Consider the following 57,671-nt stretch of genomic DNA (forward strand, 5'->3'; position numbering starts at 1 on the left):
CTTATTTGAGATGGGATGTAAAGGTCCATACTCAAATGTAAACTGTCCGACTATGAAGTTCAACGGTGGAACTAGCTGGCCTGTTCAAGCAGGTCATGGATGTATGGGTTGTGTAGAGAAGGGCTTTTTTGATAAGTTTGCAAATGAGAGAAAGTATGAAGAAGATAAAGAAGAGACCATTCAGAGTTTTGTGTCAGTAACCGATAGTCATTAAAATTTTATCATAGTTCAACAGTTTAGTTTGAAACTTAGAACAAGTTCCAAAACCTACTATTTTAGTAACAGTCTAGTTTATAGGGGACATTCCACTGAGAGAAGGATGAGCGGAGCAGCTTTAAGACTAATGAGTGGTTTTCGTAAGTGGGCTGAAAACCGCGGAGCAGTAGAACTCTCAGCAGGAGTAAATAGCGGTACAAAAATCGATAAGACAGATAAATTTCTGAGGCGGCTTGGATTTGTTCAGACGGGTGGAAATTATGCACTAGTTTTAAATCATCAAATGGAGGGAACGAGTAATGAGTAAAAATAATTTATTTCATATAAGGAGAAAAACATGAATTTAGTAATAAAAACTATTTTACTAATTTGTTTAACTTTTCTTTCTTTATGGGCCCGTGATATACCTGCGTATGTTACAGCATGGCCAAAGCAGGTACCTGTTGAAAAGCCTGACCCAATATTGGGAGATGAACTTGTATGGGAACATTGGATATACAGTGCAAGGTTTGCAAAAAGGTTTGAAGGATTTGCTTTAGAACAGGCAGACTCGGAACTTAAAGACTCTCCTATTCAAGCGATAGTTTTAAGGATATACAAAAAAAATATTTGGCTTGGAGTAAATGACAACTATCCTGAGCAGTATGTAACAGATGTAGATCTGTATTTTGATGATTCTATTAAAATCCCTTTATCAAATAAAAAATGGAAACATACTAAGTCAGATAATTATCCCAATGGCATTGAAGCAAGCTTTATGGAATTAAACCGATTAATCAAAATGATGTACAGATGCTAGAAACAGCGAAACCAATAGATGTGTACCCAAAAAAACCATACTTGGCATTTGTGGTTCCACTTGATGGTCGTTTCCGTGTTTTTGGAGGTTCATACTATCCAAATTTGCTTAAAGGAATTTCATATATACCGCTAAAAGCCAGATTAGCAAATGGAGTGGCTGTTCCTTTACAAAAAGGAGGTTCTTTATGGTTGTCGCTTTTTGGAAAAGAGTCATATAAAGAAGCAAAAATAGCTATTCGTCCGGGTGCAATGGTAGGTTATTACAATATTATGGACAAAAATTTTGAACCAGATAGTCAAGCAGTGAAAAAGGGCTTTATTCGGTTACCTGCATCTTTTACTCGTATAGCATTGCCAAAAATAGTATTAATCAAAGATTTAAACTATTGTATTTCAGAACACTATGCATTTGTAAAATACAATAAACGAGTGCATACAGAAGATAAAAAGTTTTTACAAGCGTATGCAGAAGATAAAAAGTTATTACAATGGTGTGAAGATACAAAAATAAATGGATTGATTTTTGAACCAAGAGATCATCAATTTTCTAGAGTAAAAAGAAATGGTCTTTTTGATTTTGGTTTTTAAAAGATTGACAAATATAAAGGAGAAAGACATATGAGTAACGTATTAGAGACGATGAAGTATGCAGAATTAGCTGATGCAGGTTATAGTGTGTCATCGGCGGTGTTCATTTAGGCAGTCTAATATATAATTAATTCCCTTGTTTCAGGCTTCATATACAATAATTTGTGTCACTTTATGGTCCGCCGTTGACATTTAATTTAAATAAGATACAGTTCTATGCTTCATTTAAAGTTTCTTGATACTGTTTATACCAAGATCTTGCAGCAAAATATCTGAATTTGTTAATTTTGATATTTAATTTTTTACTGCATTTGCCAAGTTTATTTTTACATCCACAAGGGCATAACTGTTTGTTTGCTACTCTTTTTTTCATTGAAAGCATTTTTAATATCTGCTTTATAGAATCTTTTCCCTTAGTAACAAATATTTTTTCATATTCATCTATGATACCTTCTTCACCATGTGCCAACTCACCAAAAACAAGCTTTTCACCATCTTGTATTTTTAATGAAACTCCATACAAATATGGAACTAAACAATACTCTACAAAGCCCTCAAGAGTTGGATTTTTACTCAATAACTGTAATAATCTTAGCGATGAACCCAAGCATAAGGTGTTATCTGGATTGATATGATATTCTTCCTTACGAGGAATTTTATTTTCTATCTCTTCAACTTCTGTAATAGCAGACGGAAAGTTATTTGCAACTTTAATTCGTATTTTATAAAAGTCCTCAACCTCTCTGTATCCATCAGTTTTAGCAGTAAAATATAATTTACCTTCAACTATCAAGCCATCATTTTTTGACGGCTTGATAGACATAGCTCTATGTTTATCTAAAAAATCTTCCAGCTTAATTTTACTCATTAAACTCATCTAAGATTTTCTCCATGGACTAGCAGTATCTTCTTTTTTAATATAATAATTACTTGAAAAAGCTGAACTAGCAGCCAATCCTAACATTGTTCCTATTTTCTCTATAGAATTTGATGATAAGCTCATTTTCTCAGATATTAAATCAGAATCAAATCCACCATTATCACTTCCAGTAATTGAAGCAAAATCTCTTCTTGCAGACTTTAGCCAAAGGTAAAAATTCTCTTCCAGTTTTAAATGAGCATATGATTTGTCATCCCATTTATCTGCAAAATTTTCTTCTGGATGTGTAGGGTTTGGTACTTTTTTACCACTTTTATTTATATATTTATCCATATTATCAAGAATATTTTTCAAGGCATCCGATAAATCTTCTTCCCCATTGTATGCTTGCCCTGCAAGGGTTGTGATAATAACTGAAATTGGTTTTGAGTCATCATTATCTTTAAACATATTATCTCGATGTCTTTTTAATAACTGTACAGCTCTTTGCAAAATTGTTTTTTGATTAAAGGCTGGCAGTTTATCAACTTGAGCCTTTTCCATTAACAATCGTGTAGCTTGATTTTTTTGCATCATTGCTTCAAACCATAACGCATATCCCTCTGGATTACTAATATTCCAATCACTATCTATTTTTGTATAGTTATCCTTGTCTGTATCAGTTATTGATACAGACTTACTTGAAATTTTTCTCGACAGATTTTCATCAGATACATAGCTTCCATAAATATCCTCATAAATCAAGTTTGAAATTGATTCATCAAGTGGGATACAAGGAACCACATCCATATGAAAGCTGAGTGAGTCTTGATATTCAAGTCTCCAACATCTTCTCTTCTCATCTTTTTTTGATTTGATTCCTCTAGCATTTCTGTAAAATTCAAGTTCTTTGCCAACAAGCTCTTTTAAGTTTTTTTGAGTGTGTGTACTTTTTGAAATACCATCTCTGATATTACAAGCTAAATCCAAATCATACTCTTCATTATTATTTAGAGGTCTTATAGCTGTTCCAAGTCTAAATGAACCTTGAGGAAATACATGTACATCGTTATCTTTAAATAGTGACTCATCTCTCCCAAACCATTCACCTAGATCTTCATATCTCTCTTTTGCTTTTTTATAAGCAGTATCAGGTAGCTCTAATAGTTCTACAATGTTTTCTAAAATAAGTGTCTCTTGTTGTTTTGTCATTTTGCTTCTCCAATAGTTATAGCTTCAATAAATTTATTGGCTTTATTATTTTGATCATAAATGATCCACTGCATATCTGATTTCGGCATTCGTACTCTTCCCAATTCAATTGCACATGATATTGGTGTTGCAGGAAAAATTTTTAGCGGTTTTTTTGAATGTTTCTCATTTATTTGAACCATGAGTTTTCTAATCTCTTTACGAAATAATGATAATTGTGCTTTTGACCTCATAAAATCATTATGTAAAAAGCCATCAGGAACTGTAACTTCCCATATATTCACATCATTACCGACAACTTCATAAATCCTATCTCTTGAGATTTTTCCACTTAATGAGAGAATAAGAACAGGCTCTTTTTCATACTCTTCATCATTTGTTACAATAAATTCAAAATTCTTAGGCTCTTCTTGCCATCGCCATGTTTTTGGTTCTCTAATTGGTTGATATGTATCTACTGATATTTTATCAGTAAATAAACTACCAAGCTTTATTAATAAAGGCATTGGAGCCATAGCAAATATTGAAAAATCAGAGGGATTATTTTCTTTGATTTTTGGTAGAAAAATTTCTCTAAAACTTACTTCTAAATTTTGTACTTCTGTTTCCCAGAAAATCTTATCCTTATCAGTAAAGGGTATACTTGTGGAAAGACTAATTGGTATATCACTCACAGGGTACTTATCTGGAAACATCGCTTGAAATGCTTGACTTTTATTTATTGGTGATTTTTCATCTCCAATATTTGCACTATATAATACAACATGCGATGTTTTATCTATAACTATGTTTGAAGCAATAAACACCCTTTGTTCATGCTCCTGCTTCCATTTTTTCAATAAATCTGCAGAATATTTGTCACCATCAATATCTTTATCTATTGTTTTATGACAGTCATGACAAAGTAACATAAGATTGTCAATGTCATTAATTTGTGTTTGATCTGCTTCTAACTCTTCACTCCAGCCCCTAGGCCCATCTTCTGAAAAAGAATATATGTGAGCTTTTTCAGAAATATTTATAGGTTCTTGAGTCACTGGAGACTTGTAAAGTATCCTATTACAACCATTAAACTGGCATCTACCAGCACTTTTTGCCCAAAGTTCTTTTTCTGCTGTTGGGTTAATGTGCCTACTTAACACTTTTTTAGCCATTAAGACTCCTTATGTAGCTAAATAGTGTTACCAAGAGTAATGAGCTTAAAAAAGTATATTGACTATATAATCATTTTATATTTATATAATCTGCAATCAACTATAATCTATTTGATCAAAAACATTATAGATTAATTGTTTAAACTTATTAGCTTAGTAACACTTAATTTATACGCATAGCGTAACCAATATAACCTGATTGCCGTCAGGTTATACGCTTATAACCATATATCATCTGTGTATTTATTTTAAATTTTATCTTTATTCCATATCAACTCCTTGTATTTAATTTCCATTGAGAATATTATCCCAGCGTAAAATTAAGTAATTTTACAAACTTTTTTAAAAGTACTTCAATAATATTACAAATTGCCATATTATTTTTTTGAACTCTTTGATGGTTTTAAGCTTGGCTTATTACCTGGAGTACTTTTATTATCTCTACGCCTTTGGTCTAGTTTGCCAGTTGATTTTGCAACAGGCTTTGGTCCTGGTTTTAATCCCATACTATTTTACCTCCCTTCAATAAATTTAAAAATAGTCAATTTTGAATAAACTATTCAAATTCAATTTCTTCTTCTGCAATATTGAATATATCAATTCTATTTTCAACATCTATTTGATTTACTAGCCAACCCTTTAGTTGAGCATTTTGAATAAATGTTTCAATTCTATTAACTCCCTTGATCTCTTTTAATGTTATCACTATACCGAATTTAAGTCCATCTCCATGCTTCTCTTCAAGCCGTTCTTTTGTTTTAAGACTAAGACCCCACAAATGATTATCGTACGCTTTCAACTCTCCATTTCTTCCAGTTAAAACTTCTCGTATATGTTTTATATTATCCCATTTTCTAAAAAACTTACGAGCATCCTCCTCCCATGTGTAATGATTAAATTCATCTATTTGATAATTATTGTTGATAGTCTTGATTTTCGTACCATTGAGTCTTCCAAAAGAAATATCAAGTTCTGTGTTGGTGTAGTCAACACCTTGATTTCTAGAGCATGCAGGAAAATAACAAAGTGTAGCTTTTGAAATAAAAGGATGTTTATCTTTAACTACAGGGACAGGTAGCTTGTAATTATATGTATTATATTTTTCAGAAATACCCTGTATAACAAATTGTATTTCGTCATCCTGACTATGCACAATATCCTTGATGTGTATAGGAACAACTCCATGCCCTACAAGTGTTGGATCACTTTGTTGTTTATCCCAAGTGGTAGCAGAGTGAACAAGGAGTGCTTTAGCAATTTCTCTACTTAATCCTAGTACATTAATCAAATATGATAGTTTTCTGGAAATCCATGGAGCTGCAAATGAAGTTCCTTTTACAAGAGCTTCTCCATTTGGAGTGCAAACTTTCATTGGATTTCTTAAATCACCACCATAATAACTAATATCAGGCTTAATAAAAAATGACAATACAGGCCCTTTTCTACTATAAGAAGAAGGTTTATTATCTTTATCTACAGAATTTACGACTATGGAATTTATTGAATCAGCAGGTGCTCCAATAGGTCTAATTACAGTTTCTCCAGAAGATAAATTTGTTCCAGCTATAACAAATATAACATCATTATCAAATTGAATCTTATCTAGAATAGCTGCTTCAGGAGATATAAAATTAGGATTTATATTGAGTTTTGAACCTAAAGATAAATTCCATACTTTAATATCTTTATTTGCAGCTACTATTTCGCTAATATTTCTTAATATAGTAAATGAGTTAAAACTATTACCACTAGCTACTCCAAAATGTCTAACTCTAAATCTACCACATCCATCATCTAAATGAGGATTAAAAGTTGGTCCATCTACAATTATAGAAGAAACTGCTGTACCGTGTTCTTTATCACTTTCAGACACAGGTATATCAATAGAGAGCATATTGGTATATTCAACCCAGTCTGAAAAATATACTCTTTCATCAAAAAGTGTATCAATCACTCCAATTATTGGCTCATTTTTCGGAGAGTCGATAGTGATAATCCCATCATCAATAAATTGAAAATCATCTTTTGTAATTTCAGAGAAATCACTAACTGCCATAGATATTAAAAACGGAGCTTTTGTCTTTAAGATTTCTAGTTCATCAGGTCTCAATAAAATAGTTGTTTCATCCATGATACGGCTAGAGAGAACACTTATTCCTATTTTTTCCAAAAGTTGTGTTGTTTTTACATCTGTTTTATATATAGTAATAATTGCATTTTGTTCAAACTTTGCATCTTCAATAGATATATCAAACTTTTCAACATAATATGCATCTACAATGACATTAAGAAAATTTGTTTTGAAAATTGTTTTATGAGTATAAGGAATCTTTTTTTGATTTATTTTATCAATTGTATCACAGTCAATTTCTCCATCAAACTGTTGATTTAAAATATTAATACTATGGGTTAATCTTTGTATCGATTCATTTAAAATATCTCGTGATACATAATGTGTAATAATATGCTTGGGAGAGGCATCAAGTGAAAACTTAGCACCTACTATAGAACTATTAGGTTTATTTGAATTCTTTCCTAAAAGAGCTTGTATCCTATTACTTTTAGCGGCAACTTTAATATAGCGTACTGAAATAAGTGCTCCAGGGAGTAGGTTTTGACCTTTCCAATACTCTCTAAGCTCTTTTAAGTTTTTCAGTAAATCTTGTAATTTTGATACATTTACAGATTGACCTGCAGGTAAATTAGGTGCACCAAATCCATCTGTTGATCTAGATGCTTGTTCAAATCTTCCTTTTAATTGTAATAGGTTATTCAATGTTACTCCTTTAACTCTCTAGAAACTTGGCTTTTTGATATTCCTGTCAAAATCTCAATTTCTCTAACAGTAAAGCCTTTATTTTGCATATATTTCAAATCCATACTTTCATCGGTTTTAGTAACATTAATATATAGTTTTTTTAAATAATCATGTTCATTGCTAGGATCACTAAATGCTATCGAAGTCTTTATAAGATTTTTAAGTTCTCCAGGATATGGTATTACATCCATGCTTTCAAGTATTTTTTTAAACAATCTGATATTTCTTCCTGTAAATTTAAATTTCTGCAACATATCATTTAAAATTGCTTCACCAACTTCAATAAGATCTTGTTTTGTATAATTGCTAAAATCAATAATAGCATCAAATCTTCTTGATAATGCCTTATCAAATGCTTTGTATAAATTAGTAGTTGCGATTAAGACAATATTATTATTTAAGCTGTCTAATCCTTTTAAAACAGAAGAAGTTGCTCTACCCATTTCTCTTAAATCATTTGAGTTCATTCTATCAATCGCTATAGAATCTATCTCATCAAAAAGAATAATAACTTTATCTGGATTTGCCACTGAAGAGATCTCCCTGAAAAGTAAGGATATATTTTTAGAAGTTTGCCCCAGTTTACTATCTATAACAGAGTCAAAATCTACTATAAATAATTCTCGTTCAAGTATTCTTGCAATTTGTTTAGCTGTTTCAGTTTTACCTGTACCAGGAGGACCTTCAAATAAAAATTTATTTACTCCAGCGTTATGTCCGATAGCATTTATCAAACCTAATATATTATCTTTTATTGAATTTGGTAATGGTAATGGATTATTTGACGTTTCAATTCTTTTAACAAATATATTTTCATTTGTATCTATTTGAGGGGAAAAAGTATTTGTATCTGATAATAAAGCCATAATATATTCAGAAAGCTGATAATCATTGCTTTTATCAAAATATTTTGCAATTTCATATGCTTCATTCCTGAAAGCATCTTCATTTTTTTCTGCATGATATTTTATTAAGTTTAATATGTTTTTTTTCTTCATTTCAATTCCCTTTCAAAAACATATTATATCTTCTTTGGGACATATAATCAATAGTTGGGACAAAAAAATAATAATTAATTTTAGAAGAACTTGAATATATTCACTCTAATCATGAGGAATGTTCCCTATAAAGTAGACAGTTTTATCTATTCAAAAACCTCTTACTTTTGGAACACGAAGCACTCATATTAGTTTTCCATGTTCCACAAAGTGTTCAAAAAGTCTAAAGGGTAGAATTTCATAAACCTTAAGGGATTATGGAACAAAATGAGTTCAAGTGCCTCGTTCATTTGAAATTTAAAATTCTATCAGTCTGACGCAAGGTTTTGAACACTTCTGACTTAAACTTTTAAAAGTAGTTGTGCTTTGTCTTTTTTAGTAAGTTTTGAAACTACTAAGTCGTATGATTCATAGATCATCTGTTTTAGTACATCGTCTTTCATAGTTCCATCTAGTATTACACTGTTCCAGTGTTTTTTATTCATATGATAACCGGGAGTTACACACTCATAAATATCACGATAACCTACAGCATCTTGGGGTAATGATTTTAGATTTATTCTAAGTGGTGACTCTTCTATAGATACCAAAGCAAACATTTTGTTCATGACCTTAAATACCATGGTCTTATCATCGAAGGGAAACTCTTTTGTTGAGGCATTTTTGGATATGAGTAGCTTTTCCAGTTTTTCTAAAGTCATTTTTTATATCCTTTTCATAGCTGAGTTCATATCTTCATAAAACTTTACATTGTCAAAGATACGTGTTTTGTTTAGTTTTAGTAGCTGAGTCCTCTCTTTTTCTTTTGCAACAATTATTACTTTTATATCATCAATCTGTAGTTTTGAGATGAGGTCTTTTAGTGTAAAGATAGCAGTAATATCCATAAATGGAACATCCAAAATGTCTATAATGACTATTTTAGTATCTAGGATAGAGTTTGTTTCACTCTCAAATGCTGTGCTTGAACCAAAGAAAAATGCACCGTTTATTCTAATGACTCTTACTTTTTTTTCTGCTAGATTATACTCTGTATCTATACCTTCATGATGATTCTCAACTAAAGTAATTTTTGCCTCTTTTGTAATTCTATATACAATAAGCAGAGATGCTAAAACTATACCTACTCCAACAGCAGTAATAAGGTCGATGAAAACTGTTATAAAAAATACGACAAGCATGACACTTAAATCATTTTTAGGAGCATCTCTCCAGATAGACAAAAACCTGTAGTCTAAGATGTCAACACCGACTTTTATAAGGATTCCCGCAAGGATAGCAAGCGGTATCTGAGATGCCAAAGGAGCTAAAAATACAACTATAGCTAAAAGGATAAGAGAGTGAGTTATCCCAGATATCTTATGTGTACCGCCGCTTTTGATGTTTATAACGGTTCTCATCGTAGCTCCGGCACCGGGAAGTGATCCTGTAAGCGCACAAAGAGCGTTACCTATACCTTGACCTATAAGCTCTTTGTTTGGCTTGTGTTTAGTGCCTGTAATCGAGTCAGCGACTATAGAAGTCAATAGTGTGTCTATCATTCCTAAAACAGCCAGAGTAAAAGCTAAAGAGATAACAGTAGTGTAGTGTTCTAAATCCATAGTCGGCATCACGAATGAAGGCAAAACTGCAGGAATCTCACCTATAGTATCTACTTTTAGGTCAAAGTAGATGCTAAGAGGAGTCAAAACCATAAGTGCTATAAGCGGAGTCGGTATGATTTTAGAAACTTTGCTTGGCGAGAAAAACATAATAAGCATAGTAGCAGTTGCAATGATAAAAGCACTGAAGTTAGCATCTGAGATATTTGACGGAAGTGTTATGAGTATATGGACAATAGACGCATCGCTTGCAAGACCTAGATATGGATTTATCTGTAGGATTATAATTATTATACCGATACCGCTCATAAAGCCAGAGATAACAGGATAGGGAATATACTGAACAAATTTCCCAATCTTAGAGATGCCAAAGAGGATTTGAAAGATACCTGCGAGTAAGATAGTCGTGACTATGAGTCCCATATCACTGTTTAAACTGATAACTGCTGCTGCAATTACTACGGTCATCGGTCCGGTCGGGCCGGATATTTGGGATGGAGTCCCACCAAAAAGTGAAGCAAAGAATCCTAAAATGATAGCACCGTATATTCCTGCAGTCGCACCCAAACCACTTGCAACACCAAAGGCAAGACCTAAAGGCAGAGCAATGACGGCAGCAGTTATTCCACCAAAAAGATTTTGCTTTATATTCACTTTCATTTGTCCAATCAATTATTTGCGGACATTATATATCTACTTGCCTTAAGAAAAATACTAAGACACTGAAATAGTGATATTTAAACTTTAATTATCGTAAATATGATAATATTGTATAAGTATCAATATTTAATTAAGTAGAGGCGCATAATGAAGAAAATCGTTATTGACCCGATTACAAGAATTGAAGGGCATTTAAGAGCTGAAGTAGAAGTTGATGATAATGGCGTCGTTCAAGAAGCCTATGTCAGCGGACAGCTTTTTCGTGGTATAGAGATTATACTAAAGGGTCGAGACCCTCGAGATGCAGGACTTATGGCAGGGCGTATATGTGGAGTCTGTACAAACTCTCACTTTAGAGGAGCAGTTTCGGCAGTTGAAGATGCTTACTCTATAGCTCTTCCTAAAAATGCAGAGATCATAAGAGACCTGATGGCAATGGCTCTTTTTATTCAAGACCATGTTGTACACTTTTACCATCTTCACTCACTTGATTTTGTGGATGTTACAAGTGCAATATCTGCAGATGCAAAACTAACCTCCAAAGAAGCTCATAAATACTCAGACAGACCATTTAGAAACTCTCACTCCCACTACGAAGCAACAATCAAAAAACTTCAAAACTTTGTAGATGCAGGAAAGCTAGGACCATTTTCAAACGGCTATTGGGGACATAGTGACTACAAGCTAACTCCTGAGCAAAACCTAGTGATGATCTCTCACTATCTAGAGGCTCTTAAATTTCAAACAAAAATATCTAAGGCTGTTGCCATCTTCGGCGGTAAGACTCCGCATCCACAAAGCATAGTAGTTGGTGGCATCACAAGCGTTGCTGATATGTTAAACCCTCAAAGACTAAATGACTATCTCTTTGTTATGAAAGAAGCAAAAGAGTTTATAGATCGTGCATATCTACCAGATGCCAAACTTCTAGCATCTGCCTACAGAGATGAGATAAAAGCCGGAGTAGGTCGTGCAAACGGTAACTTTATGTCAGTAGGTGGTTACGAGTTTGAAGGTGAACAGAGACTTTTTTGTAACGGCATCATCTATGGACATGACTTTGAAAATATTGAAGAGTTTGATGAAAGTAAAATAACTGAAGAAGTTGATCGTGCTTGGTACAAGGGAGAAGAGGTTTGTTATACAGACTTAAATGAAGACGGAAGTCTGAAGACTGATAAAAATGATGACAAATACTCTTGGATAAAAGCTCCAAGATATGACGGCAAAGTAATGGAGACTGGACCGCTTGCACGTGTGATTATCAGCTATAAAAAAGGCAATATTCTTATAAAATCTTTCGTGGATGAATTCTTGGAAGATACAGGTTTGGAGCTTATAGACCTCTCGACTACAGTCGGTAGAAACGCAGCTAGAGCTATTGAGACAGGTTATATCTGTGAGTATATCTTTAAACTGGTATCAAGACTAATCCAAAATATCAAGTATTATGATACAGATACGTGGACTAAGTATGATTTTGAAAAACTACCTAGAGATGCGAAGGGTAGAGTCTTTTTAGAAGTGCCTCGCGGTACTCTTTCTCACTTTGTAAATATCAAAGAGCAGAAGATAGATAACTACTCTGTCATAGCCCCCACAACGTGGAATGCTACACCTAAAAACTTTGATGGTGTGAGAGGTGCTTATGAAGAAGCTCTCATAGGTGTAAAGATAGAAGACACATCAAAACCGCTGGAGGTCTTAAGAGTTTTACACTCATTTGACCCATGTCTGGCCTGTGCAGTTCATATTATTGATACTAAAGGTAAAGAGCTTAGTCAGTATAAGATTAAGAGTATATGAGTGGCATGTTAAAGTTTAGTACACTACTTGAATCCGAAGAAGGTAAGATCTTTTTATTTGGTCTTATGCTATTTCTTTTTTACGTAATTAGCGTAATTAGTGTTTATCTGTTTTCTGTAGAAGATGCAAACAACCTTATAGTGATGACTGTCACAAATTTCTTTTTTGGAAGAGCTGCCGGAATATCCTATGGTTATACCGCAAAGTTTAGCGATGAAGTGATTATCTTAACAAACATGATTATTGAGTTTGTAACGGTAATGATAATCTATCCTCTGTTTGTACTAAGCTGGAAAAGGTCTGTGCGTATAGAGATGTTAAAAAGTTTTTTCACAAATGTTAAACTTCAAAGAAGAAAATATAAGGGTTTTTTCCAAAAATATGGAAAATACGGACTTTTTATATTTGTATGGTTCCCTTTTTGGATGACCGGTCCTGTCGTAGGCTCTATAATAGGTTATTTGATAGGTATAAGACACTATATAACTATGCTGATTGTACTCAGCGGAACCTCTTTAGCTATAGTTATATGGACATACTTTTTAAAAGAGATTATGTACATGTTGAATCAATTCAGCTCTAATGCCCCATATATAATATTAGGTCTGATTATAGTGATTACACTTGTCCTGAAATTTATGAAAAAAAGAACGTAGTGTGATTGTTTATATATTTTAAGATAAACAATAGAGTATAATTAATCAGAAACTATTAATTTCAAACAGGCTAGAGGAGTTTAAGATGCAGCATCTCATAGGCGAAAATTGGCATAGTATAGAGAGCGAAAAGATAGTTGAACTCTTTGAGAGTGATATTACAGACGGCTTGGGATCTCTAAGCATCAAGCACCGTGAAGAGTTCTTCGGTAAAAATGTGCTTACAGAGAAGAAACAGGACTCTTATCTCAAAAAGTTTCTTATGCAGTTTCACAACGCTCTTATTTATATACTTCTTGGTGCATCTGCTATTACCGCATTTTTACATGAATGGGTAGACAGCGGAGTGATATTTGGAGTTGTAATCATAAATGTCATCATAGGTTTTATGCAGGAGATAAAAGCACAAGAAGCCATAGAGTCTTTAAAGCAGATGATGTATACAGAAGCTGTAGTTATAAGAGACAGCAAAAAGATCACTATTGACTCTACAGACTTAGTCCCTGGAGATATAGTCTTGCTCGAGTCAGGTTCAAAGGTCCCTGCGGACATGAGACTAATCGAGATACGAGACCTTAAAGTAGATGAGTCTATGCTTACAGGTGAATCACTAGCAGTACTTAAAAATACATCAACCCACTCTGAGAACAGTATCTTAGGTGATAGAAAGAACATGACATACTCCGGAACCTATGTCACTTATGGACGGGCAAAGGGTATTGTTGTGGATACAGCCGATCATACTGAGCTTGGAAAGATTGCACACCTTATAGAAAATACAACCGAGATGCAGACACCCCTTACAAAAAAGATAGCAGAGTTTTCAAAAGTCCTTCTCTATGTAATACTCGCCCTTGCTGCTTTTACATTTATAGTCGGAGTGTTAAGAGACAAAAGTGCTGTTGAGACATTTATGGCTTCAGTTGCTCTTGCCGTTGGTGCTATCCCTGAGGGCTTACCCGCAGCAGTTACTATTACGCTTGCTATCGGTGTCAGTCGTATGGCAAGTAAAAATGCCATCATCAGAAAACTGCCTGCAGTTGAGACACTTGGCAGTGTGACGACTATTTGCTCAGACAAGACAGGAACTCTGACTCAAAACAAGATGACAGTTACAAATATCTTTTGCGGAGGTGAGTCTTATGAGGTTACAGGAAACGGTTATGAGCCAAAAGGTGACATTTTTAAAGATGGGAAAAAGCTTGACTCTTGTAACAACAATCTAAATGAAGTATTAAAAGCTGGTTACCTTTGTAATGAGTCATATCTGGTGAGAAAAGATGGAAATTATGATATAAGCGGTGACCCTACCGAGGGTGCATTGATAGTTAGTTCCATAAAGTGCGGCTGGGATGAGCATAAGCTAAACAAGTCATATCCGAGAGTTGATATATTGCCGTTTGAATCTGATAGACAGTTTATGGCTACCATTAACACAGATGTAAATAGTAATGAAAATTATATCTATCTAAAAGGCTCGATAGAAGTACTTTTAGATGTATGTGATTTAGAGTATATAGACTCAAAGACTCTTAAGATAGATAAAGAGCATATACTGCAAAAGGTAGAAGAGTATGCATCTGAGGGTTTAAGAGTTCTGGCAATTGCTAAAAAAATCACAAACAAAGATACAATCGAAGAAGATGAGATAAAAGAAGGGTTTGTCTTTTTAGGTCTTCAGGCTATGATGGATCCACCGAGACCTGAAGCTATAGAAGCTGTGAAAGAGTCTAAGGACGCGGGTATAAATATCATCATGATTACCGGAGACCATGTACTTACAGCATTTTCCATTGCTAAGATGATGTCTATAGTAGATAAAGATGCTAAGTTTGAAGACTCTGTTCTTATAGGAAATGATCTTGTAAACCTCACAGATGATGAGCTTATCCAAAAGGTAGCGACTGTAAAAGTATTTGCAAGGGTTGAGCCTGAACAAAAACTCCGCATAGTAGATGCTCTTCAAGCCAGAGGAGAGATAGTGGCTATGACTGGAGACGGGGTAAATGATGCACCTGCCCTTAAACAGGCAGATATCGGTATAGCCATGGGCGAGGGCGGTACAGAGGTTGCAAAAGAAGCATCTGATATGATTCTCAGTGATGATAACTTCCGCTCAATTGCACACGCTGTAAAAGAGGGCAGGATAGTCTTTGATAATCTGATAAAGTTTATCACATGGACTCTTCCGACTAACCTTGGTGAAGGTTTGGTAATCTTAGTGGCCATAGTCCTTGGTCTTACACTTCCTATACTTCCACTACAAATTCTCTGGATAAACATGTCAACGGCTATTTTTTTAGGTCTGATGCTGGTTTTTGAATCTGGTGAAGACTATATCATGAAACGAGCACCCAGAGATCCAAAAATACCAATTCTTACTAAAGAGATAATAAGCCAGATGCTAGTGGTTGGTGTCTATATGCTCGTTGCATCGTATGGTATGTTTAACTATGCACTCGCAAACGGTCACAGCATAGAGTATGCAAGAACCGTTGCGGTAAATATCTTTGTCTTTATAGAACTTTTTTACCTCTTTAACTGTAAAGAGCTACAACAGTCAGTTTTTAAAACAAATATTTTCAACAACCGTTTTTTACTTGTAGGAGTTACATTGATGACTCTTATTCAGATAGCTTTTACACATACCGAGTTTATGAACAGGATATTTAAAAGTGAGTCTTTAGATTTGTGGACTTGGGTAGAGATCATAGTTATTTCATTCTCTGTAATGTTTGTGGTAGAGATAAAAAGATATATAGATACTCTTAGGAGAGCCTAGACTTCGAACTTTCATTTCGTTTTTTACGTTTACTTTGAAGTCGTTTGCTAATATCTCTTATTTTATCTATATCTTCATCATGCATGGAAACTTTGGTGTCTTCAATACTCTCACCGGTCTTGATGTTTAGCATGTCAGATTTTTTCATGGCTAGAATTTGTGAAGGAAATACACTACGATGTCCAGTCATTAAAAAACTGATTACTACTGAGATAGCTGCATAGTGTGCTACTTCTATACCAAAAAGCTCCATTGCCATAATAGTTGCTGCAATAGGCGAGTTTGTTGTTCCTGCAAGAACACTAACAAAACCAAGAGCAGCAAAAAATGCTATATGGTCACCCATAAAAGTTCCAAACAAATTACCGCTAGTCGCACCGATGTAAAAGATAGGAGTAACCACTCCTCCGCTTCCGCCAAGAGCCAAAGTTACAGAAGTAAATATTGTTTTTAATATAAATGCATACCAAGGAATATCTTTAACTAAAGATTGGTCTGGTGTAAGCGCGTTATCTATTGTCGCAAGACCTAAACCAAAGTATTGATCTCCAACTACAAATGAAAGTAAAACTAAAATAGTACCACCCAGAAAAGCTTTGATGTAAATATTTAGAGATATTTTTTTGATTGTTCTATGTGCACGTTTTATAAAAGTTATGGTGAAGTCAGAGATAAAACCGAAAAATAGTCCTGCTAACACAACTTTGAGTATAAGAGGAAAATCAAGTGCTATACGTTGATGAAAATTTATATCAAAATACGTATATTCTATTCCTAAATATTGTGCGGTTGTAAATGCTGCAAAACCTGCAATAAAAGATGGGAGAAGTACCTCGTAACGGATTAAGCCGATTATAAGAACTTCAACTCCAAAGATAGCACCCGCAATCGGTGTACCAAATACAGATGCAAAACCGGCACCGATACCGCAGATAACTAGCTTTTTACGGTCTTCTTTAGAAAAACGAAAAAGGTCTGATACAAAAGATGCCATACCAGCACCGATCTGTGCTCCGGGACCTTCTTTACCAACTGAGCCACCTGAAAAAATTGTCATAACGGTAGCAAGTAGTTTGATAGGGATTACAGCAAGTTCAATCTTTCCATGTTTTTTATGAACTGCCTCAATAACTTTTTCTGTACCGTGACCTTTTGCATCCGGAGCAAACTTCGTTACTACCCAAACCGTTGCAACAAGTGCAAATGGAAGTAGATAATAGTGTGGAAATGGTAATGAATCTTGATTTTGTTCTGAATATTGTAAGATTTTTAAAAATAGTGTAACACTAGCTCCAATTATCACCCCGATAATAGAAGATAAGAGAAGCCATTTAGTAACACTGATAAAGATAGTTGTTTGTTCGATAGTATGTTTTTTCATATACTATGTATTGTACATCAATTAATTCAATTATTGTAACTTTATATCAAAATTCGTGCAAGTCTAAATTAATACATCTCTCTATCACTTTTTTTCAGCCATAGGTCAAAGAGCTCAGCATTCTCTTTGTGATCAATTTGCTTAAAAACTAAATCACTGTTTTGAGATTCTAGCATCTCATAAAAACGCTTGTCATCAAAACCACCATATGCAGCATCTGCCTCAGTAGCACCAAAGTACACAGTTGGGATTCTTGCCCAAAATATAGCTCCTAGACACATAGGACATGGTTTACATGTTGTGTATAGTATACAGCCTGATAGGTCAAATGTATTGAGAAGTTTACTTGCTTTTCTTATGGCACTTACTTCAGCATGAGCTGTTGGGTCGTTGCTTTTCAGTACTTCATTATGAGCTTTAGAGATTATTTTGTCATCTTTAACAATAACTGCACCAAAAGGTCCGCCTTCATTTGCGAGCATTCCCTTTGTAGCTTCATTATAAGCTATTTTCATCCATTTATTCATAGTATGATTATACCGAAATTAATATTATTGAAATTTATGTAAAAAGAGGTTAAAGAGAGACTAGAGTTCAAAACTCTTTTTCATATGAATTTTGATATCTTCTAGTTTAAGTTCTTTATTTACAAAGAGTTCATTCGCTAAAACACCTTGTCCTAGAAGCATGTCAGCCCCATCTTTGAAAGTGATGTTTTTTTCTTGTGCCAGGCGAAGAAATGGTGTAAGTTTTCCGTATATTGCATCTGCTACAAATGAAGTGTTAGCTAAAGCATCTTCTATGATCTCTTTTGGAGCAGGAAGCTCTTCATCTTTTAGTCCTGCACTTGTTGTATTTACAACTAAGTCGTATTTTTTTGTAGAGTAACTATCCCAGTTTGAAGTCTCACAACCAATCTCTTTAAAATAAGAGAGTCTGCCTTCACTTCTATTTAAAACAGATACTTTGATGCCGTCTTGCATAAATCTAGATGCTAGTGCTTTTGCAGTTCCACCAGCTCCGAGAATAAGTACATTTTCTACTTTACCAAATTCTTCTATGGCATACATAAATCCATCAGCATCTGTGTTGTAGCCTATAAGTTTTCCGTTTTCATTTATGAGAGTGTTAACAACACCTACGGTCTTCGCAAAACCTCTAACTTCATCACAGGCTTTATACGCTTCTTCTTTATGAGGAACAGTTACATTTGCACCGCTAAGACCAAGAGAGAAAAAAGTCTCTTTTAGTTTTGAACCATCAAGAAGATGAACTCTAGTGTAACAAGCTTTATAGTTTAGGTTTTTAAATACGCAGTTATGCATAAGAGGAGAGCGAGAGTGTGACACTGGGTCACCAAAGATTGCGAAGAGTTTCATCTAGTCTAAATCTTCTAGTGAGTGAACAAGTGCACCGAGTTTATTTTTTACTTCTAGGTACTCCAGTTCGTTTTGGCTGTCAGCAACAACACCTGCACCGGCTTGAAGTACTACTTTGTCATCTTTAACCATGGCTGTACGTATAGTTATCGCAGTATCCATGTTACCGTCAAAACCGAAGTAACCGATACTTCCGCTGTAGAAACCGCGTTTGATGCCTTCAAACTCAGCTATAAGCTCCATAGCACGTATCTTTGGAGCTCCAGTCATTGTCCCGGCTGTAAATGTTGCCATGAAAAGGTCAAACATATCTTTGCCATCATCAAGCTCGGCTGTAACATCTGATACTATGTGCATAACATGAGAGAAACGCTCGATATGCATCATATCTTCAACTTTTACAGTTCCCGTTTTAGCAACACGACTTACATCGTTTCTACCAAGATCTATAAGCATTAGATGCTCTGCTAACTCTTTAGGGTCTGCTAATAGTTCTTCTTCAAGCTCTTTATCTCTATGTTTGTTCTTACCTCTTTTTCTAGTTCCTGCAATAGGACGAAGAAGAAGTTCACCTTCACTTAGTCTAACCATAACTTCTGGAGAACTTCCAACTATGTTAAAATCATCGTATTCCAATAAAAACATATATGGAGAAGGGTTTTTAGTTCGCAGTATACGGTAGAAACTAAAAGGATCAACTTTGATCTTTCTGGTAAAACGGTTTGTCATCAAAATCTGAAAAACATCACCGCTTCTAATCATCTCTTTAGAGTCTTCTATCATCTTAAAAAATTTCTCTTTAGAGTGAGCAAAGCTTCCCTTATCCGAACCGATATTCTTTTTCATATGAACATATTCGTAAGGGCTTTTTAGCGTTTTTTCAATAGAATCAAATCTATAATTCATCTCTTTGAGGGTACTTACAAGAGTGATCTGATGATTTTTATGCGAGTAAACTAAAATCAGCTTGGGCAGCATTAGGTCTAAATCTGGAGTATCTAGCTCATCCTCTAAGTTGTCCATACTTGAACCAAGTTTAGGCTCAAACACTTTAACCATATCGTAGCCGATATAACCTATAAAACCATCTACATAACCTATCTTTAGCTCAGTAGTAGCTTCTTTGTATTTAGTTGTATCTATATTTTTGTAGTACTCTTTTAAAAAAGTAAAAGGGTTTTCTTCTTTTTTGTGTTGTACGCCCTCAGCATCTGTGTAGATAGTCTCATCATTTATGTACTGAAGTCTTTCTCTTGCTCCAATACAGATGAAACTATAGTTTCCATCACTCTGTCCTGCACTCTCAAGAAGGTGAGAAATTTCACCTTTGAACATACTTTTTAGTTTGGAATAAACGGCAATAGGTGCTAATTGGTCGAGTATAAATTGCTTAGAATATATCATTATAGTTTAATTAGAAAAGCACCGGCTTCAATGTTACTTCTTATATTTCTTAAAGCAGCTCTTGCTTCTTTTTCTGTGTAAAAAGGTCCAACTAAAACTTTATTTAGAGTTTTAGAGTTGTTAGTTACTTTATGGAACTTATATCTGTACCCTTGGCTCAAAATAGAATCTAGAAATTTTTTGTTTGGTGCATATTTTGAAAAAGAACCAACTTGAACAAAGTATGCTGCTGCATTTGAAGATTCAGCTTGCGGAGCTTCTTTTTTAACTGAAGATACTTTTTTAGGTTCTGGTTTTGGTGTAGCTTTAACTACTTTTGCTGTCTCTTTAGGTTTAGTAACTTGCTTACTTTCTTGAGACTCTTGCTTTAATCTTTGAGCTATTTCATCTAAATTATCGTTGTTTTTAGAGTTTTCTTCGACAACTTGAACCTCTTCAAATAGTGGTTCTTCTTTAGGTTCTGGGATTGATTTAGCTTCTTCTTGAGGAAGTGGAATCGGTTGTGGTAAGTTGTCTTTAGCATCTGGAGTCAGAGTGCTCATAAGCATCACAACAATGATTAAAATTACTCCAAGTGTTGCTACTGCTAAAACAATTTTTTTGTTGCCACCAGTAGAACCACCTCTATTTAAAATAATATCGTTTAATTCATTTTTCTCAGTCATAAAATCCCCTTTTTAGTTTATTAGCACTTATAATACCAAAATTTTGTAATTATTTACATGTGTTTAGACCAAGAAGCTCCACGCTCCTTAGCATAAACTTCGTATGGTAATGTTAAAATATTATACTCGTCAGGCATATCAGCGTTTGGAAACATTTTCCACTGCTTAGGTTGTTTGGCTGCTAACTTCATAGAAATCATCTTGCCAAGTTGTATAGCTTCTTGTAGAGTTGTATGACCTTTATGAATATATACATGAAGGTGACCCTCTGTTTTAGTCTTATAAGCTGTAAAGTTTATGTAACCCTCTTCACGAAGAAGAAGTTGAGCTTTGTGGTAAAATCTCTCTGGATCTCTACCGTTATAGTCGATTACAATATTTTCAACTTTGTTACGGCTGTTAACAATTGAGTGAGCAATAGTAATCTCACCTTTTATATGTTGGTTTATAATTGACTGCGTCAAAGGAGCATTTACTTTTTCAAACTTATTGTAAAAGGTGCGACCTTTAAATGTTAGTTTTTCCACTACTGTATCACGTTTTATCCAATAGTGATCACTTACCATTTTAATAAGTTTTAAATCCATCGCAGTCATTTTTTTACCTTAATATGTTGGTTGATTATAAATTACAAAGTTTTGAGCTAAAGCTTTCAGTTCTTCTTTAATACTGGCTTGAAGTTCAGTGTTGTTAATATCGTCAAGAACATCTGCCATCTTATTAGCTATTAACTCAAACTCTTTTTCTTTCATACCACGAGATGTAAGTGCAGGAGAACCTACACGAATTCCAGAAGTTATAAATGGACTTCTAGTCTCACCAGGTACAGTATTTTTATTGATAGTTATACCAGCATTACCAAGAGCAATGTCTGCGTCTTTACCAGAAATATCAGTACCTACAAAAGATACTAGTATTAAGTGATTATCTGTTCCGCCAGAAACTACATTATATCCACGTTTCATCATAACTTCACCAAGTACTTTAGCATTTGCTTTTACTTGTCTAGCATACTCTTTCCACTCTGGAGATAGGTTGTATTTAAAACCAACAGCTTTTGCAGCGATAACGTGAACAAGCGGTCCGCCTTGAAGTGCAGGGAAGATAGCTGAGTTCATTTTCTTAGCAATATCTTCATCATTAGTCATAATCATACCACCTCTTGGACCAGCAAGAGTCTTATGTGTTGTAGTAGTTACAACATCAGCATATGGGAATGGACTAGGGTGTTCACCAGCAGCAACTAAACCAGCGATGTGAGCGATATCAGCAAATAAAATTGCACCAACAGCATCAGCGATCTCACGGAATTTTTTGAAGTCTATCTCACGAGCGTAAGCAGAAGCACCACATACGATGATTTTAGGTTTAGTAATCTGAGCAATGTCCATTACTCTATCATAGTTTATACGGCCATCAAGCTCAACACCATAAGTAAATGAGTGGTAGTTTTGACCTGAAAAACTTGGCTTTGAACCGTGAGTAAGGTGACCACCATGACTTAAATCCATACCTAAAAGTTTGTCACCGGCTTTTAATAGACCAGCATATACAGCAGCATTTGCTTGAGAACCAGAGTGAGGTTGTACATTTGCATAATTACATCCAAAAAGTTCACATGCTCTGTCAATTGCTAATTGCTCAACGCCATCAGCATATTCACAACCACCATAATAACGTTTCGCAGGGTAACCTTCAGCATATTTATTTGTAAAAACTGAACCCATAGCTTCCATAACAGCAGGAAGTGTAAAGTTCTCAGATGCAATCATCTCTAAGTGGTCAGTTTGACGCTCTAACTCTTTTTCGCATAGCTCAAATATTTCACTATCGTACTCTTTTAAAAAACTCATGTTACAAAATTCCTTGTAAATTAAATATGGCGATTATACAAAAAATATGATAATAAAAGACTGAATGATAATTTGAATGAAATTATTCACTTTTTGTAGACTATTTTAACCTTTAATATTATTGTATGTTGTCTGGTATGCTATAATATGAGACAGATATAAATCAAAGAGATAAAGTGCGGTATTTTAAATGACTATTTTACGTAAAAAATTTATAAAATCGCTTGGTGCTGTTTCCTTGCAGCGAAAGCTATTTATGTTTATTGTTCTCGCTTTGTCTTTGATAATAGTTGCTGGTGGCACGTTTATATATAAGCTAGTTAACGATACTTTTATGCAATCAGAGAACACACATATTGAAATAATTGCTGAATCTTTAACCCCTAGAGTAAGTGTATGGTATTTTATAAATAATCAGGCAGATAGCTCCGAGATGGATGAGTTCTTAAAAAATATGCTTATTGCCTATAAGCTTGAGTATATAGCTTTTAAGGATAAGAACGGATTACTTGTGTCTGAGAGTAAGACACCAGAATACATAGCAGGAGATTCATACAATATAGAGTATAAAAAAGATGTCTACAGCCCGGAAAATGATCTTTCTAAAAATAATATGGGTACCCTTGAAATTGTTAATAGTAATTATATGTTGAAAGAACTCTCTGCGAAATACACCACAGCCGGAGTCCTTTTTGCCATAATATTGACTCTGTATTTCTATTTGGAAATGCGATTATTAAAGGGCTTGTTAATGCCGTTGAGCAGGATTGCAACAGAGATCAAAGGCTATATGCCAGGTGATAAGCTTGTTTTTAAATCATTCACATTAAACAAAGATGATGTTATATTTGAGATTGTAAATGGGTTTAAGCAAATGCAGCAAAATATTGATGATGCAATGAGAGAAAAAGCCATCGAAGAAGAAAATAACAAAGCTAAAGATGCTTTTTTACTTAAGCAATCACGATTTATTGAAATGGGAACGATGATAAGTAACATCTCTCATCAATGGAAACAGCCTCTTAATGTAGTTGAACTATGTATGACTGATTTAACAATCAAAAATATGATGGGAGAAATAGATTCCAAGTATCAGGAAAAACTTTTTAAAGAAATTCACAATCAGGTAGTTTTTATGTCAAAAACAATTGATGTGTTTAAAAATTTTCTTAGTGAAGATCATAATGAAAAAAATATTGAAATATTTTCCATTGAAAGAGCTATAACAGAAAGTTTACAGTTACTAGATAGCATGTTTGACAATAAAAAGATATCTATTGTAATGAATCTTGATAAATCATCTGTTGCATATGGATCTATAAGCGAAATAGAACAGGCTATATTGATTATATTGCATAATGCTGTAGATGCTATAACAAACAGCAATAAAGAGAATGGCAGAATAACTATAGAGTGTATGGTTGAAAATGAAAATAACATCATTAAAATTCATGATAACGGCGGAGGATTTGATTCTAATATTGTCGATAAAATATTTGATGCATACTTCACCACTAAGCATCCATCGCAAGGAACCGGACTTGGACTTTTTATAACGAAGACAATTGTCGAGATAAAATTTAACGGCACCATAGAAGCATCTAGCTCCAAAGAAGGTGCACTTTTCGTGATTAGAATCCCTTTAGCAAAGAAAGAAGAAAAAAAATATTTAGCCTCTTGAAGCTTTTTTAGCTTTTTTTTCTTCTCTTTTTTCTTTTAAAGTTTTAGTTGCTGCTGTTTTAGCAGATTTCTGAACATCCTTACCTTTTGCCATAATAATCTCCTTAATTTAAGATATTGCATCCATTGTATCGTAATTATTTATTAATAAGGAAAGTTAATGAAAGTATTGTATTTGTGTCTGTTTTGGATGGAAAAAGGGCAAAGTTAAATGCCCTTTAAATTTGAGAGTGGTTCTACTCTTCTTCTGCAGTTTTTTCTTCGTTGTGTACAGGTTTCATTGCCGGGAACAATAAAACATCTCTTATGGAGTGCTCATTTGTTAAAAGCATAACAAGTCTATCTATCCCGATACCTTGACCAGCTGTAGGAGCCATTCCATAGCTAAGGGCATCTATGAAATCTTCATCCATTTCGTGAGCTTCATCATCACCGGCATCTTTAGCATCTACTTGACCCTTGAATCTTTCATACTGATCAACAGGGTCATTTAACTCGCTAAATGCATTAGCTATCTCACGACCCGCAATGAAAAGTTCAAATCTCTCTGTAATAGCAGGATTTTCATCACTTCTGCGGGCAAGAGGAGATATTTCTACTGGATACTCAGTAATAAAAGTAGGATCAATAAGTTTTTCTTCAACAAACTCATCAAAAAGTTCTCCTTGAAGTTGACCTAAGTTCATTCCAGGTTTTACAGTAAGATTTTTAGATTTTAAAAATTCTACAATTTTTTCTTTATTGTTTACAACGTCAAGTGGAACACCACCAATAGTAGTCAGTGATTCTATGAGTGGAACTTCAGTAAAGTTATCAAAATTAACTTCCATATCACCGTAAGGAAGCAGAGTCGGAAGATTTAAGTGATCAAAAAGGTATTCAAAGTACTCTTTTGTTATTTTTATTAAATCTTTGTAAGTCTTGTAAGCCCAGTAGAACTCAATAGATGTAAATTCAGGATTATGAGTAGCGTCCATACCTTCATTTCTAAAGTTTCTGTTTATCTCAAATACTGCTTCAAATCCACCAACAATTAGTCTCTTCAGGTAAAGCTCTGGAGCAATTCTTAAAAATCTGTCTATTCCAAGTGCATTGTGATGAGTAACAAAGGGCTTAGCATTTGCTCCACCTGCAATTGGATGCATCATAGGAGTTTCAACTTCTAAGAAACCTTTGTCTTCAAAGAAACGTCTAGTAAGTGAAATAACTTTTGAACGAATTTTAAATGTCTTACGAACATCAGCATTCATAATAAGATCTAAATATCTTTTTCTATATCTGATCTCTTTATCTGTAACACCGTGAAATTTTTCTGGAAGAGGTGCAATAGCCTTAGTTAAAAGTTTCAGATCTGTCGCGTGAAGTGATAGCTCGCCCTTTCCAGTTACAAAAGGGTAACCGTTAACTTCAATGATATCACCAACTTCGATGTTCTTTTTGAAAATAGTATTGTAAAAATCTTCTGGTAGATTATCTCTTGCTACATATACCTGAAGCATACCGCTCTCATCTTCAATCTTTAAAAAACTTGCCTTACCCATAATTCTAAGAAGCTTGATTCTACCACTTACGCAGTAGTGACGGTTCTCATCTCTTTGATCTTCTTTTTCTGCTACATCAGAGTTTACATTTAAATATTTTTCAATAGTTGTGTTTCTGTGAGAGTCATTTGAATATGGATTAAAACCAGCTTCTCTTAAAAGCTGTGCTTTTTCTATTCTTTGTTGTATAAACTTATTTTCAAAAGCCAATATATTTCCTTGTTACTTAATTTATTACATAAAATAAGCAAAGCTTATTTTACTACGCTTGGACCGCTGTGGTCACTAAAGCTAGGTTCTTTATGAAGCAGATTATCTATCTTTAGAGAAACTTTACTTCGTGAGTGCTTAGTTAGCTTTGACAGCTTGAACAGATGCCATAAATTTGCATTGAGTGGTCTTCCATTTCAAATCCAAGTTCTTTTGCAATATGGTGTTGTCTATCTTCTATTTGCTCGTCAACAAACTCTGTAATACTTCCACACTCTGTACAGATAAGGTGATCATGGTGATTTTTTGCACCAAGTTCATATTTTTTACCTTGTGCGCCAAATGATAGTGAAGTAACCATGTTAGAATCTTCTAGCAGTGATAGAGTTCTGTATACTGTAGCTATTCCAGTCTTTAAGTCTGGAAACTTCTCTTGTATAAGGTGATGCAGTGATTCTGGTGTTAGATGCTCATCAGAATTGTAAAGAGTCTCTAGTATAACTTCTCTTTGAATTGTAAACTTTAGAGAGTTCTTTTTTAAAAGAGTTTTAAAGTCACTTAATAGTTGCTCATACTCAATAGTTCTATCATTAAAATCAGTTGTTACTGTTGGCATAATTATTTTTTCTCCTGCATCTTAGATTCTATTTCTTCTTTTGTTTTTTCTACGATTTCTTGAGTTGATGTTTTTACATTCTTAGTTACTTCATCAGTAACCTTGTCTATACTTTTGTTTATATCATCACTTATCTCAACCGGATCAAGTTTCATAATGAAGGCACCGGTACTAACTAAAGCAGGAAATAAAAAGCTATTTTCCATAGGAGCTTCTAAAGTAGACTTAACAGCTTTAATATTATAAGCAGCATGGGCAATTACAGCAGCGATTAAAAAGAACTTACTGGCACCAAATACAAATCCTAGTATTCTATCAAAAATTCCAAGACCGCTAAGCAAACTAAGCTTTTTAAATATATATCCTATACCGATCATAAAAATCCAGAATATTGCGAGTGTTACTAAAAAACCTGCAAAACTTATAGCAGCACTGTTTTCAAATTTGAAAATCATATCGCTTAGTGCTTGTCCAACAGAATCACCAACACGTGAGGCTACAAATATACCACCGATAATTCCAACAAGTCCGAAAACTTCTTTGAAAAACCCATTAAGTATTCCTTTTAGACCCAGCATTAAAATGATAACTGAGGCTATTAAATCAAAGTAGTTAAATTCCATACTATTTCATTTCCGCATACATTTGATTTTTCCCACTGTTTTTAGCTTTGTAAAGAGCTTTATCCGCTCTGGCAACTAGAGAGTCAGGAGTGTCTCCTTTAGCGTATCTTGTAGTTCCGATACTCATAGTAACTCTAAGTCCTTCACCTTTATAGATAAGCTTATTACCTCTAACAAGATCAAGAAGTCTGTTAGTGATTTTTTTACAGTGAGCATCATCAATACGGTTTAAGATAATTATAAACTCTTCACCACCATATCTAAATACTTTATCCCCATCTCTAAGAGTTTTCTTTAGAATGTTTGCTATAAAAATTAAGACTTTATCTCCGGCTACATGACCATACTTATCATTAATATTTTTAAAATCATCAATATCTAAAATAAGCATATGAAATTCATACGGGAGTTCATTGTTTGAACATACACTTTTAAGATAAGAAGAAAGAGCACGTCTGTTGAATACTTTTGTAAGTGAGTCTAAATTTGATTTTTCTTCTAAGGTTTTTACTTGGTTTGTTAGTTGTGAAATAATTTCATTTGCTTTTTTAACTTCATCACTCATGTGAGTTTGAATTTCATCAAATTTACTTGTAAGTGAAGGTAAATCGATATGTTGTGCATTACATTCCATGAGTGTTCTCTCATGCATCTTAGTAAGTTTTTGTATATTTGCATTTGTATTTGCATATGAAGATAAGCTTTTATTTGCTATGTCTTTGTAGGCATTATGAAATAGAGTCTCTGCAAAACCGGCACTACTCATATCTTCATCACTAACGTTCATGATTAGTTGAGCAGATTCTTGAAGATAATTAGCAACTTGTTCTTTAGTCGCTTCCTCTTCCTCATCTATCATTGCTTGAAGTTCTTTACACATTTCGTTAGCGAGAGATATTAGTTCATCTTTTTGCATAGCTATATCCTAGTAAAATATTCTGGTATTATACTAGGATAAGCATAAAAAAAGCTTTTGTTGAGTAGATATAATATTATTTGTACCTAATCAGAGCTATTTTAGGTGTTTTAATGTAGAATAGCAAAAATTATAAATTTAAGGTTTTATTATGAGTATTTGGAGTCCTACCAGTTGGAGAGAAAAGCCAATTTTACAACAACCAACTTATCCAAACAAAGATGAATTAAACAGAGTTTTAAAAGAGTTAGAGAACTATCCACCACTTGTATTTGCAGGAGAAGCACAGAGACTTAAGAGTCAACTTGCTGATGTGGTAGAAGGAAATGCTTTCTTACTACAAGGTGGAGATTGTGCTGAGAGCTTTAGTGAATTTCATGCTGATAATATCCGTGATACGTTTAAAGCTTTAATGCAGATGGCAGTAGTTATGACATATGCAGGCGGTGTCCCTGTTGTTAAAGTAGGTCGTCTAGGCGGTCAGTTTGCTAAGCCTCGTTCTAGTGATACAGAGACATTTGACGGTATTACACTTGATTCTTACCGTGGTGATATTATTAACGGTGTAGAGTTTACTCCAGAAGCCCGTGTTCCGGATCCAGAACGTATGATTAAAGCTTATAACCAAGCAGCAGCAACTCAAAATCTACTTCGTGCATTTGCTACAGGTGGTTTGGCAGATTTACATCAAGTACATAAATGGAATCTTGCTTTTGCTCATAAAACTGAAGTTTCACAAAAGTATGAAAAATTGGCTCAAGAGATTGAGAATTCTTTAAAGTTTATGCAAGCTTGTGGAATCACATCCAAAACATATAGAAACCTTAGAGAGACAGACTTCTATACATCTCATGAAGCTCTTTTACTTCCATATGAAGAAGCTTTCACTAGAAAAGATTCAATAACAGGTGACTGGTATGATACTTCTGCTCACATGTTATGGATCGGTGATAGAACTCGTCAACTAGATGGTGCACATGTTGAGTACCTAAAAGGTGTTAAAAACCCTATCGGTGTTAAAGCTGGACCAAGTATGGATCCTGAAGACTTAATAAAACTTTGTCATACACTAAATCCTGAAAATGAAGCAGGTCGTCTTAACGTGATCGTTAGAATGGGTGCAAATAAAGTTGGCGAAGGTATGCCAAAACTTATTCGTGCAGTAGAAAAAGAAGGTATGAAAGTATTGTGGAGCTGTGACCCAATGCATGGCAATACTATTAAATCATCAACTAACTATAAAACTCGTCCGGTTGATTCTATATTAACTGAGATGAAACAGTTCTTCCAAGTTCACAAAGCTGAAGGTACTATAGGCGGTGGTGTGCACTTAGAGATGACTGGTAAAAATGTTACAGAGTGTATCGGTGGTTCATTTACTGTAACAGAAGAGGATCTAAGTTCTCGTTACCATACTCACTGTGATCCAAGACTAAACGCTGACCAATCTTTAGAACTTGCATTTTTAATCGCAGATACTTTAAAAGAAGCAAAAAAATAGTATAAAACCTTTTAGATAAACTCTTTCAAGAGTTTATCTCTTCTTCCTTCTCTTGTATAGTTAAAAGTTCTTCAATTTTTTGCTCATATTCCTCTTCTAATTTTCCTAGTTCAGATGCAAGTTGACTTATACCTATATCTTCATAACATTTTGGGTCCCCAAGACATTTATTTTTCTTTTCCATCTGTAGTTCAAGTTCTTCTATCTCTAGAGGTAGCTTTTCTAGTGCAATTTTCTCTTTAAAAGTTAATTTTAGAGTTTTTATTTTTTCTCTTACTTCAACTTTTTCTTCTTTAACACTAGCAGCAGCCTCCATTTCATCAAGCTCTTTTAACTCTTTTTCAAGTTCCAGATATTCTGAGTATTGTTGGTGAGACTCTTCTATGTGTTTGTCTTTTTTAAATATAAATAATTTCTTTGCAATCTTATCTACAAAATATCTATCGTGACTAACAATGATGACAGCTCCGGAGAAGTTTGTTAATTGTTCTTCTAAAATGTTGATGGTTGGAATATCTAAATCATTTGTTGGCTCATCCAAAATCAAGATATCAACATCTTTAGTGAAGAGCAGGGCAAGTGCAATACGATTTTTTTCTCCACCACTAAGTACACCTACTTTTTTCTCTAAAAATTCTCTAGGGAAGAGAAAGTTCTTTAGGTATCCATAGACGTGCATATCTTTACCGCGGACACTTACTCTATCACCGCCGTGAGGACAAAAGGTTTCCATAAGGTTTTTATCATCATCAAGCATCTCTCTATGCTGGTCGAAATATCCTATTTTAAACTCACCCTGCTTGATCTTACCGTTTGTTGGTTTTAAGCGTCCTAGCAGTGCTCTAAGCAGTGTTGATTTACCACTTCCATTTGGACCTACTATGGCTATAACGTCTTTTTGAAGTATGCGAGTTGTAAAGTCTTTTAGCAGTTCTTTATTCCCAAGTGTAAGACATAAATCTTCTACTTCAAAGAGCATTTTTTGTTTGTTGATGCTTTTATCGCGGTTAAAATGTTTCGCTTCGCGTTGAAGCTCTACTGACATCTTTCTTATTTTTGCTGGATTGTTCTTGGCATCATCACGCAAAGTCATAAGTCTCTCTTTACGACCTTCGTTTCTTTTAAGTCTTGCTCTAACACCTCTTGCATACCATGCATTTTCTCTTTTTAGAATGTCAAGTAGATTATCATGCTGTTTTTGCAGTGTTCGGATGTGTTCTGCTTTTTGTGTTAAGTAGTCACTGTAACCACCACTGTACTCTCTTAGGGCGCAATCTTCAACTTCTATACTCTTAGTAGCGATTCTATCTATAAAGTATCTGTCGTGAGATATAAAAACAAGCGTAAATTTTTCTTTTAAAATAAGCTCTTCTAAAAACTCAACCATGTATACATCAAGGTGATTGGTAGGCTCATCAAGTAGTAAAATGTCCGGTTTTTGAAGAAGTAGAGAAGCTAACGCTACACGACGTTGTTCACCACCGCTTAGTAATATTATGGGCTTGTCTTCGTATTGCTTTAAATCAAAATGCTGAATGATACGCTCTATCTTATCATCTAAGTTCCAAGCATTATGATGTTCGATGTAGCGAGATAGATTTTCATGCTCATCAATAAGTTTTTTGTTCTCAAAATCATCTGCTAAAAGTAGTGATAGTTCACTGTATCTATTTTTAGCAATGTTTAATTCTCTTAGTCCATCTTCAACAGCTTCTCTAACTGTATGACCTTCTTTGAAGTTGGGTCTTTGGTCTAGCATCTTGATTTCTAAGTCATTACGCGTGATTCTTTCACCACCATCTTGGTCTAGTGTGCCATTTACTATCTTCATTAGAGTAGATTTACCACTACCATTCTTACCGATGATAACTATACGTTCACCCTCATCTACATGAAAATTCACTTCTGTTAAAATCTTTTGTGCTGAGTAGTGTTTTGAAATATTTTGTAGGTCGATTAATGCCATATAATTTTCAGACTTCTTTAATTAAATTTATCTAATAATATCGAGTATATGGTTAATAGGTGCTTTTATTGCTTAAACTTCCTGTCGTGGAACTTATACCATTTACAGCGTTTTTTATTTTTGATTGAGTAGATGTTATATGTAAATTTTCTTCCGCATTCTTGGCACTCAAAGGTAGCACGGTTTTTAAACTTGTTATATTGGACAAATAGAAAATTTCCTACTTGGTCACCTTTCTTATATACTATTTTTTCATTTTTAGCATAGGCTTTTTCAGCTATCAGTGCATCTTCACGCTGTTTTATCAGCCAAGTAGGTTCTGCATCTTCTTCAAACTCATAGTCCATTTTATTTTCCATTATTTAAAGGGGAGTTTTCCCATAACTACATCGTGAGAGTTTACATACTGCTCACATTTCATACCACCGAGGTTTTCACAGGCTTGCTGCCACTCTTTTGAGTGGCCGTCTTTGTTACTATCTCTTATCCCCAGCTTAAAAATAAGAGCGTGAGCATACTCATGCGCTATAACACTATCGACCATATAGTCCATACTCTCTTGCATCACTTTCTTGTTTAGGTATATTTTTATATCACCATTCTTATAAGCAGTGATTCCATATAGTTTTCCTTTAAATTTGTCTGTCACAATGATGGGAACTCTAAAAGAAAAGCCGTAGTTACTCTGCATTAGTTGAAGTACCTCTTGTTCTTTATCTATAATGCGTTGTTTATAGCTATCTGGTATGTCATTAGTTGAGAAAATATAGTTGTCGTAGTAGTTTTTAGAGAGCATTAAAATAGCGATAACTATAATACTTAAAAAGAATATTTCTAGTTTTTTTGTAAACATATTTTATAGGTTTAACTCTGAGATGCAAGAAACACAGTGAGTTGATTCAGGTAGTAGCATCAGGCGACCAAAGATAATTTTTTCTTCACACTCTGCACAGATACCATAATCATCTCTATCTACTTTTTGAATAGCTGTAAGATTTTGTATGATTTTATCTTTGTTATGTTCTTTTTGCAGTTTAGTCATATTGAGAGTATATCAAAAAAAAATATATATCCGATACCTTGGACAAGAAGGTACCGGAACAGGAGAAAAATATTGCTTACCCAATACCACTATAAGTTGATATTGGGATGAAGAATGAAATGTTTATAAATTAGAAGTCATAAGAAGCTACAGCACGGAAGTGATTCATTTTCTTCTCTGCTGTAGCACTACTATCGTACTCACTAGTTCTAATTGCGTTAAATACTTTTAGCATCCATGCTTTTGTCGGTTTGTAAGCTAGGATAATATCAGCTTCAGTTGCATCATTGTTCGGAGTTAAGTTTGTTGGTTTATAACCAATTGTTTTAGACTTACCGTAGTTAGCATAACTCGCGATTATCTTTAAGCCTTTCATAATTGTATAGTGTCCACCAACTTTGTATGCACTAACATCTTGTCTATAAGCATTACGAGAAAATAGTGAACTAGTATAAGCAGGATCAGCACCCCATGCATTTAAGAAACCACTTTTTGCTAATGAAGTCGCACTGTTCTCTTTATCATTTGACTGATTGTAAGCAGCATAAACAGACCATTTTTTATTGCCTATTTTCGCTTTTGCACCCATCAAGCTATAGTTTAATGTTCCAGCTAGTTTATCACCAACTTCACTTTGCTGCAGATACTGAGCACTTAGTGTAAGGTTTGTACCTTTAACTACAGGAAATTTGTAATCAATATCAGCATAAATCATATTTGCAATATCCCAAGCATAGTAATCCCAAAGAGATATTTTTAAACCCTTAATGCCTTTGTATGTTGCTCCAATTACTGTCATGCCGGCTGTATTGGTAGCAATTCCAGCACCCTCTGCAAGACTGTGAAATTCTGCTTGAACTATACCTCCAGCAGCCTGTGTCTCCATAGGTCTTGCTACACCTGCTGTACCCGTTTTCTCACCGATCAGACTCCAGTCTGTCGCTGCTCTAGAACCGTAAGACATTCTTGTAATATGACCAAGATTAAATGAAAAACCAGTAACTTTTTCTGTACCTAACATGTAGGCATCATAGAAGTTTGGCATTAGAGACCATTTGATCTTTGTAAGTGGTGTATTTAAAATTTGACGCCCACCTTTAAATGAAAGCATCTCGTTTTTATACTCTACGTAAGCTTGACCAAGTTCTGATTTATCTTGTCCTTGTGTAGCTGTAAACATACCAAGTGCATTTTTTTTACCGGCATCCCATTTAGTAAGACCGGTATCGCCATTGATATAAAAAGCAGCTCCAAATTTAAGACCATCCAGAACCTCAGGAGTTACATATTTTAGTGTACCCAAGTAACCACTACCGTCATTTGGTGTCCAAGCATTATCTTTATCACTGATAATGTGCATTGCTTTTAGTTGTCCTGAAACAACTCCGCCGCTTAGTAGTGATGTTTCTTCTACTTTTGGAGCATCTGCTGCTTGAAGAACCATAGTTCCTGCAAGTGCTGCTATTGAGATAGCTATCTTTTTCATTTATTCATCCCTTGTTTTTTTGTAACATAATTGTGACAAACTAATGTCAACTATATGTTAGTCTTTTGTTAACGTAATGTTAATGGCCTACTATTTAACAACAAAAGTCTCTTTTTTAAGAATATAAAACTTCTTAGCAACTTCATCTTTTTCAAGACCAAACTTTTTAAGTGCTTTTGGTTTAACTAAGAAGTATCCTAGTGTTACATGTACTTTGTCACCTTGTTGAAGTTGCTTTTTGTATGTAACTACACGTTTTTCATTTGCTTTTATCATAGTGTCTTTGATGACAGCATCTGCTACCCATGGAGGCGTTGGTTTTCCATCTTTTCCAATAACTCTTACAAATACCTCTGGTTTGAACTTCTCAATTTTAGTATTTCTTTCTACGCTAACACGAAGTTGAGATAGGCGTAGTGGATGCAGAAGTAGGGCGTGTGAGCTTTTGTTGTTTACAGCGACTTCAAAACTGCCTATATTTTTCAAGAACTCTAACCCTATATATTTTGAAAGCATATCTTGATGAGTGTGAGCACCTGGAAAGCCGTGAAAACTGTGTTTTTTAGTCTCTCTTACATTTGAAACAGAGCCATCAACTTTTGGCATATGACATGAGACACAGTTAGCTCTGTCCATCTCGTTGCTTATATTTGTAGAGCAGACATTTAGTTTAGCCTTGTTTTTTTTATGGGAATGGCAACCTATACATACATTTCCATTTTGAAAGTTTTTGTTATCGGATGATGAAGTGTGAAATTCACTCTCAATTGCATTCTTCATAGTTCCAAAGTAGTGTTTTTCTTTTTTAGAAACAACATTTGAGTTTGACATATCACCATGTTTGATAGATTCTATACGGTGACAAAATGCACAAGAGATACCTTCTGTATGTGTAGGATCTGTTGCATCCGGAACACCTTTAGTCCCTTTGCCCATCATATCTTTTATGTTGCTTGCAGTCGGTGTATGACATTTGGCACATTTATATTTGCCCTTTTTCTTATTTACAGGATGTCCATCCCATACAGCCTTATGAATAGGGTCTTTAAAGATTGTAGAGTTTTTATGCATAGCAGTCTCATACTCTTGTGTGATCACAGGGTGACAACTTTTACACTCACTATTTGGAGCAAATTTTGTATTTGCGATTAGTGTTGCGCTTAACGTTAGAAATATCGTTAACAGATATTTTACTTTCATACCGGTCCTTTTGACTTAGATGTAAATTCAATGCAAACTATAAAAAAAAGATATGAATTAGCTATTAATACATTGTTAATAGCTTGTTAATGATTAGAGTTCGATTGTAAAACAGTTATAACCATTCTCATATCTGTATGAAAGAGTGTAGTTGTGCTTTTTGAGTATAGCATCTACGATATAGAGACCCAAGCCAAAACTCTCAGATGATTTCATCTCACCTTTTGTAAATGGCTGAATATAATGCTCTAAACTTTCATCCATCTCATCCCCTCGTGAGCAGAAGTGGATGCCATATTCTTCACACTCTATATAGAAATCATTATTTTGTGAATACTTAAGACCATTGTCAATAAGGTTTTTAAAGACTATTGTAAATAGTTCAAAATTAACATCTAATCTTCTTTTAGAAAAGTTATTTTTAATAGAATCGGGCTCTAAAAAGAGCATATCGGTAGCTTGACCTAAAATATCTGTAATCGGGTAGAGTTTTTTTTGAAGTTTTTGGTCGGTTGCAGTAATCTTTTCAATATGTACAAACTCTTTTAAAAGCAGTTCTAAACGCGTAAATACATTGTTTAGTTTTTCTTTAGCCTTAGACTCTTCTATAAATTCTAGAGCTAGTTTACCACTAGTAATAGGTGTTTTACACTCATGAGTGATGTTTCTTAAAAATATAATTCTTGCATGTAGTATATCTCTGATTTTTTTTGCTGATTTGTTAAACTCATTTGAGACTTCTGCAATCTCATCTTTACGAGTCGAAGTAAAGTCTATATCTATATCTCCCTCTCCAAAACGTCGTATCTGTTGCTGTAGATGCTTTAGTGGATATAGACTAATCGCAATAGATAAAAATAGAATCAACATAATCGCTATAAATGCGGCATATAACCACCAAACATAATCAACATTTATAGACTTTGTGTTTTCATCTTTTAGTAGCATAGTCCCAACTTCAGGCGGGACTATTACATATCTAAAAGAGCCTTGCTCATATAGATGAAAATCACCCTTTGCACAAGAGACTGTGTCAAATTTTTTAAGTCCTTGAATACTTTTATATAGGTTAGAATTATCAACTACAGATATCTTGTCTTTTTTCAAGGCTATAAGCAGCTCATCGTAAGTGCTTTCCCCAATCTTCCATCTCATAACAGACATAGCAACATGATGATAGTGAACACGAAGTTTTTCTCTCTCATTTGTAAACTCATGTTTGTGCATTACTTTAAAAAGGGCTGTAGTAGCTACCAGAGCTAAAATAAAAAATATGATAATTCGCAGTAATATAGAGTGTTTATTCATTTTGCATCATTCTGTAACCAATTCCTCTGACAGATTCAAAGTATTTTGGTTCTCTTGGATTGTCATTTAATTTTGTACGAAGTCTACTGATGATTACATCAATACTTCTATCTCCGCTACTCCAGTTCATGCCATCAACGCTGTCTAAAATTTGCTCACGGGAAAATACTATGCCTCTGTTTAAAAGAAAGAGTTTTAAAACACCAAACTCTGCAACAGTAAGATCAAGTGGTTTATCTTTAAAACAAATCTTCATAGTTGTTTTGTCACAACTAAATTCATGGTCTTCAAAAGTCTCACTTGTGTTTACATTATTATTGGCTCTTCTTAGCTGAACTTGTATTCTTGCAATAAGCTCACGAGTATCAAATGGTTTTGGAAGATAGTCATCAGCACCTTTTTCTAATCCAAGTACTTTATCACTGACATTGTCACGTGCAGACATGATTATGATAGGAACAGTATGTTTTTTACGTATAAGTTCACATAGCATGAGTCCGTCCATTTTTGGAAGAGATAGGTCAAGCAGTATAATTTTATAAGATTTTTCTTCCAGTTGTGCGAGTACTTTAAGTGGATCATTTAAAATATCTACGGTGTAGTCACTGTTAATAAGGTAGCTTGCAAGAAGGTCTGATAAGTCTATATCATCTTCTACGATTAGTATGTCTATTTTTTCTTTCATTATTAAATCTTATTATTAGTTTGTTTAAATAAGATTCTAACGAAATAAGTTTTTTTAATACTTTAATGATAGCTGTTTCTAATAATTTATCACAAAGTTATTACAAAAGTAAACATTTTTTACTCTTTGATGTCTTCATAACACAACTCTTTTGCCGTAAACCAATCCGCAATTCCTTGATCATTGTACTGATATTCTCTCTGTTTTGGCGGTATTACACTGTTTCTGATTTTTGAGCGAATTATTCCCATAATAATAAAACTTAGAAGTAGAGTTGCTATAGCAATAAAGTAGTCATACATCAGCCAAACGATAATGGCAACAATATATATAGAAAATTGTAAGAAAATTCTTAGAAGAAAAGATATCAGCTTACATCTTTTTGAATGGAGTTTTGGAGTTGGCTCCATCATCTCTATAAAATCATTTTCCATAAGTTAACCTCTGTTTATTAGCTGAAAAATTATAGCTAAAATAGATTAACTAGAAAATGACTAAACTTACGTGAGTGTATATGACTAAAACAAGTTGATACAACTTGCTTCTATTAACTTTTTTTTGATAAACTTACGAAAATTTACAAATAAGGACATTAAAATGGCTAAACATCAGTTTCAAACAGAAGCAAATCAAATACTAAACTTAATGATTCACTCACTATACTCGAACAAAGAAATTTTCATACGTGAGTTGGTTTCAAACGCTTCAGATGCACTAGATAAATTAAACATGTTAGTTTTAACTGACGAAAAGTATAAGGATGTGACTTTTACACCTCGTATTGATATCGTAGCAAATAAAGAGGCTAAGACTTTAACAATTAAAGATTCTGGTATCGGTATGAACGAAGAAGATTTGATGAACAACTTAGGTACTATCGCTAAGTCTGGTACTAAAGCATTTTTAGAAAATCTTACTGGTGATCAAAAAGCAGATTCTAATCTTATTGGTCAGTTTGGTGTTGGTTTTTACGCTTGTTTTATGGTAGCTCATAAAGTTGAAGTAACTACTAAAAAAGCCGGTGAAGAGCAGGCATTTTTATGGACAAGTGCAGGTGATGGTGAGTTTGAGGTAGAAAACACTACTCAAGACGGTCATGGTACTACCATTGTTATGCATCTTAATGATGATGAAGAAGAGTTTTTAGAAACGCACAGAATAGAAACTATTATCAAAAAATATTCTAATCACATTCCATTTGCGATTTTTATGGATAAAGACAAATTTATTCCAGCTGTAAAAGATGATGATGATAAAGAGATAGAACCTTCAAAAACTGAGATAGAAAATGTACAAATTAACCGTGCAAACGCACTTTGGACAATCTCAAAATCAGAAATTTCAGATGATGAATATAAAGATTTTTATTCTTCAATCGCTCACTCGTCAGAAGAGCCATTAACTTGGATGCACAATAAAGCTGAAGGTGCAATAGAGTACACGACACTTTTCTATATTCCATCAAAAGCTCCAATGGATATGTTTAGAGTTGATTACCAAACAGGTATCAAGCTTTACATTAACCGTGTATTTATCACTGATGATGAAAAAGAGTTAATGCCTACTTACTTAAGATTTTTACGTGGTGTTATAGATTCTAAGGATTTACCTCTAAATGTATCACGTGAGATTTTACAGTCTAATGCAGTTATGGCTAAGATTAAGAATGCATCTGTTAAAAAAGTACTTTCAGAACTATCTAAAATGGCTAAGAAGAATCCTGCAAAATATGAAGAGTTTTTTGCTGAGTTTGGAAACGTACTTAAAGAGGGTCTTTACAGTGACTTCGGTAACCGTGAGAAAATTTTAGAGCTTATGAAGTTTAATACTCTTAACTCTTCAGAGACTCTGATGATCGAAGATTTTGTTAAAAATGTGGATGAAGATAAAAAAGAGATATATTATATTACTGGTAAGACTTCTCTGGCAATGCTAAAAGCTTCTCCTGCGTTAGAGAGATTTAAAGCTAAAGGTATTGATGTCTTAGTTTTAAATGAAGAAGTTGATACTATTATCTTCCCAATGGTTACTGAATACAAAGAATATAAACTTGTTCACGTTGCAGATGCTAAGTTTGAAGAGAGCGAAGAAGAGAAAAAAGCTGAAGAGGAAGTGGCAAAATCTTACGAAGGTCTTGCAAAAGAGTTTAAAGAAGCACTTGGAGATAGCGTAAAATCAGTTGAGACTACTTCAGATCTGGTTGATTCTCCTGTTAAACTAAAAGAAGATAAAGAAGATCCAGCTTACATGATGGCTCAGATGATGAAACAAATGGGACAAGACACTGGAGCACCTGCACCGGCTCCAATCCTTCAGATCAATCCTAAGCATGAGCTTATACTAAAACTTAAAGATGCAACTGATCAAAACCTTATCAATGACGCAGCGCATGTTTTATTTGATCAAGCAAAACTATTTGATGGTATTGAGCTTGATGATACAGCAGGCTTTATTTCAAGATTAAATAGAATTATCACTAAAGCATTATAATTTTTTTTTATATGAGTGCATAAGTAGCACTCATATACTTATTTCATATTTATAGGACATTTTAATAATTAAAATTACAAAAATATGATATTTTAATTGTATGACTTTAGAAAGAAAACAACAAATCGATGAAGAAAAACAAATCTCTATCGATAAGACTCTAAATAAGAGTACTATATTTCTTCAAGACAATATAAACAACTTACAAATACAGGACTATATTTATAGCCCTAATGAAGCTATTGAAGAGCTAGGTTTAGATGCTAAACTAGTGGATCAGTTAGTAGAAGATTATGTAAGTCAGATTTTAAAATCAGAAGCACTTTTTTTGCATCACTTAGAAGAACTGCAAAATACTATGAAAATATCAAGAGGACTTAATTACACACCTCTAAGAGAACTCGCACATAAAAACCTAGGTGTTGCAAGAAATCTTCGTATAAAAGACGGTATAAAAGTTTTAGAAGAACTTATGAAAAAAAACGATTTGGACTATCTTGCACTATGTGTAGAAGCTTTAAGCGCTTGTGCTGTTAGGTTGAAGCCTAAATGTGCACATGAGACAATAACACTTATTAATATTAAAAATTCTTTATAAAAAACTATCTTTTACTTGCAGATTCAGATACTTTTTCTAGCATACCTTTTGGTATCTTTTTATACACGTGGCCTTTATCTAGTGGAAGAGCAAAAGCTAGTACAATAAATACAAATGAAAAAACTACACCACCTAATATACTAAGGATGAGTTTGAGTTGAAAATCATTCATGTAGAGGCATACCTTAAAATTTATTCAGAGATTTCAATTATAACATGTTAAAATCACATATGCTAAGAAAAATAAATATTTACATTTTTTATATTTTGTTGAGTCTTCCTATAGATGCTAAAGAGCCGACTTTAGCGATATTAAATAACACCATATCAAATGCAATTCAAGAGTTTGGTATAGGTGATTATTCATTTGAATGTAGGTCTTATGGTGTTTTGACACTTGAAAAAATGTACAATACTTCTAAATCTGGATCAAGATGCCAAAACAGTATAGACAGGTTATATAGAAAAAATCCTAAGTTAAAAGATTATACACATAGGCTTTTAGAATATAAGCAAACATATCATCTAGAGATAAAAGAGACTGAATGTGTTTTGTATGCAAAAGGGCAGGTTACACTCTCAGAGCTTCTTCTTGCAGAAGGATTAGCAATAAAGAAACCGATGTTTAAAGATGAAGAGTTCGAAAGCTATTTTACCTTGGCACAGAGAAAAGCCAAGATAGAAAATAAGGGATTATGGGCAGAAAAGATTTTTAATAGTTGTATAGAAGAGTTATATAAATAGTCTAATTATTGTTGTTGGTCATATAGACCCAAAACTCTTTGTGCGTATAACCCTTGTTAAGGAAATATAACTGAAGAATTGTTACTCTATATAGAGTGATAAGCATTTTTGCAAAAGGGATAAAAAGACTCAGGCTTACTAAAAGAGATTGTTCTTTATCCCCTTTAGATTCTATCATTTCCTGCATACCTATGTTTTTACTAAGGTATACCCCAAAAAGTATGGAAAACAGAAAGTTTAATGTAAGTCCAAAAATTATATACGCTACGAAGTCTTGTTCATGCATTCCAGCTATCATTCTTATCCTTATTTATATCTCATACAGTTTGAACAAGTCCAAATTATATTTAGTCACTAAAGCTTCGCTACTTGTCGAGAGGTTTTATTGATTTTGAATTTTATCAAAATTATTCTTTTTTACTCATAAGCTTTTATTTTATTTTTTGTATAAAAGGTTCCAAAAGGGATAAGTGAAGCTACAAAAAAAATGATATTTTCACTAAAATCCCATTTGCTGTCTTTCCATGCTTTTACTAGCAAGAGACAAAAAAGTATAAAAAGAATACCATGAATCATACCTGCAATTTTTACTGCCATAGGATAGCCAAATGCGTATTTCATTGGCATTGCAATAAAAAGAAGAAGAAGATATGAATATCCTTCTATTGAGTTGATCTGTCCGAATTTTTTTACACTGTTTTTCATGATTATTATCTTTTTATAAAATTTATAACGGAAGTATATAATCAAAAAGTAACAATTGCACAACTTTAAAAAATTACAAAACAATTGAAAACTTCGTTTAAACATCTTTACACTATACTCTTTGCAAAATTGTAACAAAGGTAAATCTATGGAAACTAACCTAGTATTAGAAGGTTTTAAGTTTATGGGATTAGGAATGGGAACAGTTCTTCTATTCTTGGTTATTATGATTGTGTGCATGAATATCATGTCATATATTGTACATAAATTTTTCCCTGAACCAAAAGCAAGTTTAGAACCAGCAGTGAATACAGCAAAAGATAATAAGAAAATAATTGCAGCAATAACTGCAGCAATATCTCATCATAGAGAAGGTTAAGGATTATAATGGCTAAAAAATTTATAGATGTAATGGACACAACTTTTAGAGATGGTTTTCAATCGGTTTTTGGTGGTCGCGTACTGATGGATGACTTTTTTCCAGCAGTAGAAGCAGCAAAAAGAGCAGGTATTAATCACTTTGAATTCGGTGGTGGAGCAAGATTTCAATCTTTATACTTCTACCTAAGAGAAGATGCTTTTGAAATGATGGACAAGTTCCGTAAAATTGTTGGTCCGGATGCGAATCTCCAGACTCTAGCTCGTGGTGTTAATACCGTAATGTTAGACACAGGTAGTAAAGAGTTGATTGATCTTCATGCAAAAATGTTTAAAAAGCACGGTACAACTACAATTAGAAACTTTGATGCACTTAATGATGTTGAAAACTTAAAATATTCAGGTGAGAGAATTGCTCATCACGGGCTTAAGCACGAAGTTGTTGTTACAATGATGGATCTTCCTCCAGGATGTCATGGTGCACATACAACAGAATTTTATGAGAAAACTCTTCGTGAGATTTTAGATAGCGGTATCCCATATGATAGCATCTGTTTTAAAGATGCTTCTGGTACTTCAAACCCTCAGAAAGTTTTTGATACTATTAAAATGGCTCGTAAACTAATCCCAGAAGGAACTCATTTACGTCTTCATACTCATGAGACTGCCGGTGTATCTGTTTCTGCTTATATGGCAGCTTTAGAAGCTGGCGTTGATGGTATAGATATGGCTGCTGCTCCAGTTTCTGGTGGAACAAGTCAACCTGATATCTTAACTATGCTTCATGCTACAAAAGGTATGGATTATGACCTTGGTGGCTTAGAAATTGACAAAGTATTGACTTATGAAAAAGAGTTACAGCATTGTTTATCTGACTATTTTATGCCTCCTGAAGCGACAATGGTTTCTCCAATTATTCCATTCTCACCAATGCCAGGTGGTGCATTAACTGCAAATACGCAAATGATGCGTGACAACGACATCTTAGATAAATTTCCAGAAGTTATTGCTGCAATGACAGAGGTAGTTGAAAAAGGTGGTTATGGTACATCTGTAACTCCTGTTTCTCAATTCTATTTCCAGCAAGCACTTAATAATGTAATGCAAGGTCCTTGGAAAGCTATAGCTCCTGGTTATGGAAAAATGGTTCTTGGTTATTTTGGTAAGACTCCAGTTGCTCCAGACCCAGAAGTTGTTAGAATTGCTTCAGAAAAATTGGGCTTAGAACCAACAACAGAAAAAGCTCTTGATTTAGCTAATGCTGATGAGAGTAAATCTTTAGAGACTTGGATCAATAAGCTTAAAGAAGAAGATATAGAAATAACAGAAGAAAATATATTTATTGCAGCTGCTTGTCAAGAGAAAGGTATCGCTTTCCTAAAAGGCAAGGGTGAGTTTAATGTTCGTAAAATATCAGAAATGAAAAAAGAAAGTGAAGGAAGTTTTAATATGGGTAGTGGAAATTATACAGTTGTAGTAGATGGTCAGAAGTTTAGTGTTCAGGTTGCAGAAGGCGACGCAAATATTCAAGTAACTGCAGTAGATGGAGAGAGTGTAGCTCCAGCTTCAGTAGCAAAAACTTCTGGTGATGAAGTTTCAATTAAAGCGCTTCTTCCGGGTAACGTTTGGAAAATTGTTGCTAATCCGGGTCAAAGCGTAAACGAAGGTGATGTAATCATGATTTTAGAGTCTATGAAAATGGAAATTGATGTTGTTGCACCTCGTGGCGGCGTTATTAAGTCTATCAATGTTGCAACAAACGACAAGGTAGTAGAAGGTCAAGTCGTAGCAGTATTAGGATAAATAGATGAAATCTTTTGTTATAAAATTACTTGCACTGATGCTTTTTAGCTTTGGTGCATTACACGCTAGTGCTCCTGCACCAACTGAGGCTCTTTCAGCACATCAAGAGGAGACTTATAAAACTAAACCATTTACTGAAATGGTTGGTGGTTTTTTAAAATCAACAGGTATTAATGCCCTGATTAACCCTGATCCAAATGAGAAGAATGCTCATGGTGAAGATATGAGTAACTTTCATAAGTCTTGGGGACGCGTACTTATGATTTTGCTTACATTTTTCCTATTTTGGTTAGCTATTAGAAAAGGATTTGAGCCATTATTATTACTGCCGATCGCTTTTGGTGGTCTTTTAGCCAACATTCCAGTTGCAAATATTGCAGGTGCTCATGGCTTTTTAGGTGTTATATATAATATGGGTCTATCAAATGAGATGTTTCCAATCATCATATTTATGGGTGTTGGAGCAATGACTGACTTTGGTCCACTTCTTTCAAACCCTAAAACAGCACTTCTTGGTGGCGCTGCACAGTTTGGTATTTTTGGAACACTTGTTGGAGCTGTTGCATTATCTCAAATGGGTTTTGTTGATTTTACTCTTCAACAAGCAAGTGCGATTTCTATTATTGGTGGAGCTGATGGTCCGACATCTATCTTTATCGCGACTAAACTTGCACCTGAGCTTCTAGGAGCAATTGCAGTTGCATCTTATTCATATATGGCTATGGTTCCTATTATTCAACCCCCTATCATGAAAGCATTAACAACTGATGCAGAGAGAAAAATTAAAATGACTACACTTCGTCATGTATCTCGTTTAGAGAAGTTAGTTTTTCCTGTAATGGTTCTTAGTCTTGCTATTTTAGTTCTACCGGAATCAACACCACTAATTGGTGCATTTATGTTTGGTAACTTCTTAAAAGAGTCTGGTGTTGTTGAGCGTCTTAATGATACTCTTCAAAATGCACTAATTAACATTGTAACTATTTTCCTAGGTCTTGGTGTTGGTTCAAAACTGGCAGCTGATCAGTTCTTAGTTCCAGATACAATGTTTATTATGGCTCTTGGTATTATTGCGTTCTCTGTAGGTACTGCAGCGGGTGTTATTATGGCTAAGATTATGAACCTGTTCCCAGGACATAAGATTAATCCATTAATCGGTTCTGCTGGTGTATCTGCTGTTCCAATGGCAGCTCGTGTATCAAATAAAGTCGGTATGGAGTATGACCGTTCTAACATGCTTCTGATGCACGCAATGGGTCCAAATGTTGCAGGTGTTATCGGTTCAGCAGTTGCTGCGGGTGTACTTATCTCTTTATTTCAATAACTAACTATTTAGTTATTACTATTCATCCATTTGGATGAATAGTAGAATCTCTTTTTATTAAAAAAATTCAATCTCTCCAGACTCTAGTTCATCTTCTGTAAATATTGATATGATTTGACGTATACTAAGCGTTGTAGGATCATGAATATGATGAGAATTTTTCATAGCAATACTCTCTACACTAAACCTATCAACATAACGATGCATGTCAGAACTAACCGCATCAAAAAGACTAAATACACTATCACTGTCACTTGTTAAAACATTCATAAACTCATCTGTGTGCTCACTTAATGCCTGTGAAAGCTCATCCATACTTGCTGCTAATGAGTCTAAATATGGTGAATATCTAAGCAGTAAAGAAGATGTCTTAGAGAATATTTTTGCAATTTCTAAAATATCATCTTTATTTGAATGCATAAGTGCAAGAGAAATATATTCGGATATCTCATTAAAATATTCTAGTAAATCATCGGCATCATCTTTCAAAAATACTACATTCTCGTCACCTTCATCATCATCTTTTTCGAAATACTCTGGCATGATCTCATCAGTTTGAGTCTCTTCATCATTTGAAGTTGCCATTTTCAATAATTTCTCAACTTGAGCGTGTTTTGTATCTATAGTGTTGTTTTTAGATTTTATCTCTTTTAATTGTTTCTCTAACTCTTCATTCTTTTCATTTAACTCATTAACTAATTCTATATTTTGTATCTGAGTATATGCATCTCTGCTTATTGGGTATAGAGTATTAATAACTTCATTTTGAATGATTGGCTTTAATATGAAGCTGTTTATTCCTGCTTTTACCAAGTCAATTAATATATCAGACTCATTATGTGCGGATATAGCAACAATCTTTTGTTCTGTATTTATCTCTTTAATCTTAAATATCATTTCTATACCATTCATCTTTGGCATATTTATATCTGTAATCACCATATCGTACTGTTTTTTGTTGTATAGAGCTAGACCTTCTTCTCCGTCGCATGCTGAATCAATCTCTTTAAAAAAAGGCTCAAACAGAAAAACTGTACTCTCTCTTAATTGTGAGTCATCCTCAACGTATAAAACAGTTAGATGCTTCGTATACTGTCTTAAATCTTTTGCACTGTACATATTAATCCTTTTTTTTTGATTTGGGGATACTTATAATAAACTCTGCACCATTATAAGCTTTGGAATTGTTAACACTTAAGCTTCCATTTACATGATGCTCTATGATTGTTTTTGCCATATGAAGTCCAAGCCCGGTTCCATTTTTTTCATTTTTTGTTGAAAAGTATGGCAAAAATATGTTATTAATTATATCATCCGGAATACCACCCGCATTATCAGCAATACTTACTATAATATTATCAGCATCTTGTGTTATATGAATAGATATTTTTGCCTCATCAGTTCCTTTGTCCAATAGGGCATCTACAGCATTGTTTATTATGCTTATGAAGACTTGTTTTAACTCACCTTCAAATGTATAAACTTCTCTGTTGTCAACCTCTGCACACTTATAATCTACTTTTATATTGTTTCCATTAGGATTAAGTATTCTAAGTACACTATCCATTGCATCGCAGATATCAATAATAGTTTTTTTGTTGTCAGGACGATAAAAGTTTCTAAAATCATTTACTGTTTTTGAAAGAAATATAGCCATATTCTCAATCTTGTCAAATGCTTTATTAAAGTCAGAAGTAATAGATAAGATAGGATTTTCTTCATCATCATAGATACCAAGATCAAGCCTCGTTTTTAGTCCTGATAAGGTTGTTGTTATAGAAGATAGCGGTTGTCTCCATTGATGCGATATCATAGATATCATCTCACCTGTTTGAGCAAGTTTTGATTGTTGAATCAGCATCTGCTCCTGATCTTGTTTCTCTTTTGTTATTTTGACTATCTCTTTGTTTAATTCATTTGCCTGTTCTTGCAGTTGTTTTGCCTGTAAAACAATTGAAATTTGTTCCATACTTACATGCATGAAGTTATTTATCGTAAAAGGTTTTACAATAAAACCGGAAATATTCAAAGAGAGTAAATCCATCAGTTTATCAGATTCATTACTGGCTGAGATTACAATGAATTTTTGTTTTGGATTTATCTCTTTGATTTTTTTTATTAATTCTATACCATGCATACCCGGCATATTGAGATCCGTATATATTATGTCATATTTATTTTGTTTAAACATCTCAAGTGCTTCTGCCCCACTGTTTGCTATGTCTACGGACTCAAAAAAACGTTGTGCTATCTCTTTGTAATATTTTGTGAGTTCAACTTCATCATCTACCATTAGTATGGAGATATTCAAACACATTTGCTTAAACTGTTTTATATCTTCTAAGTTAATATTCATAAAACATCCTATAGTAGCTTTGTTGATGGAATGGAGAAGTAAAACCCTTGATACTCGTCTATTCCTAACTCTTTTAGTGCAAGAAAAATCTCTTGTGTACTAACAAACTCTGCAATTACTTTGATGTCTAACTTATGTGAAAACTCACAAATAGCTTTTATAAGAGTATATGTACGATCGTCTTCTAATATATTTTTTGTTAAAGAAGCATCTATTTTAATAAAATCAGGATCTAGTTTTAAAATATGTTCAAAGTTTGAATATCCGGATCCAAAATCATCTATTGCTATCCTAACACCTTTATCTCTAAACTCCTTTAGCACATTTATAACTAATTCATAGTCACTTACTGTCTCACTCTCTAATATTTCCAGTATTAGTCTGTTTTCTACTCCGTGCTTTTGTATTTGTTCATGTAGGAACTCAACTCTTAGTGAGTCTGATAAGTCCTCAAAAGATAAGTTGATAGAAAAATCTATATCTTTATCCTGCATAAATAAAAATGTTTTTTGGACCATTATTCTTGTTAATTTATTATACTGTCTTGTATTTACCGCAGCATCCAGAAAGAAGAATGGTGATATTAATTTTTCTTCACCATTATCGTCCTGTTTTAGACGCATTAGACTTTCATATTTGACAATATTTTGAGACATGTCTACTATACCTTGAAATACAGGTATAATAGAATCATTCTTTAGAGCAGACTTTATCTCTTTTTTCCAGTATAGATCGTTTATAAGTCTTTTGGAAGTATCCATTTCTTCACTATATAAAGCAATTGTCAAGTTATTTTTTTTTGCATGTTTTAGTGCCATATCTGCTTTGATATATGGGCGTTCTTCATTTACACTAGCGCCTATAGTTACTTCAATTTCTATATCTTCTTCTATCTCCTCAAGATATATTTTTATACTTTCAAAATGATTTAATAGTTTTTCTTTTTGCACATCAAAACTCTCTTGGATAGAAGAAGCTTTGTCTCTTTGAAGTACAAAACCATCTCCATAAACTCTATAAACTGTGTAGTTATTATTTTGATTGAAGTCTTGTAAGTTCTGAGCAAATTTTTTCAAAATTGTATTTCCAGACTTTAGTCCATAGATGTCGTTGAATTTTTGAAAGCCATTAATATCTATTAAAAAAATTGTCTCATTAGAGCTTGAACCAATGTTTTTCATCATAAAAGTATGATTTCTAAGATTAGTCAAACTGTCATGATATAGTCTATGCTCTAGTTCTGCTGTTCTCTCTTGTACCTTAGCTTCTAGATTTGCATTAGATGATTCTAGTTCTATTTGGTAGTTTTGTATCTCTTTTTGAAGGTGGATTTTCTCAACAGATTTTAAAAGAGTATCTGTAAATTGGCTTATTTCAAGAGGTTTTAGCAGGTAGCCGTCTATGCCTATCTGGATGCTAGATATAAAATAATTTTCCTCATTATGCGCGGAGAGAATAAGTATGGGAATAGATTTGTTTATGCTTTTAATCTCTTTTGCCATCTCTAAACCATTCATCTTTGGCATGTTAATGTCTGTTAATATCATATCAAATTCATTCTCTTTAAACTTTGCTAAACCATCTTCTCCATCTGCAGCGACTGTAATTGATTTGAAAAAACGTTTCAGCATCTCCATAGTAAATTGTCTTGCTTCTTCATTGTCTTCTACATATAGTATATTTAAATCATTACATAAAACTACACATTCTTGGATTCTATTGTGCATCTTGACTCTCCTTTGTGTCTATTGGAAGAGCAATTGTAAACCTTGCTCCATACTCACTGTTTTCTACTTTTAAACTGCCTTTACAGTGATCTTCTATAATAGTTTTAGACATATATAGTCCAAGTCCAGTTCCGTCTTTTGCTGTTTTAGTGCTAAAGTAAGGCTCAAATATACTGTTTAATATATCTTCTGGTACTCCACCAGCATTATCTTCCAATATTAAGTAAGCATTTTCATCATCTTTATGTCCACTTATGCATATAGAAGCATCTTTTATCTCTTTTTCCAATAGAATATCTTCTGCATTTTTTAGTATATTCAGTATTACTTGTTTTACTTCATTTGGATAGGTGTTTACACTGATATTTTCATCTAGTTCCAATTTTATTTTTATATTTTTAGTCTTAAGTGTTGGTCCAATAATCCCAATACTACTCTTTATTAACTCTTTAACAGTTACTTTTTTTATGCTTTTTTCTTCTTTGAAAAAACCTCTAAAATCATCTATAGTTGAAGATAGATGCTGAGATAATTCATTTATAGATTCTAATCTTTCTTGAAAAAAATCTGCTTTATATTGATCCATCATAATATCAATACTTAAAGTTCCGGATATGGCAGATATAGAAGCCAATGGTTGACGCCACTGATGGGCTATCATGCTAATCATTTCTCCCATTTGAGCTAAGCGAGACTGTTGTAACATATGTGATGATTGTTCTTCATTCTTTTTAACTTCTTCTTTTACACGCTGTTCTAGAGACATATTAAGAGATTCCAAGTCATTTTCAAGCTTTTTCATATTTGTAATATCATGCCAAACTATATGTGTCACTTCCTCACCTTTAATAATGAACTTAGTACGTATGACATCAACCATTATATGTTTAGAGTCTAATGTAACATACTCCCACTCAAAACGTGTAGTATTTTCATCGGCAATAATGTCTTTTTTAAGAGAGGATAGTTGACCATCTGGTTGAAACTCTGGAGAAAAATCCATGGGTGACTTATTTTTAATGTCACTTTTGCTTTTTAATTTTAAAAGAGTCAGCGCAGCTTCATTACAGTCTGTAAAGACACTGTTTTTCATCAGCAATGTTGCATTTGCAGATTGGTAAAAAAGTGTTTCATAGACCTCTTTTTGTTCAGCAACTAAATCAAGGTTTTCTTTATATGATAGAGTTAGATATAGACGACTATAAAATTCCCCATTGCTAAATGGTTTATTTAAGTAGTCATTTGCTCCATGCTTCATGCAGTCAACAATGGTTGATTGCGCATTAACTGATGATATAACAATTATTGGAATCTCTTTTAGCTCATAGTTGTTTCTGATACTCTTAATAAGCTCCAGACCATTTATATTAGGCATCTCATAGTCTGTTATAATAAGGTTTATATTAATGTTATTATTGAGTATATCCAATGCTTTTTGTCCATCTTCAGCTTCAAGGACGTTAAACTTATGTCTTTGTAGTAAGTTTGATATAATTGATCGAAACAGGGCAGAGTCATCAACTATTAGTATTGTTTCGTGTTTATTGATCTCAAGTCTTTTTACAAGTTTTACAGTATCCTCAGCATTGGAGAGTGATAACTTATCAATATAGTCTACGACATCTTCTTTTACAAGCTTTTCTCTGATTTTAGGATCTTCTTCACCACTGAGTAAAACAACTGAAATCTCTTTTCTTATTACATACCGAACTACAGATTCCGGATTGTCACTACTATCTAAAGATATAAGTGCTAAATCTACGTATGTTTTTTCTTTTAAAAGATCTTTTAGTTCTTTAAATGAACTTACACTTAGAACTTCATAACCAAGCGGAGCTATCAAGTTTTTATAATAAAGTTGAATTGTTTTACTCTCTTCAACTATGACAGCAGTCTTTTTGTCAAGCATATTAGTTGTCTCCGATTTTATCATTGGCAAAACTAGTCAGTAACTCTATAAGTTTTGAAAGCTTTAGGGGTTTTTCTAAGTAGTCTGTAACACCGGCATGGTTTGCAGAGTCTTTAAAGGAACACTCATTATGCGCTGAAAGTAATATTATTGGTACATCGCTATTTAAATCTCTGATGTTTTTACTCATCTCTATACCATTCATTTTAGGCATATTTATATCTGACATTATTAAAGAAATATCTTTTGCTTTAAAAAGTTCCAATGCTTCTTCTCCATTTTCACAAACATTTATATTCTTAAAAAATCTACTCAACAACTCCATGGTAAATTGTCTGGCTTCTTCGTTGTCTTCAACATAAAGCAGTTTTATATTATTGCAATATGAGAGTATTTCATTCATTGGATTATTCATAATTCTTCTCCGTCAGAAAATATGGGTAGTATTATTGTAAAAGAAGCACCATTGTGAGTGTTGTTTAGTAAAAGTTTTCCTCTGCAGTGTTCTTGAATAATTGTTTTTGACATATATAGTCCAAGTCCTGTTCCATCCTTTTCTTTCTTTGTACTAAAATATGGATCGAAAACTTTATCAACGATATCTTCAGGTATTCCACCTGCATTGTCTTCTATATTTATACAGACTTGAGAATCTTTAGTATATACATTTATCCAAATTTTGGCTTCTTCTATATGTTTTTCTAAAAGTATATCTTCAGAGTTTTTTATAAGATTTAGAAGAACCTGCTTTATTTCATTCAGGTGGCTTTTGATTTTTGGTTTACCTTCATGATTAATAATTAGGTTGATGTTTTTATTTCTTAGTGTTTGACCAATAATTGCTATTGATTCATCGATGATAGTCTTAACTTCAGAGATTTCTTCCTTTTTGTCATCTTTAAAGAAAGTTCGAAAGTCATCTATAGTTGAAGATAGATGCTGGGATAACTCACTAATAGCTTCAAGTCTGTCTTTAAAGAATTTATTATTGTAATTATCCATCATAAGGTCAAGTGTTAGTGTCCCTGATATGGCAGAAATGGAAGCTAGAGGTTGTCTCCATTGATGGGCTATCATACTAATCATTTCCCCCATCTGAGCTAAACGAGACTGTTGTAACATATATCCCGTCTTTTCATTGTTTTTTTCTATCTCTAAAGCTACTCTGTTCTCCAAAGTACTTGATAGTTCTTCAAATGCTTTTGTTACAGTGGTTTCTTCATTGATAACGTTGTAGCCAATAATAACTCCGTTTTTGTCAATATCAGGAGATATATTTGCATTTACCCAGAAAAAACTTCCATCTTTTTTTCTGTTTTTTATCTCTCCTGTCCATGTCTTTCCGCTCTCAATAGTTTTCCATATCTCTAAAAAAATACTTCGTGGCATATCAGAATGATTAATAAAGGTGTGTTTTTTACCAAGTAGCTCTTCTGCACTATATCCAGATATATTTTGAAAAGCTTTACTCACATAGATAATATTACCTTGCGTATTCATTTTGGATGCAATGATGTTTTTGTCAAAAGAGTCTAACAGTCTACGAACTTCATCTGTAATCTCAACAAGAGAACGATTACTTTTTATAATATTGTCGTATGGAAGTAGAAGATAGTTTAGCAGTGTGTGAAAAGAGTTATAGAGTTGCCCCAACTGATCAGGTCTATTTTTCAAGTCGATAGTGTCTTCAGTATTTAGTATGGAAAAATCACCTTTGTTTATCTTCTCAGACATCCTAATGAGTATATTTAGTGGATCTACAATACTTTTAATGATGGTAATAGCAATGATCGAACTAAGTAAAACTACAAATACAAGAGCAATAATGAGTAGATTAATTGTGCTTTTTTCGTTTTTTTGAGCAACATTTAAAAAATCACTCGCTCTATTATTAGAATACTCACCCAACAAATGCATCTCTTTATGAAGGGACTGCATAAGTTTATATCCGTTTGTATTCATAAACAGTTGAGCTTCCTCTATATTTCCTTCTTTGATCATTTGAATTACATTTGTTCGTATAGGAACAGTGCTTTTATATATTTCATATGCTTTTCTTACATCTGATTTGGAACCAAGATATCTATCGAGTATGATTCCAAAATGTTTTTCTATATTTTTGTCATGTAAATTTACTTTTATAATTTGTCCATCAATAAAGAATTCGTTTTTATTGATCATCATAGAGAGCACGGCAGCGTGAATAGTCATCATATCAGCGTGTATATCTTTTACTGAGTTGTTTACTGTATATGGATGGTTAAACATATCTTTGGTTATGTTTGAACCCTCTTTAAACTCTAAAATTACAAAGATGCCTAAAAATACAGTAATGAGAGTGATTAATGAAAAGCCAAGACCTAGTCTTTTTCCAACTGTTATTTTATAGAAATTCAATGCACTCTCCTTTTTTAAAATTATTATTGTGTAGTATTGAGTTTTTTAAATTCTCGTATTAACTCCATTTTATCTTGAGTAATATTATCCTTATTAGCAGATCCACTGTCAAATAAAGACATAAGATTTAAATCAGTAACATCTCTTGATTTTAAAATTGGGTGTCTTTTTATACCTTTATGATTTTCTATCTTTGTATGAAAGAGTGTCCCAAAACTTTTTATTACATGTTCGTACCAGGATTCTGAGTCTGAACTATAAAGGAATTCCTTATGTTCTAGTAGTAATTTATCCATATTAAACTTTTCATTAAACTCATCCAGTGTATCTACACCAAAAAATTCTAAGAATCGCTTGTTTGGCAGTATAAAATTTCCTTCAAACATCATTACGGCTATGTTGTTTTGATAGTTGAAAATGTTTTGAGGCTGATTTAAAAGCAGACGACGATTTTCTTCTTTATTAATTGATAAGATTGTGTCGTAAAGGACATTGTTCATTTTTGGCATGTTAATATCTGTGATAACAATTTTCAGTTCATGCTCTAGAAATTTTCTATAGCCTTCTTTACCATCATTTGCAATGATAAAATTGTCGCTTACTCTCTCAAATAATTTTTGTATATTATCACATAGTCCAAGGTTGTCTTCTACATATAACAGTTTAATGTCCGCCAAAAGTTTTTCAATTGTCTTTATCCTATCGCCAACCACTTTAGCCCCCTATATGCAGTACTTTATGGAATAAAATACATTATACATATATTAAAATTACTTATTACTTAAGCGAAAATATAATCACTTAAACGTGATATTAGATTAAAAATAATATATAAAAAATTATGATTTTATGAAAAAGTCGTAGGAGAAAAATTAGCTTGTCTACAAAGAGACAAGCTAGATGTGGTAGTTAACTATGAGTATTCATTACTTCTATAATGAGTGGTATTACATTATGGCTTTTAGTTTTATCTATAAAGCCACTTGCACCAAGCATTTCTGCTTCCCTCTTGTTGTTTTCCCCAGTCATAGAGCTGTTTACGATAATAGGTATATTTTTAGTGGTAACATTTTTTCTTAATGTTTGAATTACAGTAAAACCTGACATCTCTGGCATCTCGATATCTGTAATAATAGCCGGAATTATTGAAGGATCTTTCATCTCAAAAATATAATCAACCAGTTTTTTCCCATTATCAAAGAGTTTCATCTGAATGCCAGCATTCTTAAAAATCTGGATTAGGTGTCTTTGTGCTGTTTTGGAGTCTTCCGCAATTAGCACTTCTCCATTAATAAGTTTTGTAGGCATATTCAAGTCTTTGATATTCTCAGGTGATTCATGTACATTAACCATTGCCTGAGGAACTACATCTGCTAATAGTTTCTCATAGTCCAAAATAAGACATAGGCTACCATCTTCAAGTCTGGTATCATTCATTACAACGCCATCATCTTTTAGTCTATAGCTATCTGGTGCATGCATTTCATTCCAGTTTTTCTTTATAACTCTATATGCAGACATGATTCTAAGACCTATGATAATTCCATTGAAGTCACAGATGAGTATGTTTGATAGAGCTATTTCTTCTTTGGTTAGAGTTGTTCCTAACCATTCAGGAAGATTCAATATTGGGATCTGAAGTCCACGAAGTATAATCGTTCCTTCAAGAAGAGGATGAGCTGACGGAATTTGAGTCATAAAATGATTTTTAGACTCAACAACTTCTCTTGTTTTAAAAACATTGATCGCATAAAAAGCAGAACCTTCTTCGTTATTAATCCTAAAAACTAAAAGTTGAAGTTCATTGTTTTTTGCTAGATTTGTAGTTGAATCTACCTTGGACAAAACAGACATATGTACCCTTTAATTAAAACTTCTTAAATAGTACCAAAAATAAAATGAAATTATGCTTGAATGTTAATAATGAAATGGTAAAATATCTTCAATTTTAATAAAGGTATTAAGAAGTGAAAATTTTAACAATTTTATTTTTAACGTTTACTTTGTCGTTTGCTAAAGTCTATTATTCAAAAGTTGAGCCATATGAGGTTAGGGATATCTCATCAAATGTTTCTGGTTTAGTCATATTTATAGATGAGAATATGATAGGTAAGAAGTTGACATCTAAGGCTTATCTTCGCATAGACTCTGAGCTTGATTCTAAAGAACTTATTTTTATAAAAGAAAAGTTGGAGTATCTAAGAGAGATAGTTAGTGTAAACAAAAACGTTTTAGTTAATCTAGAAAAATCTCTCAATAGAAAAAGAGGTAACTATAAACGTATAGAAGACCTGAAATTTAAATCAGTTGTTGAAAAAGACAAAGAGTATCATGAACTTATATCTAGTGAAAACCTTTATCTAAGTACACAAAAAGAGATACAAAACTTAAAAGTTCAAATCACAGATTTAAAATTAAGAGAGGCCCATCTTCAAAGAAGCATCAAAGATAAATATCTTAGTGATGAGGGTTTTGTACTTTATGAGATCTCAGTTAAAGTAGGGCAGGTTGTAGGCATCTCAACACCTCTTGCAAAAGTAGCTGATATTTCAAGAGCTAAACTTACCATTTATCTTGACGAGTCAGACGTAGCAGATGCAAAAAATAAAGTTGTATATATAAATGGTGAAAAAACATCATATAAAATCTCAAGAGCACTAAATATAGCAGATTCTAAAAACATTTCAAAGTATATGGCTCAGATCATCATAGATTCTCCAAAGCTTTTCTCGAAGCTTTCTACGGTTGAGCTAAAAGATAAATAAATGTTGAGTAATATAACTGCATGTCCACTTGATTGTTATGATGCTTGTGGAATCTCATATGAAGATTCAAAGATAAAGCCTTTAAAAATAGGTCACACAAGTGGTTTTTTATGTCCACATATGAACCACTACGAAAAATATGAAACGATTCAAACACCTAGATACAAAGGTAAAGAAATCACTATGGAAGGTGCATTGATTCACTTGGCTCAGATGCTGCGTGAGTCAAATCCAAGTGAGATTTTGCATTATAGAGGAAGTGGGAACTTTGCTCTGATGCAAGAAGTAAGTGATCACTTTTTCTCTTCTTACGGTGCTACTTTAACTGAGGGGAGTCTTTGTGACGGAGCAGGTGAAGCCGGAATCATAGAAGGAAGAGGCTCAAACAAAAATATGCCTTTATCAGAGATAGAGAAGTCTGAAGTAGTTATATTTTGGGGTAGAAATCCACATACAACATCAAGTCATCTCCTACCTCTTATAAAAGATAAGAAGATTATCGTCATTGATCCTGTAAAAACAAAAATAGCAAAAATGGCAGACCTGCACATGCAGATAAAACCAAGAGGTGATCTCCACCTTGCTATGTTGTTTAGCAGGTTTTTACATATTGACCACGGTTGTGACATAGAGTACCTTGATAAACATGCAACTGAGTATGAAGAATTTTATGAACTTACTCAGACTATTCGCATCAAGGCTACTTTAGATGAGATAGGTATTACTTTAGGTCAAATAGGTGAAGTAATTGAACTTATCAAAGACAAAAAAGTAGCCATAGTCTGTGGTGTAGGTATACAAAAATATAGAGAGGGTGCAGATATCATAAGAGCTATTGATGCTTTTGCTGTCATGCTTGGACTCTTTG

The 57,671-nt window shown here is 33.5% G+C and carries 55 protein-coding genes and 1 pseudogene (1 of these 56 running past the window's edge); 17 read left to right on the forward strand and 39 right to left on the reverse strand.

Annotated features, from left to right (window positions below):
* The 4 genes and pseudogenes from ABZC13_RS05800 to ABZC13_RS05815 all read left to right on the forward strand — a co-directional run.
* Window positions 1-154: pseudogene (locus ABZC13_RS05800) on the forward strand (oxidoreductase); the annotation flags it as partial.
* A gap of 189 nt (window positions 155-343) precedes the next feature.
* Complete coding sequence (locus tag ABZC13_RS05805; RefSeq protein WP_373001267.1) at window positions 344-523, forward strand: hypothetical protein; 180 nt, start codon at window positions 344-346, stop codon at window positions 521-523.
* Window positions 524-553: 30 nt separating this feature from the next.
* Window positions 554-1,015 carry a hypothetical protein gene (locus tag ABZC13_RS05810; protein ID WP_373001269.1) on the forward strand — a complete coding sequence of 154 codons (462 nt, stop codon included), beginning with the start codon at window positions 554-556 and terminating at the stop codon, window positions 1,013-1,015.
* Window positions 1,009-1,605: a hypothetical protein gene (locus ABZC13_RS05815; protein WP_373001271.1), complete on the forward strand. Its 597-nt coding sequence runs from the start codon at window positions 1,009-1,011 to the stop codon at window positions 1,603-1,605. The genes ABZC13_RS05810 and ABZC13_RS05815 overlap by 7 nt, the downstream gene beginning before the upstream one ends.
* Window positions 1,606-1,819: 214 nt before the next feature.
* On the opposite strand, the gene ABZC13_RS05820 is transcribed toward ABZC13_RS05815, so the two are convergent.
* The 8 genes from ABZC13_RS05820 to ABZC13_RS05855 all read right to left on the reverse strand — a co-directional run bounded on the left by ABZC13_RS05820 (window position 1,820) and on the right by ABZC13_RS05855 (window position 10,907).
* Complete coding sequence (locus ABZC13_RS05820) at window positions 1,820-2,482, reverse strand: hypothetical protein (RefSeq protein WP_373001273.1); 663 nt, start codon at window positions 2,480-2,482, stop codon at window positions 1,820-1,822.
* Window positions 2,483-3,676: a nucleotidyltransferase gene (locus ABZC13_RS05825; protein WP_373001275.1), complete on the reverse strand. Its 1,194-nt coding sequence runs from the start codon at window positions 3,674-3,676 to the stop codon at window positions 2,483-2,485.
* Window positions 3,673-4,830, reverse strand: a complete 1,158-nt coding sequence (locus ABZC13_RS05830) for an SAVED domain-containing protein (protein ID WP_373001278.1) — start codon at window positions 4,828-4,830, stop codon at window positions 3,673-3,675. The genes ABZC13_RS05825 and ABZC13_RS05830 overlap by 4 nt, the downstream gene beginning before the upstream one ends.
* Before the next feature lie 377 nt (window positions 4,831-5,207).
* Window positions 5,208-5,336: a hypothetical protein gene (locus ABZC13_RS05835; RefSeq protein ID WP_373001280.1), complete on the reverse strand. Its 129-nt coding sequence runs from the start codon at window positions 5,334-5,336 to the stop codon at window positions 5,208-5,210.
* A gap of 50 nt (window positions 5,337-5,386) precedes the next feature.
* On the reverse strand, window positions 5,387-7,606 hold the full coding sequence (locus ABZC13_RS05840) for a S8 family peptidase (protein ID WP_373001282.1): 2,220 nt from the start codon (window positions 7,604-7,606) through the stop codon (window positions 5,387-5,389).
* Window positions 7,607-7,608: 2 nt separating this feature from the next.
* Entirely contained in the window at window positions 7,609-8,646 is a 1,038-nt protein-coding gene (locus ABZC13_RS05845) for an AAA family ATPase (protein ID WP_373001284.1), read from the reverse strand.
* Between the two features lie 341 nt (window positions 8,647-8,987).
* Window positions 8,988-9,347, reverse strand: a complete 360-nt coding sequence (locus tag ABZC13_RS05850; protein WP_373001286.1) for an MmcQ/YjbR family DNA-binding protein — start codon at window positions 9,345-9,347, stop codon at window positions 8,988-8,990.
* Window positions 9,348-9,350: 3 nt separating this feature from the next.
* The gene (locus ABZC13_RS05855; RefSeq protein WP_373001288.1) at window positions 9,351-10,907 is read right to left on the reverse strand and encodes a SulP family inorganic anion transporter; all 1,557 of its coding nucleotides are present in this window, start codon (window positions 10,905-10,907) and stop codon (window positions 9,351-9,353) included.
* 147 nt (window positions 10,908-11,054) lie between these two features.
* Here ABZC13_RS05855 and ABZC13_RS05860 point away from each other — a divergent pair, with 147 nt between their 5' ends.
* The 3 genes from ABZC13_RS05860 (at window position 11,055) to ABZC13_RS05870 (ending at window position 16,151) form a co-directional block, all read left to right on the forward strand.
* Window positions 11,055-12,713 (forward strand): nickel-dependent hydrogenase large subunit, encoded by a 1,659-nt coding sequence (locus tag ABZC13_RS05860; protein ID WP_373001290.1) that lies wholly within the window; start codon window positions 11,055-11,057, stop codon window positions 12,711-12,713.
* Between the two features lie 5 nt (window positions 12,714-12,718).
* Window positions 12,719-13,369 carry a small multi-drug export protein gene (locus tag ABZC13_RS05865; protein WP_373001292.1) on the forward strand — a complete coding sequence of 217 codons (651 nt, stop codon included), beginning with the start codon at window positions 12,719-12,721 and terminating at the stop codon, window positions 13,367-13,369.
* 85 nt (window positions 13,370-13,454) lie between these two features.
* On the forward strand, window positions 13,455-16,151 hold the full coding sequence (locus ABZC13_RS05870; protein ID WP_373001294.1) for a cation-transporting P-type ATPase: 2,697 nt from the start codon (window positions 13,455-13,457) through the stop codon (window positions 16,149-16,151).
* On the opposite strand, the gene ABZC13_RS05875 is transcribed toward ABZC13_RS05870, so the two are convergent.
* The 7 genes from ABZC13_RS05875 to ABZC13_RS05905 all read right to left on the reverse strand — a co-directional run bounded on the left by ABZC13_RS05875 (window position 16,138) and on the right by ABZC13_RS05905 (window position 22,833).
* Window positions 16,138-17,532: a chloride channel protein gene (locus tag ABZC13_RS05875; RefSeq protein WP_373001296.1), complete on the reverse strand. Its 1,395-nt coding sequence runs from the start codon at window positions 17,530-17,532 to the stop codon at window positions 16,138-16,140. The two genes, ABZC13_RS05870 and ABZC13_RS05875, sit on opposite strands and share 14 nt — an antisense overlap.
* Before the next feature lie 68 nt (window positions 17,533-17,600).
* Complete coding sequence (locus ABZC13_RS05880; RefSeq protein WP_373001298.1) at window positions 17,601-18,047, reverse strand: nucleoside deaminase; 447 nt, start codon at window positions 18,045-18,047, stop codon at window positions 17,601-17,603.
* Between the two features lie 72 nt (window positions 18,048-18,119).
* Window positions 18,120-18,911, reverse strand: a complete 792-nt coding sequence (locus ABZC13_RS05885) for a shikimate dehydrogenase (protein ID WP_373001300.1) — start codon at window positions 18,909-18,911, stop codon at window positions 18,120-18,122.
* Complete coding sequence (locus ABZC13_RS05890) at window positions 18,912-20,315, reverse strand: anthranilate synthase component I family protein (protein WP_373001302.1); 1,404 nt, start codon at window positions 20,313-20,315, stop codon at window positions 18,912-18,914.
* Window positions 20,315-20,980: an SPOR domain-containing protein gene (locus tag ABZC13_RS05895; protein ID WP_373001303.1), complete on the reverse strand. Its 666-nt coding sequence runs from the start codon at window positions 20,978-20,980 to the stop codon at window positions 20,315-20,317. The genes ABZC13_RS05890 and ABZC13_RS05895 overlap by 1 nt, the downstream gene beginning before the upstream one ends.
* Window positions 20,981-21,033: 53 nt before the next feature.
* Complete coding sequence (locus ABZC13_RS05900) at window positions 21,034-21,576, reverse strand: DUF1882 domain-containing protein (protein ID WP_373001305.1); 543 nt, start codon at window positions 21,574-21,576, stop codon at window positions 21,034-21,036.
* Between the two features lie 9 nt (window positions 21,577-21,585).
* Window positions 21,586-22,833, reverse strand: a complete 1,248-nt coding sequence (locus ABZC13_RS05905; protein WP_373001307.1) for a serine hydroxymethyltransferase — start codon at window positions 22,831-22,833, stop codon at window positions 21,586-21,588.
* Between the two features lie 190 nt (window positions 22,834-23,023).
* On the opposite strand from ABZC13_RS05905, the gene ABZC13_RS05910 reads away from it, so the two are divergent.
* Window positions 23,024-24,514, forward strand: a complete 1,491-nt coding sequence (locus ABZC13_RS05910) for a sensor histidine kinase (RefSeq protein ID WP_373001309.1) — start codon at window positions 23,024-23,026, stop codon at window positions 24,512-24,514.
* A 235-nt stretch (window positions 24,515-24,749) separates the two neighbouring features.
* Here ABZC13_RS05910 and lysS read toward each other — a convergent pair whose 3' ends face one another.
* The 4 genes from lysS to ABZC13_RS05930 all read right to left on the reverse strand — a co-directional run bounded on the left by lysS (window position 24,750) and on the right by ABZC13_RS05930 (window position 28,419).
* Window positions 24,750-26,264: a lysine--tRNA ligase gene (gene lysS, locus ABZC13_RS05915; RefSeq protein ID WP_373001311.1), complete on the reverse strand. Its 1,515-nt coding sequence runs from the start codon at window positions 26,262-26,264 to the stop codon at window positions 24,750-24,752.
* A gap of 142 nt (window positions 26,265-26,406) precedes the next feature.
* A complete protein-coding gene (locus ABZC13_RS05920; protein ID WP_373001313.1) occupies window positions 26,407-26,880 on the reverse strand; it encodes a Fur family transcriptional regulator in 474 nt (157 codons plus the stop codon).
* A 2-nt stretch (window positions 26,881-26,882) separates the two neighbouring features.
* Window positions 26,883-27,503 carry a CvpA family protein gene (locus tag ABZC13_RS05925; RefSeq protein ID WP_373001315.1) on the reverse strand — a complete coding sequence of 207 codons (621 nt, stop codon included), beginning with the start codon at window positions 27,501-27,503 and terminating at the stop codon, window positions 26,883-26,885.
* A 1-nt stretch (window position 27,504) separates the two neighbouring features.
* Window positions 27,505-28,419 (reverse strand): GGDEF domain-containing protein, encoded by a 915-nt coding sequence (locus ABZC13_RS05930; protein WP_373001317.1) that lies wholly within the window; start codon window positions 28,417-28,419, stop codon window positions 27,505-27,507.
* Between the two features lie 148 nt (window positions 28,420-28,567).
* On the opposite strand from ABZC13_RS05930, the gene ABZC13_RS05935 reads away from it, so the two are divergent.
* Entirely contained in the window at window positions 28,568-29,920 is a 1,353-nt protein-coding gene (locus ABZC13_RS05935) for a class II 3-deoxy-7-phosphoheptulonate synthase (protein ID WP_373001505.1), read from the forward strand.
* A 25-nt stretch (window positions 29,921-29,945) separates the two neighbouring features.
* Here ABZC13_RS05935 and abc-f read toward each other — a convergent pair whose 3' ends face one another.
* The 9 genes from abc-f to ABZC13_RS05980 form a co-directional block, all read right to left on the reverse strand.
* Complete coding sequence (gene abc-f, locus ABZC13_RS05940) at window positions 29,946-31,886, reverse strand: ribosomal protection-like ABC-F family protein (RefSeq protein WP_373001319.1); 1,941 nt, start codon at window positions 31,884-31,886, stop codon at window positions 29,946-29,948.
* A gap of 65 nt (window positions 31,887-31,951) precedes the next feature.
* Window positions 31,952-32,233 (reverse strand): hypothetical protein, encoded by a 282-nt coding sequence (locus tag ABZC13_RS05945; protein WP_373001321.1) that lies wholly within the window; start codon window positions 32,231-32,233, stop codon window positions 31,952-31,954.
* A gap of 11 nt (window positions 32,234-32,244) precedes the next feature.
* A complete protein-coding gene (locus ABZC13_RS05950) occupies window positions 32,245-32,739 on the reverse strand; it encodes a SprT-like domain-containing protein (RefSeq protein ID WP_373001322.1) in 495 nt (164 codons plus the stop codon).
* 3 nt (window positions 32,740-32,742) lie between these two features.
* Window positions 32,743-32,928 (reverse strand): TraR/DksA family transcriptional regulator, encoded by a 186-nt coding sequence (locus tag ABZC13_RS05955; protein ID WP_373001324.1) that lies wholly within the window; start codon window positions 32,926-32,928, stop codon window positions 32,743-32,745.
* A 130-nt stretch (window positions 32,929-33,058) separates the two neighbouring features.
* The gene (locus ABZC13_RS05960) at window positions 33,059-34,414 is read right to left on the reverse strand and encodes an OprD family outer membrane porin (RefSeq protein ID WP_373001326.1); all 1,356 of its coding nucleotides are present in this window, start codon (window positions 34,412-34,414) and stop codon (window positions 33,059-33,061) included.
* A 90-nt stretch (window positions 34,415-34,504) separates the two neighbouring features.
* On the reverse strand, window positions 34,505-35,614 hold the full coding sequence (locus tag ABZC13_RS05965; RefSeq protein ID WP_373001328.1) for a multiheme c-type cytochrome: 1,110 nt from the start codon (window positions 35,612-35,614) through the stop codon (window positions 34,505-34,507).
* A 93-nt stretch (window positions 35,615-35,707) separates the two neighbouring features.
* Window positions 35,708-36,922, reverse strand: a complete 1,215-nt coding sequence (locus ABZC13_RS05970) for an ArsS family sensor histidine kinase (protein ID WP_373001330.1) — start codon at window positions 36,920-36,922, stop codon at window positions 35,708-35,710.
* On the reverse strand, window positions 36,915-37,607 hold the full coding sequence (locus tag ABZC13_RS05975) for a response regulator transcription factor (RefSeq protein WP_373001332.1): 693 nt from the start codon (window positions 37,605-37,607) through the stop codon (window positions 36,915-36,917). Before ABZC13_RS05975 ends, ABZC13_RS05970 begins: the two co-directional genes overlap by 8 nt.
* Before the next feature lie 119 nt (window positions 37,608-37,726).
* Complete coding sequence (locus tag ABZC13_RS05980; RefSeq protein ID WP_373001334.1) at window positions 37,727-38,041, reverse strand: hypothetical protein; 315 nt, start codon at window positions 38,039-38,041, stop codon at window positions 37,727-37,729.
* 163 nt (window positions 38,042-38,204) lie between these two features.
* On the opposite strand from ABZC13_RS05980, the gene htpG reads away from it, so the two are divergent.
* A complete protein-coding gene (gene htpG / locus ABZC13_RS05985; protein WP_373001336.1) occupies window positions 38,205-40,097 on the forward strand; it encodes a molecular chaperone HtpG in 1,893 nt (630 codons plus the stop codon).
* Between the two features lie 100 nt (window positions 40,098-40,197).
* A complete protein-coding gene (locus tag ABZC13_RS05990) occupies window positions 40,198-40,695 on the forward strand; it encodes a hypothetical protein (RefSeq protein ID WP_373001338.1) in 498 nt (165 codons plus the stop codon).
* A 4-nt stretch (window positions 40,696-40,699) separates the two neighbouring features.
* Here ABZC13_RS05990 and ABZC13_RS05995 read toward each other — a convergent pair whose 3' ends face one another.
* Window positions 40,700-40,867: a hypothetical protein gene (locus ABZC13_RS05995; RefSeq protein ID WP_373001340.1), complete on the reverse strand. Its 168-nt coding sequence runs from the start codon at window positions 40,865-40,867 to the stop codon at window positions 40,700-40,702.
* A 44-nt stretch (window positions 40,868-40,911) separates the two neighbouring features.
* On the opposite strand from ABZC13_RS05995, the gene ABZC13_RS06000 reads away from it, so the two are divergent.
* The gene (locus ABZC13_RS06000) at window positions 40,912-41,439 is read left to right on the forward strand and encodes a hypothetical protein (RefSeq protein WP_373001342.1); all 528 of its coding nucleotides are present in this window, start codon (window positions 40,912-40,914) and stop codon (window positions 41,437-41,439) included.
* A gap of 1 nt (window position 41,440) precedes the next feature.
* Here the strand turns inward: ABZC13_RS06000 and ABZC13_RS06005 are convergent, their stop codons facing one another.
* Entirely contained in the window at window positions 41,441-41,737 is a 297-nt protein-coding gene (locus tag ABZC13_RS06005) for a hypothetical protein (RefSeq protein ID WP_373001344.1), read from the reverse strand.
* A gap of 119 nt (window positions 41,738-41,856) precedes the next feature.
* Window positions 41,857-42,144, reverse strand: a complete 288-nt coding sequence (locus tag ABZC13_RS06010) for a DUF3817 domain-containing protein (protein WP_373001346.1) — start codon at window positions 42,142-42,144, stop codon at window positions 41,857-41,859.
* Between the two features lie 148 nt (window positions 42,145-42,292).
* Between ABZC13_RS06010 and ABZC13_RS06015 the strand changes: the two genes are divergently transcribed.
* From ABZC13_RS06015 to ABZC13_RS06025, 3 genes are read left to right on the forward strand one after another with little or no spacing between them, the layout of a single operon-like run.
* Window positions 42,293-42,523, forward strand: a complete 231-nt coding sequence (locus tag ABZC13_RS06015) for an OadG family protein (RefSeq protein ID WP_373001348.1) — start codon at window positions 42,293-42,295, stop codon at window positions 42,521-42,523.
* A gap of 8 nt (window positions 42,524-42,531) precedes the next feature.
* Window positions 42,532-44,325 (forward strand): biotin/lipoyl-containing protein, encoded by a 1,794-nt coding sequence (locus tag ABZC13_RS06020; protein WP_373001350.1) that lies wholly within the window; start codon window positions 42,532-42,534, stop codon window positions 44,323-44,325.
* Between the two features lie 4 nt (window positions 44,326-44,329).
* Window positions 44,330-45,649, forward strand: coding sequence for a sodium ion-translocating decarboxylase subunit beta (locus ABZC13_RS06025; RefSeq protein ID WP_373001352.1), 1,320 nt, complete (start codon window positions 44,330-44,332; stop codon window positions 45,647-45,649).
* A gap of 57 nt (window positions 45,650-45,706) precedes the next feature.
* On the opposite strand, the gene ABZC13_RS06030 is transcribed toward ABZC13_RS06025, so the two are convergent.
* The 8 genes from ABZC13_RS06030 to ABZC13_RS06065 form a co-directional block, all read right to left on the reverse strand.
* Window positions 45,707-46,768: a response regulator transcription factor gene (locus tag ABZC13_RS06030; RefSeq protein WP_373001354.1), complete on the reverse strand. Its 1,062-nt coding sequence runs from the start codon at window positions 46,766-46,768 to the stop codon at window positions 45,707-45,709.
* 1 nt (window position 46,769) lies between these two features.
* A complete protein-coding gene (locus tag ABZC13_RS06035; protein ID WP_373001356.1) occupies window positions 46,770-48,005 on the reverse strand; it encodes a response regulator in 1,236 nt (411 codons plus the stop codon).
* A gap of 8 nt (window positions 48,006-48,013) precedes the next feature.
* Window positions 48,014-49,732 (reverse strand): EAL domain-containing protein, encoded by a 1,719-nt coding sequence (locus ABZC13_RS06040; protein ID WP_373001358.1) that lies wholly within the window; start codon window positions 49,730-49,732, stop codon window positions 48,014-48,016.
* Window positions 49,722-51,641: a response regulator gene (locus tag ABZC13_RS06045; RefSeq protein WP_373001360.1), complete on the reverse strand. Its 1,920-nt coding sequence runs from the start codon at window positions 51,639-51,641 to the stop codon at window positions 49,722-49,724. The genes ABZC13_RS06040 and ABZC13_RS06045 overlap by 11 nt, the downstream gene beginning before the upstream one ends.
* A 1-nt stretch (window position 51,642) precedes the next feature.
* Window positions 51,643-52,056 (reverse strand): response regulator, encoded by a 414-nt coding sequence (locus ABZC13_RS06050; RefSeq protein WP_373001362.1) that lies wholly within the window; start codon window positions 52,054-52,056, stop codon window positions 51,643-51,645.
* Complete coding sequence (locus ABZC13_RS06055) at window positions 52,053-54,038, reverse strand: ATP-binding protein (protein WP_373001364.1); 1,986 nt, start codon at window positions 54,036-54,038, stop codon at window positions 52,053-52,055. The genes ABZC13_RS06050 and ABZC13_RS06055 overlap by 4 nt, the downstream gene beginning before the upstream one ends.
* A gap of 23 nt (window positions 54,039-54,061) precedes the next feature.
* Window positions 54,062-54,751 (reverse strand): response regulator transcription factor, encoded by a 690-nt coding sequence (locus ABZC13_RS06060; RefSeq protein ID WP_373001366.1) that lies wholly within the window; start codon window positions 54,749-54,751, stop codon window positions 54,062-54,064.
* 196 nt (window positions 54,752-54,947) lie between these two features.
* Complete coding sequence (locus tag ABZC13_RS06065; protein WP_373001368.1) at window positions 54,948-55,892, reverse strand: chemotaxis protein CheW; 945 nt, start codon at window positions 55,890-55,892, stop codon at window positions 54,948-54,950.
* A 113-nt stretch (window positions 55,893-56,005) separates the two neighbouring features.
* On the opposite strand from ABZC13_RS06065, the gene ABZC13_RS06070 reads away from it, so the two are divergent.
* Both ABZC13_RS06070 and ABZC13_RS06075 read left to right on the forward strand, forming a co-directional pair.
* Window positions 56,006-56,803: an HlyD family efflux transporter periplasmic adaptor subunit gene (locus ABZC13_RS06070; RefSeq protein ID WP_373001370.1), complete on the forward strand. Its 798-nt coding sequence runs from the start codon at window positions 56,006-56,008 to the stop codon at window positions 56,801-56,803.
* Window positions 56,804-57,671, forward strand: the beginning of a protein-coding gene (locus ABZC13_RS06075) for a molybdopterin-dependent oxidoreductase (RefSeq protein WP_373001372.1). The gene runs 872 nt beyond the window's last position; 868 of the gene's 1,740 nt are visible here — the first part of the coding sequence; the start codon lies at window positions 56,804-56,806; its stop codon lies beyond the right edge, outside the window.

This window comes from Sulfurimonas sp., from assembly GCF_041563035.1.
Lineage (GTDB): Bacteria > Campylobacterota > Campylobacteria > Campylobacterales > Sulfurimonadaceae > Sulfurimonas.

Excerpts from the sequence above, each read along its gene's own strand:
- ABZC13_RS05820 (WP_373001273.1), bottom strand. The coding sequence starts at position 2,482 with ATGAGTTTAATGAGTAAAATTAAGCTGGAAGATTTTTTAGATAAACAT.
- ABZC13_RS06010 (WP_373001346.1), bottom strand. The coding sequence starts at position 42,144 with ATGAAAAACAGTGTAAAAAAATTCGGACAGATCAACTCAATAGAAGGA.
- ABZC13_RS05890 (WP_373001302.1), bottom strand. The coding sequence starts at position 20,315 with ATGATATATTCTAAGCAATTTATACTCGACCAATTAGCACCTATTGCC.
- ABZC13_RS06000 (WP_373001342.1), top strand. The coding sequence starts at position 40,912 with ATGTTAAAATCACATATGCTAAGAAAAATAAATATTTACATTTTTTAT.
- ABZC13_RS05885 (WP_373001300.1), bottom strand. The coding sequence starts at position 18,911 with ATGAAACTCTTCGCAATCTTTGGTGACCCAGTGTCACACTCTCGCTCT.
- ABZC13_RS05995 (WP_373001340.1), bottom strand. The coding sequence starts at position 40,867 with ATGAATGATTTTCAACTCAAACTCATCCTTAGTATATTAGGTGGTGTA.
- ABZC13_RS05870 (WP_373001294.1), top strand. The coding sequence starts at position 13,455 with ATGCAGCATCTCATAGGCGAAAATTGGCATAGTATAGAGAGCGAAAAG.
- ABZC13_RS05860 (WP_373001290.1), top strand. The coding sequence starts at position 11,055 with ATGAAGAAAATCGTTATTGACCCGATTACAAGAATTGAAGGGCATTTA.
- ABZC13_RS05920 (WP_373001313.1), bottom strand. The coding sequence starts at position 26,880 with ATGCCAACAGTAACAACTGATTTTAATGATAGAACTATTGAGTATGAG.
- ABZC13_RS05975 (WP_373001332.1), bottom strand. The coding sequence starts at position 37,607 with ATGAAAGAAAAAATAGACATACTAATCGTAGAAGATGATATAGACTTA.
- ABZC13_RS06025 (WP_373001352.1), top strand. The coding sequence starts at position 44,330 with ATGAAATCTTTTGTTATAAAATTACTTGCACTGATGCTTTTTAGCTTT.
- ABZC13_RS05865 (WP_373001292.1), top strand. The coding sequence starts at position 12,719 with ATGTTAAAGTTTAGTACACTACTTGAATCCGAAGAAGGTAAGATCTTT.
- ABZC13_RS05965 (WP_373001328.1), bottom strand. The coding sequence starts at position 35,614 with ATGAAAGTAAAATATCTGTTAACGATATTTCTAACGTTAAGCGCAACA.
- ABZC13_RS05925 (WP_373001315.1), bottom strand. The coding sequence starts at position 27,503 with ATGGAATTTAACTACTTTGATTTAATAGCCTCAGTTATCATTTTAATG.
- ABZC13_RS05835 (WP_373001280.1), bottom strand. The coding sequence starts at position 5,336 with ATGGGATTAAAACCAGGACCAAAGCCTGTTGCAAAATCAACTGGCAAA.
- ABZC13_RS05900 (WP_373001305.1), bottom strand. The coding sequence starts at position 21,576 with ATGACTGCGATGGATTTAAAACTTATTAAAATGGTAAGTGATCACTAT.
- ABZC13_RS05845 (WP_373001284.1), bottom strand. The coding sequence starts at position 8,646 with ATGAAGAAAAAAAACATATTAAACTTAATAAAATATCATGCAGAAAAA.
- ABZC13_RS05905 (WP_373001307.1), bottom strand. The coding sequence starts at position 22,833 with ATGAGTTTTTTAAAAGAGTACGATAGTGAAATATTTGAGCTATGCGAA.
- ABZC13_RS05970 (WP_373001330.1), bottom strand. The coding sequence starts at position 36,922 with ATGAATAAACACTCTATATTACTGCGAATTATCATATTTTTTATTTTA.
- ABZC13_RS05990 (WP_373001338.1), top strand. The coding sequence starts at position 40,198 with ATGACTTTAGAAAGAAAACAACAAATCGATGAAGAAAAACAAATCTCT.
- ABZC13_RS05805 (WP_373001267.1), top strand. The coding sequence starts at position 344 with ATGAGTGGTTTTCGTAAGTGGGCTGAAAACCGCGGAGCAGTAGAACTC.
- ABZC13_RS05855 (WP_373001288.1), bottom strand. The coding sequence starts at position 10,907 with ATGAAAGTGAATATAAAGCAAAATCTTTTTGGTGGAATAACTGCTGCC.
- ABZC13_RS05910 (WP_373001309.1), top strand. The coding sequence starts at position 23,024 with ATGACTATTTTACGTAAAAAATTTATAAAATCGCTTGGTGCTGTTTCC.
- ABZC13_RS06030 (WP_373001354.1), bottom strand. The coding sequence starts at position 46,768 with ATGTACAGTGCAAAAGATTTAAGACAGTATACGAAGCATCTAACTGTT.
- ABZC13_RS06020 (WP_373001350.1), top strand. The coding sequence starts at position 42,532 with ATGGCTAAAAAATTTATAGATGTAATGGACACAACTTTTAGAGATGGT.
- ABZC13_RS05850 (WP_373001286.1), bottom strand. The coding sequence starts at position 9,347 with ATGACTTTAGAAAAACTGGAAAAGCTACTCATATCCAAAAATGCCTCA.
- ABZC13_RS05880 (WP_373001298.1), bottom strand. The coding sequence starts at position 18,047 with ATGAAAATAGCTTATAATGAAGCTACAAAGGGAATGCTCGCAAATGAA.
- ABZC13_RS06005 (WP_373001344.1), bottom strand. The coding sequence starts at position 41,737 with ATGATAGCTGGAATGCATGAACAAGACTTCGTAGCGTATATAATTTTT.
- ABZC13_RS05950 (WP_373001322.1), bottom strand. The coding sequence starts at position 32,739 with ATGTTTACAAAAAAACTAGAAATATTCTTTTTAAGTATTATAGTTATC.
- ABZC13_RS05945 (WP_373001321.1), bottom strand. The coding sequence starts at position 32,233 with ATGGACTATGAGTTTGAAGAAGATGCAGAACCTACTTGGCTGATAAAA.
- ABZC13_RS05955 (WP_373001324.1), bottom strand. The coding sequence starts at position 32,928 with ATGACTAAACTGCAAAAAGAACATAACAAAGATAAAATCATACAAAAT.
- ABZC13_RS05875 (WP_373001296.1), bottom strand. The coding sequence starts at position 17,532 with ATGAAAAAACATACTATCGAACAAACAACTATCTTTATCAGTGTTACT.
- ABZC13_RS05815 (WP_373001271.1), top strand. The coding sequence starts at position 1,009 with ATGCTAGAAACAGCGAAACCAATAGATGTGTACCCAAAAAAACCATAC.
- ABZC13_RS05980 (WP_373001334.1), bottom strand. The coding sequence starts at position 38,041 with ATGGAAAATGATTTTATAGAGATGATGGAGCCAACTCCAAAACTCCAT.
- ABZC13_RS05825 (WP_373001275.1), bottom strand. The coding sequence starts at position 3,676 with ATGACAAAACAACAAGAGACACTTATTTTAGAAAACATTGTAGAACTA.
- ABZC13_RS05930 (WP_373001317.1), bottom strand. The coding sequence starts at position 28,419 with ATGCAAAAAGATGAACTAATATCTCTCGCTAACGAAATGTGTAAAGAA.
- ABZC13_RS06065 (WP_373001368.1), bottom strand. The coding sequence starts at position 55,892 with ATGTCTGTTTTGTCCAAGGTAGATTCAACTACAAATCTAGCAAAAAAC.
- ABZC13_RS06045 (WP_373001360.1), bottom strand. The coding sequence starts at position 51,641 with ATGCTTGACAAAAAGACTGCTGTCATAGTTGAAGAGAGTAAAACAATT.
- ABZC13_RS05810 (WP_373001269.1), top strand. The coding sequence starts at position 554 with ATGAATTTAGTAATAAAAACTATTTTACTAATTTGTTTAACTTTTCTT.
- ABZC13_RS05830 (WP_373001278.1), bottom strand. The coding sequence starts at position 4,830 with ATGGCTAAAAAAGTGTTAAGTAGGCACATTAACCCAACAGCAGAAAAA.
- ABZC13_RS06035 (WP_373001356.1), bottom strand. The coding sequence starts at position 48,005 with ATGAATATTAACTTAGAAGATATAAAACAGTTTAAGCAAATGTGTTTG.
- abc-f (WP_373001319.1), bottom strand. The coding sequence starts at position 31,886 with ATGGCATTAATCGACCTACAAAATATTTCAAAACACTACTCAGCACAA.
- htpG (WP_373001336.1), top strand. The coding sequence starts at position 38,205 with ATGGCTAAACATCAGTTTCAAACAGAAGCAAATCAAATACTAAACTTA.
- ABZC13_RS06015 (WP_373001348.1), top strand. The coding sequence starts at position 42,293 with ATGGAAACTAACCTAGTATTAGAAGGTTTTAAGTTTATGGGATTAGGA.
- ABZC13_RS05960 (WP_373001326.1), bottom strand. The coding sequence starts at position 34,414 with ATGAAAAAGATAGCTATCTCAATAGCAGCACTTGCAGGAACTATGGTT.
- ABZC13_RS06040 (WP_373001358.1), bottom strand. The coding sequence starts at position 49,732 with ATGCACAATAGAATCCAAGAATGTGTAGTTTTATGTAATGATTTAAAT.
- ABZC13_RS05895 (WP_373001303.1), bottom strand. The coding sequence starts at position 20,980 with ATGACTGAGAAAAATGAATTAAACGATATTATTTTAAATAGAGGTGGT.
- ABZC13_RS06050 (WP_373001362.1), bottom strand. The coding sequence starts at position 52,056 with ATGAATAATCCAATGAATGAAATACTCTCATATTGCAATAATATAAAA.